The sequence below is a fragment of the Microbacterium lushaniae genome (assembly GCF_008727775.1).
GTDB lineage: Bacteria > Actinomycetota > Actinomycetes > Actinomycetales > Microbacteriaceae > Microbacterium > Microbacterium lushaniae.
In genome coordinates this window covers 392,852-449,774 of the sequence record NZ_CP044232.1, presented here as the reverse complement: position 1 = coordinate 449,774, position 56,923 = coordinate 392,852, and the positions used below count along the sequence as shown (strand labels likewise).

At 71.3% G+C, this 56,923-nt stretch carries 53 protein-coding genes (2 of these 53 cut by a window edge); 14 read left to right on the top strand and 39 right to left on the bottom strand.

Annotated features, from left to right (window positions below; translation table 11 throughout):
- The 9 genes from treZ to F6J85_RS02080 form a co-directional block, all read right to left on the bottom strand.
- Positions 1-1,022, bottom strand: the 5' portion of a protein-coding gene (gene treZ, locus F6J85_RS02120) for a malto-oligosyltrehalose trehalohydrolase (protein ID WP_150923650.1). It extends 757 nt beyond the left edge of the window; only the first 1,022 of its 1,779 coding nucleotides appear in the window; its start codon is at positions 1,020-1,022; the stop codon falls past the left edge of the window.
- A complete protein-coding gene (gene treY, locus F6J85_RS02115) occupies positions 1,019-3,499 on the bottom strand; it encodes a malto-oligosyltrehalose synthase (RefSeq protein WP_150923649.1) in 2,481 nt (826 codons plus the stop codon). The genes treZ and treY overlap by 4 nt, the downstream gene beginning before the upstream one ends.
- Positions 3,496-5,703, bottom strand: a complete 2,208-nt coding sequence (gene glgX / locus F6J85_RS02110; protein ID WP_150923648.1) for a glycogen debranching protein GlgX — start codon at positions 5,701-5,703, stop codon at positions 3,496-3,498. The genes treY and glgX overlap by 4 nt, the downstream gene beginning before the upstream one ends.
- Positions 5,704-5,765: 62 nt before the next feature.
- Complete coding sequence (locus tag F6J85_RS02105; RefSeq protein WP_150923647.1) at positions 5,766-6,269, bottom strand: glutaminase; 504 nt, start codon at positions 6,267-6,269, stop codon at positions 5,766-5,768.
- Positions 6,266-6,808, bottom strand: coding sequence for a hypothetical protein (locus tag F6J85_RS02100; RefSeq protein ID WP_150923646.1), 543 nt, complete (start codon positions 6,806-6,808; stop codon positions 6,266-6,268). Before F6J85_RS02100 ends, F6J85_RS02105 begins: the two co-directional genes overlap by 4 nt.
- Before the next feature lie 4 nt (positions 6,809-6,812).
- Entirely contained in the window at positions 6,813-7,697 is an 885-nt protein-coding gene (locus F6J85_RS02095; RefSeq protein WP_150923645.1) for a TerC family protein, read from the bottom strand.
- 160 nt (positions 7,698-7,857) lie between these two features.
- Positions 7,858-8,709 carry a transposase gene (locus tag F6J85_RS02090; RefSeq protein WP_150923644.1) on the bottom strand — a complete coding sequence of 284 codons (852 nt, stop codon included), beginning with the start codon at positions 8,707-8,709 and terminating at the stop codon, positions 7,858-7,860.
- Between the two features lie 306 nt (positions 8,710-9,015).
- A complete protein-coding gene (locus F6J85_RS02085; protein ID WP_150923643.1) occupies positions 9,016-9,687 on the bottom strand; it encodes a GTP pyrophosphokinase in 672 nt (223 codons plus the stop codon).
- 49 nt (positions 9,688-9,736) lie between these two features.
- The gene (locus F6J85_RS02080) at positions 9,737-12,298 is read right to left on the bottom strand and encodes an MMPL family transporter (protein ID WP_150923642.1); all 2,562 of its coding nucleotides are present in this window, start codon (positions 12,296-12,298) and stop codon (positions 9,737-9,739) included.
- Between the two features lie 106 nt (positions 12,299-12,404).
- Between F6J85_RS02080 and F6J85_RS02075 the strand changes: the two genes are divergently transcribed.
- Positions 12,405-12,977: a TetR/AcrR family transcriptional regulator gene (locus F6J85_RS02075; RefSeq protein ID WP_150923641.1), complete on the top strand. Its 573-nt coding sequence runs from the start codon at positions 12,405-12,407 to the stop codon at positions 12,975-12,977.
- A gap of 3 nt (positions 12,978-12,980) precedes the next feature.
- On the opposite strand, the gene F6J85_RS02070 is transcribed toward F6J85_RS02075, so the two are convergent.
- Entirely contained in the window at positions 12,981-13,979 is a 999-nt protein-coding gene (locus tag F6J85_RS02070; protein ID WP_150923640.1) for a LacI family DNA-binding transcriptional regulator, read from the bottom strand.
- 153 nt (positions 13,980-14,132) lie between these two features.
- Between F6J85_RS02070 and F6J85_RS02065 the strand changes: the two genes are divergently transcribed.
- From F6J85_RS02065 to F6J85_RS02050, 4 genes are read left to right on the top strand one after another with little or no spacing between them, the layout of a single operon-like run.
- Positions 14,133-15,428 carry an ABC transporter substrate-binding protein gene (locus tag F6J85_RS02065; RefSeq protein WP_150923639.1) on the top strand — a complete coding sequence of 432 codons (1,296 nt, stop codon included), beginning with the start codon at positions 14,133-14,135 and terminating at the stop codon, positions 15,426-15,428.
- Positions 15,429-15,430: 2 nt separating this feature from the next.
- Entirely contained in the window at positions 15,431-16,447 is a 1,017-nt protein-coding gene (locus tag F6J85_RS02060) for a carbohydrate ABC transporter permease (RefSeq protein ID WP_224793460.1), read from the top strand.
- The gene (locus F6J85_RS02055; protein ID WP_150919885.1) at positions 16,444-17,319 is read left to right on the top strand and encodes a carbohydrate ABC transporter permease; all 876 of its coding nucleotides are present in this window, start codon (positions 16,444-16,446) and stop codon (positions 17,317-17,319) included. Before F6J85_RS02060 ends, F6J85_RS02055 begins: the two co-directional genes overlap by 4 nt.
- Before the next feature lie 11 nt (positions 17,320-17,330).
- Complete coding sequence (locus F6J85_RS02050) at positions 17,331-19,658, top strand: beta-xylosidase/alpha-l-arabinosidase (RefSeq protein WP_420846119.1); 2,328 nt, start codon at positions 17,331-17,333, stop codon at positions 19,656-19,658.
- 58 nt (positions 19,659-19,716) lie between these two features.
- Here F6J85_RS02050 and F6J85_RS02045 read toward each other — a convergent pair whose 3' ends face one another.
- From F6J85_RS02045 to F6J85_RS02020, 6 genes are all read right to left on the bottom strand, one after another.
- Positions 19,717-22,473, bottom strand: coding sequence for an alpha/beta hydrolase-fold protein (locus F6J85_RS02045; RefSeq protein ID WP_150923637.1), 2,757 nt, complete (start codon positions 22,471-22,473; stop codon positions 19,717-19,719).
- Between the two features lie 167 nt (positions 22,474-22,640).
- Positions 22,641-25,019 (bottom strand): glycoside hydrolase family 3 N-terminal domain-containing protein, encoded by a 2,379-nt coding sequence (locus F6J85_RS02040; RefSeq protein ID WP_238707030.1) that lies wholly within the window; start codon positions 25,017-25,019, stop codon positions 22,641-22,643.
- A 9-nt stretch (positions 25,020-25,028) separates the two neighbouring features.
- Positions 25,029-26,540, bottom strand: a complete 1,512-nt coding sequence (gene arfA / locus F6J85_RS02035; protein ID WP_150923636.1) for an arabinosylfuranosidase ArfA — start codon at positions 26,538-26,540, stop codon at positions 25,029-25,031.
- A 43-nt stretch (positions 26,541-26,583) separates the two neighbouring features.
- Positions 26,584-27,468, bottom strand: a complete 885-nt coding sequence (locus F6J85_RS02030) for a carbohydrate ABC transporter permease (RefSeq protein ID WP_150923635.1) — start codon at positions 27,466-27,468, stop codon at positions 26,584-26,586.
- Positions 27,465-28,406 carry a carbohydrate ABC transporter permease gene (locus F6J85_RS02025; RefSeq protein ID WP_150923634.1) on the bottom strand — a complete coding sequence of 314 codons (942 nt, stop codon included), beginning with the start codon at positions 28,404-28,406 and terminating at the stop codon, positions 27,465-27,467. The genes F6J85_RS02030 and F6J85_RS02025 overlap by 4 nt, the downstream gene beginning before the upstream one ends.
- A gap of 71 nt (positions 28,407-28,477) precedes the next feature.
- Positions 28,478-29,827 carry an ABC transporter substrate-binding protein gene (locus tag F6J85_RS02020; protein WP_202980865.1) on the bottom strand — a complete coding sequence of 450 codons (1,350 nt, stop codon included), beginning with the start codon at positions 29,825-29,827 and terminating at the stop codon, positions 28,478-28,480.
- A 234-nt stretch (positions 29,828-30,061) separates the two neighbouring features.
- Here F6J85_RS02020 and F6J85_RS02015 point away from each other — a divergent pair, with 234 nt between their 5' ends.
- Positions 30,062-31,093: a LacI family DNA-binding transcriptional regulator gene (locus F6J85_RS02015; protein WP_150923632.1), complete on the top strand. Its 1,032-nt coding sequence runs from the start codon at positions 30,062-30,064 to the stop codon at positions 31,091-31,093.
- A gap of 18 nt (positions 31,094-31,111) precedes the next feature.
- On the opposite strand, the gene xylB is transcribed toward F6J85_RS02015, so the two are convergent.
- Both xylB and xylA read right to left on the bottom strand, forming a co-directional pair.
- On the bottom strand, positions 31,112-32,521 hold the full coding sequence (gene xylB, locus F6J85_RS02010) for a xylulokinase (protein WP_150923631.1): 1,410 nt from the start codon (positions 32,519-32,521) through the stop codon (positions 31,112-31,114).
- 99 nt (positions 32,522-32,620) lie between these two features.
- On the bottom strand, positions 32,621-33,811 hold the full coding sequence (gene xylA / locus F6J85_RS02005; RefSeq protein WP_150921423.1) for a xylose isomerase: 1,191 nt from the start codon (positions 33,809-33,811) through the stop codon (positions 32,621-32,623).
- Between the two features lie 163 nt (positions 33,812-33,974).
- Between xylA and F6J85_RS02000 the strand changes: the two genes are divergently transcribed.
- The 3 genes from F6J85_RS02000 (at position 33,975) to F6J85_RS01990 (ending at position 36,066) form a co-directional block, all read left to right on the top strand.
- Positions 33,975-35,171: an ROK family protein gene (locus F6J85_RS02000; RefSeq protein ID WP_150923630.1), complete on the top strand. Its 1,197-nt coding sequence runs from the start codon at positions 33,975-33,977 to the stop codon at positions 35,169-35,171.
- A gap of 48 nt (positions 35,172-35,219) precedes the next feature.
- A complete protein-coding gene (locus F6J85_RS01995; protein ID WP_150923629.1) occupies positions 35,220-35,408 on the top strand; it encodes a hypothetical protein in 189 nt (62 codons plus the stop codon).
- A gap of 328 nt (positions 35,409-35,736) precedes the next feature.
- A complete protein-coding gene (locus tag F6J85_RS01990; RefSeq protein ID WP_150923628.1) occupies positions 35,737-36,066 on the top strand; it encodes a DUF7882 family protein in 330 nt (109 codons plus the stop codon).
- A gap of 22 nt (positions 36,067-36,088) precedes the next feature.
- Here the strand turns inward: F6J85_RS01990 and F6J85_RS01985 are convergent, their stop codons facing one another.
- Complete coding sequence (locus tag F6J85_RS01985; protein ID WP_135063144.1) at positions 36,089-36,406, bottom strand: DUF7882 family protein; 318 nt, start codon at positions 36,404-36,406, stop codon at positions 36,089-36,091.
- 119 nt (positions 36,407-36,525) lie between these two features.
- Between F6J85_RS01985 and F6J85_RS01980 the strand changes: the two genes are divergently transcribed.
- A complete protein-coding gene (locus F6J85_RS01980; protein ID WP_150921428.1) occupies positions 36,526-36,840 on the top strand; it encodes a DUF7882 family protein in 315 nt (104 codons plus the stop codon).
- Between the two features lie 3 nt (positions 36,841-36,843).
- On the opposite strand, the gene F6J85_RS01975 is transcribed toward F6J85_RS01980, so the two are convergent.
- Together F6J85_RS01975 and F6J85_RS01970 are read right to left on the bottom strand one after the other, a co-directional pair.
- On the bottom strand, positions 36,844-37,095 hold the full coding sequence (locus F6J85_RS01975; protein WP_150921429.1) for a hypothetical protein: 252 nt from the start codon (positions 37,093-37,095) through the stop codon (positions 36,844-36,846).
- 84 nt (positions 37,096-37,179) lie between these two features.
- Complete coding sequence (locus tag F6J85_RS01970) at positions 37,180-37,728, bottom strand: MarR family winged helix-turn-helix transcriptional regulator (RefSeq protein ID WP_238707029.1); 549 nt, start codon at positions 37,726-37,728, stop codon at positions 37,180-37,182.
- Positions 37,729-37,895: 167 nt separating this feature from the next.
- Between F6J85_RS01970 and F6J85_RS01965 the strand changes: the two genes are divergently transcribed.
- Positions 37,896-38,396, top strand: coding sequence for a MarR family winged helix-turn-helix transcriptional regulator (locus F6J85_RS01965; protein WP_191906712.1), 501 nt, complete (start codon positions 37,896-37,898; stop codon positions 38,394-38,396).
- A gap of 75 nt (positions 38,397-38,471) precedes the next feature.
- A complete protein-coding gene (locus F6J85_RS01960; RefSeq protein WP_150923625.1) occupies positions 38,472-39,197 on the top strand; it encodes a DUF72 domain-containing protein in 726 nt (241 codons plus the stop codon).
- On the opposite strand, the gene F6J85_RS01955 is transcribed toward F6J85_RS01960, so the two are convergent.
- The 14 genes from F6J85_RS01955 to F6J85_RS01890 form a co-directional block, all read right to left on the bottom strand.
- Entirely contained in the window at positions 39,177-40,355 is a 1,179-nt protein-coding gene (locus F6J85_RS01955) for an aminotransferase class I/II-fold pyridoxal phosphate-dependent enzyme (RefSeq protein ID WP_150923624.1), read from the bottom strand. The two genes, F6J85_RS01960 and F6J85_RS01955, sit on opposite strands and share 21 nt — an antisense overlap.
- 2 nt (positions 40,356-40,357) lie before the next feature.
- Positions 40,358-41,026 (bottom strand): methionine ABC transporter permease, encoded by a 669-nt coding sequence (locus F6J85_RS01950; protein ID WP_224793347.1) that lies wholly within the window; start codon positions 41,024-41,026, stop codon positions 40,358-40,360.
- Complete coding sequence (locus F6J85_RS01945) at positions 41,023-42,054, bottom strand: methionine ABC transporter ATP-binding protein (protein ID WP_150923623.1); 1,032 nt, start codon at positions 42,052-42,054, stop codon at positions 41,023-41,025. The genes F6J85_RS01950 and F6J85_RS01945 overlap by 4 nt, the downstream gene beginning before the upstream one ends.
- Positions 42,051-42,893 (bottom strand): MetQ/NlpA family ABC transporter substrate-binding protein, encoded by an 843-nt coding sequence (locus F6J85_RS01940; RefSeq protein ID WP_150923622.1) that lies wholly within the window; start codon positions 42,891-42,893, stop codon positions 42,051-42,053. The genes F6J85_RS01945 and F6J85_RS01940 overlap by 4 nt, the downstream gene beginning before the upstream one ends.
- Before the next feature lie 260 nt (positions 42,894-43,153).
- Positions 43,154-44,041 (bottom strand): aminoglycoside phosphotransferase family protein, encoded by an 888-nt coding sequence (locus F6J85_RS01935; RefSeq protein ID WP_150923621.1) that lies wholly within the window; start codon positions 44,039-44,041, stop codon positions 43,154-43,156.
- Positions 44,038-44,292: a DUF3072 domain-containing protein gene (locus F6J85_RS01930; RefSeq protein WP_150923620.1), complete on the bottom strand. Its 255-nt coding sequence runs from the start codon at positions 44,290-44,292 to the stop codon at positions 44,038-44,040. The genes F6J85_RS01935 and F6J85_RS01930 overlap by 4 nt, the downstream gene beginning before the upstream one ends.
- Before the next feature lie 89 nt (positions 44,293-44,381).
- Positions 44,382-45,017, bottom strand: a complete 636-nt coding sequence (locus F6J85_RS01925; protein ID WP_150923619.1) for a signal peptidase I — start codon at positions 45,015-45,017, stop codon at positions 44,382-44,384.
- Entirely contained in the window at positions 45,014-45,943 is a 930-nt protein-coding gene (locus F6J85_RS01920) for a hypothetical protein (protein ID WP_150923618.1), read from the bottom strand. Before F6J85_RS01920 ends, F6J85_RS01925 begins: the two co-directional genes overlap by 4 nt.
- On the bottom strand, positions 45,940-46,524 hold the full coding sequence (locus F6J85_RS01915) for a hypothetical protein (RefSeq protein WP_150923617.1): 585 nt from the start codon (positions 46,522-46,524) through the stop codon (positions 45,940-45,942). Before F6J85_RS01915 ends, F6J85_RS01920 begins: the two co-directional genes overlap by 4 nt.
- A gap of 48 nt (positions 46,525-46,572) precedes the next feature.
- Positions 46,573-47,145 (bottom strand): alternate-type signal peptide domain-containing protein, encoded by a 573-nt coding sequence (locus F6J85_RS01910; RefSeq protein WP_191906711.1) that lies wholly within the window; start codon positions 47,143-47,145, stop codon positions 46,573-46,575.
- Between the two features lie 346 nt (positions 47,146-47,491).
- A complete protein-coding gene (locus F6J85_RS01905; RefSeq protein ID WP_150923615.1) occupies positions 47,492-48,751 on the bottom strand; it encodes a D-arabinono-1,4-lactone oxidase in 1,260 nt (419 codons plus the stop codon).
- Positions 48,748-50,034 carry an endo-1,4-beta-xylanase gene (locus F6J85_RS01900; protein WP_150923614.1) on the bottom strand — a complete coding sequence of 429 codons (1,287 nt, stop codon included), beginning with the start codon at positions 50,032-50,034 and terminating at the stop codon, positions 48,748-48,750. Before F6J85_RS01900 ends, F6J85_RS01905 begins: the two co-directional genes overlap by 4 nt.
- 212 nt (positions 50,035-50,246) lie before the next feature.
- Positions 50,247-51,257 carry a Gfo/Idh/MocA family protein gene (locus F6J85_RS01895; RefSeq protein ID WP_238707028.1) on the bottom strand — a complete coding sequence of 337 codons (1,011 nt, stop codon included), beginning with the start codon at positions 51,255-51,257 and terminating at the stop codon, positions 50,247-50,249.
- Positions 51,258-51,288: 31 nt separating this feature from the next.
- Positions 51,289-51,870, bottom strand: coding sequence for a flavin reductase family protein (locus F6J85_RS01890; protein ID WP_150923612.1), 582 nt, complete (start codon positions 51,868-51,870; stop codon positions 51,289-51,291).
- Between the two features lie 113 nt (positions 51,871-51,983).
- On the opposite strand from F6J85_RS01890, the gene F6J85_RS01885 reads away from it, so the two are divergent.
- Positions 51,984-52,787 (top strand): tyrosine-protein phosphatase, encoded by an 804-nt coding sequence (locus F6J85_RS01885; RefSeq protein ID WP_150923611.1) that lies wholly within the window; start codon positions 51,984-51,986, stop codon positions 52,785-52,787.
- Between the two features lie 31 nt (positions 52,788-52,818).
- Here F6J85_RS01885 and F6J85_RS01880 read toward each other — a convergent pair whose 3' ends face one another.
- The 3 genes from F6J85_RS01880 to F6J85_RS01870 all read right to left on the bottom strand — a co-directional run bounded on the left by F6J85_RS01880 (position 52,819) and on the right by F6J85_RS01870 (position 55,880).
- Positions 52,819-53,289, bottom strand: coding sequence for a hypothetical protein (locus tag F6J85_RS01880; RefSeq protein WP_150923610.1), 471 nt, complete (start codon positions 53,287-53,289; stop codon positions 52,819-52,821).
- An 81-nt stretch (positions 53,290-53,370) separates the two neighbouring features.
- Positions 53,371-53,826: a hypothetical protein gene (locus F6J85_RS01875; protein ID WP_150923609.1), complete on the bottom strand. Its 456-nt coding sequence runs from the start codon at positions 53,824-53,826 to the stop codon at positions 53,371-53,373.
- 89 nt (positions 53,827-53,915) lie between these two features.
- Entirely contained in the window at positions 53,916-55,880 is a 1,965-nt protein-coding gene (locus F6J85_RS01870; protein ID WP_150923608.1) for an ABC1 kinase family protein, read from the bottom strand.
- Between the two features lie 200 nt (positions 55,881-56,080).
- On the opposite strand from F6J85_RS01870, the gene F6J85_RS01865 reads away from it, so the two are divergent.
- Entirely contained in the window at positions 56,081-56,695 is a 615-nt protein-coding gene (locus F6J85_RS01865; protein ID WP_191906710.1) for a GNAT family N-acetyltransferase, read from the top strand.
- A 25-nt stretch (positions 56,696-56,720) separates the two neighbouring features.
- On the opposite strand, the gene F6J85_RS18200 is transcribed toward F6J85_RS01865, so the two are convergent.
- Positions 56,721-56,923, bottom strand: the end of a protein-coding gene (locus F6J85_RS18200; RefSeq protein WP_338037097.1) for a LuxR C-terminal-related transcriptional regulator. The gene runs 208 nt beyond the window's last position; only the last 203 of its 411 coding nucleotides appear in the window; the start codon falls outside the window, past its right edge — the gene reads right to left on this strand; it ends in the stop codon at positions 56,721-56,723.

The window sequence follows — 56,923 nt, the reverse complement described above, 5'->3', positions numbered from 1 at the left end:
GCCTGCGCGTCGGCGAAGTCGGCGTAGTAGCCGACGGTCTCCCCCGAGACGGCGACGTGCACGGCATGATGCCAGTCGTCGCTCCACTGCGCCGTGAGCCCGTATCCGCCCGCCTCGCGCGGCAGGATCAGCGTCGGGTCGTTCATGTCCGACTCGGCGATCGTCGTGAGCGGCCGACCGACATGCGCCGACAGCGCGTCGACGGCTTCGGCGAGCTCGCGCAGGATGTGGGTCGGACGCTCGTCGTGCAGGGCGTGCACGGCGTCCAGCCGCAGGCCGTCGACGTGGTAGTCGCGCAGCCACATGAGGGCGTTGTCGACGATGAAGGCGCGCACGGCCTCCTCGTCGAGGTTGACCGAGTCGCCCCACGTGTTGCGGCTGCCGGTGCGCAGGTACGGGCCGAATTCGGGCAGGTAGTTGCCGCTGGGACCGAGGTGGTTGTAGACGACGTCCTGGATGACCGCGAGCCCTGCCGCGTGCGCCGCGTCGACGAACCGCTGGTACCCCTCCGGCCCGCCGTAGGCCTCGTGCACGGTGTACCACAGCACACCGTCGTACCCCCAGTTCCACACCCCGTTGACGCCGTTGACCGGCAGCAGCTCGACGTGGGTGACGCCGAGCTCCACGAGATGGTCGAGGCGGCCGATCGCCGCATCCAGCGTGCCCTCGGGCGTGAACGTGCCGATGTGGAGCTCGTAGATGAGGCCGCCTGCCAGCTGGCGTCCCGTCCAGGATGCGTCGTTCCACGTGTACCGCGACGGGTCGAACCACGCCGATGCCGCGTGGACCCCGTCGGGCTGGCGGCGCGAGCGGGGGTCGGGGCGGAGGTCTCCGCTGTCGTCGAGGACGAAGCCGTAGCGCTCCCCGTCGGCGAGGTCGACGTCGGCGAACCACCAGCCCGGCCCGGGGAGCGGCCCGCTCGTGCCGCGTCGCAGCGGCACCTCCTCGACGACGCTCGTGCCGTCGTCGCCGAGGCGCCGCATCCGCACCCGTTCGGCGCGCGGCGCCCACACCTCGATCATCGCGTGTCTCCTTCTCGCGGGTCGTGCGCCGCGGCATCCGCGGGGACGAGCAGGGCCACCGGGTAGCTCGACAGCAGGTCGGCCAGCGGGATCACGCCGCCCTCGTACCGTCGCCCGGTGAGGACGTCGACGGCCGGTGTGTCGCGCCGCAGCAGCGCCGTGTCGCCCCATCCGCCCCGCCGCGCCAGACCCCGCGGCAGGCGGGTGGCCACGGCCTGCGCACCGCCGCGGTCGAAGGCGACGGCATGCGCGGATGCCTCGCCCACGACCGTCAGCGGCGTGTACTGCGTGAACAGCTCGGGCCGGTCGCGCCGCAGCCGCAGCGTGCGCGAGGTGAGGAGCAGCTTGGCGGCACCGGTGGCGTCGACGGCGGGCAGCTGCCCCCGCTCGAATCCGGCGTCCAGGTCGGCGAGCATCGCCGCGCGCGCGGCGAAGTCGACGGCCCGGCGGTTGTCGGGATCGACCAGCGAGAGCTCCCACAGCTCCGATCCCTGGTACACGTCGGGCACGCCTGGTCCGGCCAGTTGCAGGAGCTTCTGCGACAGGCCGTTCACCCACCCGGGCTCGACGATTTCGCTGACGAATCCGTCCACGAGCTCAGCCGCGTGCCCGGTGGCAGCATCCACGACGGCGTGCATGGCCGACTCGAACGACTCCACCGGATCCCACCATCCGGTGGCTTCGGCCGCCTCCCGTGCCGCCTTCTCGGCGTACGCGTGCAGGCGTCCGGCGAAATCCTCCGGCAGGGGGAGCCCCGGCCACGCACCGACGATCGCCTGCCACAGCAGCGTGTCGAACGGACCGTGGCCGGTGGTGGCGACCTGGCGGAACTCCTCCAGCACGCGCGACCAGCGCTCGGGCATCTCCGACAGCACCGTGAGCCGGGCGCGCACGTCTTCGCCCCGCTTGGTGTCGTGGGTGGACAGCGTGGTCATGGCGTGCGGCCACGACGACTGGCGCGCGGCCTGTGCGGCGTGGAACCCGGCCACCGGGAGGGAGAACTGCGACGGGTCGCCGCCGACCTCCGTGAGGGAGCCGAGCCGGTTGTACCGGTAGAAGGCGGTGTCTTCCACGCCCTTGGCCATGACCGGGCCGGTCGTCTGCTGGAAGCGGCGTGCGACCTCCAGCGACGGGTCGGCGAGCACGGGGAGGAGCCCGGCGATCTCGCCGGCGAGGTCGGGACGGCGACCGGAGGCCTCGGCCGCGGCGGCATCGAGGTGCTCGCGGCCGGCCGGCAGGTACGACCGGTACACCGGGAAGCAGGCCAGCAGCTCGGCGAGGGCGTCCTGCAGCCGCTGCGGGTCGCGCTCGGCCACCGGCGCGGGCAGCCCGCGGATGAGACGGCGGATCTCGGCGACCTGGATCGTGTCGGCGATCATGCGCTTGGTGTCGTGGATGAGGTCATGCCACGCGGATGCGGCGGGCAAGCCCGTCTGCGTCCGCAGTCGAGCATCGAGGGCGTCCAGACCCTGTTCGCCGACGGGGTCGGTGAGGACGCGGCCGTACTCGGCGAGCGCGTCGTATCCGGTCGTACCGGCCGTCGCCCACCACGCCGGCAGCGCTTCGCCGTGCTCGAGGATCTTCTCCACCAGCACGTACGCGTCGCCGGTGGCTCCGGCGAGCTGCTCGAGGTAGCCGCCCGGGTCGAGCAGCCCGTCGGGATGGTCGACACGCAGGCCGTCCGCCAGGCCCTCGCGCAGCCACCGCAGGATCTCGGCGTGGGTGGCCTCGAAGACCTCGGGGCGCTCGACGCGGACGCCGGCGAGGGTCGTGACGGCGAAGAACCGCCGGTAGTTCAGCTCCGCAGCCTCGTCACGCCAGAAGCGCAGCTCGTAGTGCTGCCGCTCGAGCACGGCGCGCACGACGCCGGGGTCGGCCCACGCCGTCGCGGACTCCGTCGAGGTGCCGTCCTCGGAGACGCCCACCGGGCCGGCGTCGTCGATCGAGCCGGGGGCGAGGGGGAAGACGTGGTCGAAGTAGCGCAGCACGCCGGAGGGCGCATCCGCCGCCGGCGTGGGGTCGACCACGAGGTCACCGGCGGCGAGCACCTCGTCGAGGGAGGCACCCAGCACCGGGACGCACACGCGTCCGCTTCCGTACTCCCAGTCGATGTCGAAGGCCTCCGCGTGGGCCGAGTCGCGCCCGAGGCGCAGGACGTCCCACCACCAGGGGTTCTCGCGAGGCGCGGAGATGCCCATGTGGTTGGGCACGATGTCGACGAGGATCCCCAGATCCGCCGCTCGTGCGGCGTCGGCGAAGCGCGCGAGACCGTCCGCTCCCCCGCGTTCGGGGTCGACGAGCGTGGGATCGACGACGTCGTATCCGTGGTCGGAGCCGGGCGTCGCGCGCAGCAGCGGCGACAGATACGCCCACGAGGCGCCCAGATCCCGCAGGTAACCGGTCACTGCGGCCGCCGCATCCAGGTCGAACGCGGCACGCACCTGCAGGCGGTACGTGGTCAGGGGCCGGGCGGTCATCCCACCTCCGGCTTGGGCGAGGGGGAGGGGACGATGTCAATCGCACTCGTGTGGAACGTCAGCGACGCAGCGACGGAGTGATCCACCTCCGGGTCGGGCAGGTCGTGCTCGCACAGTACGAGCAGCGACTTCGCCTCCAGCGGCACCACCGCACCCGGCTCGACAGGTGCCGTGTTGGCCTGCTCCCCCGCGGTGTCCACGAGCACGTCCCACTCCGGGCTGAACTTCACGTCGGGGATACGGAACTCCACGCGCTCGTCCCCGGCGTTGAAGAGCACGATGAAGTGGCGGTCGGAGATCTGCTCGCCGCGGCGGTCGCGCTCGCGGATGCCCTGACCGTTGAGGAAGATGCCGATCGCGCGCCCGAAGCCCGACTCCCAGTCTTCGGGCTGCATGACCGACCCGTCCGGCCGCAGCCACACGACGTCGGGCATCGGCGCGCCCTCCTCCATCTTGACGGGGCGGCCGTTGAAGAAGCGGCTGCGACGGAAGGTCGGGTGCTCCCTGCGCAGGCGCGACAGAGCAGCGGTGAACTCCACCAGGGGCTGGTCGGCGTTCGCCCAGTCCATCCACGTGATCTCGTTGTCCTGCGCGTATCCGTTGTTGTTGCCGCCCTGCGTCCGCCCCATCTCGTCGCCGTGCGAGAGCATCGGCACGCCCTGGCTGAGCAGGAGCGTCGCGATGAAGTTCCGCTGTTGGCGCGCGCGGGCGGCCAGGACCCCGGGGTCGTCGGTGGGGCCTTCCACGCCCATGTTGTCGGAGCGGTTGTGCGATTCGCCGTCGTTGTTGTCTTCGCCGTTGGCCGCGTTGTGCTTGTCGTTGAACGACACCAGGTCGCGCAGGGTGAAGCCGTCATGGGCGGTGACGAAGTTGATGGATGCCACGGGCCGGCGTCCGGAATGCTCGTACAGGTCGGCGGAGCCGGTCAGGCGCGAGGCGAACTCGCCGAGGGCCTGCGGCTCGCCGCGCCAGAAGTCGCGCACGGTGTCGCGGTATTTGCCGTTCCACTCCGTCCATTGCGGCGGGAAGTTGCCGACCTGGTAGCCCCCAGGCCCGACGTCCCACGGCTCGGCGATGAGCTTGACCTGCGAGACCACCGGGTCCTGCTGCACGAGCTCGAAGAAGGTCGCGAGGCGGTCGACGTCGTAGAACTCGCGGGCGAGGGTGGAGGCCAGGTCGAAGCGGAAGCCGTCGACGTGCATCTCCAGCACCCAGTACCGCAGGGAGTCCATGATCAGCTGCAGCGCGTGCGGGTTGCCGACGTTGAGGCTGTTGCCGGTGCCGGTGTAGTCGGTGTAGTACCGCTTGTCGTCCTGTTCGAGGCGGTAGTACGCCTCGTTGTCGATGCCGCGCATCGACAGGGTGGGCCCCATGTGGTTGCCCTCTGCGGTGTGGTTGTAGACCACGTCGAGGATGACCTCGATGCCCGCCGCGTGCAGCGCCTTGACCATCCCCTTGAACTCCTGCACCTGCTGGCCGTGCTCACCGGTGGAGGTGTAGGTGTTCTGTGGAGCGAAGAAGGCGATCGTGTTGTAGCCCCAGTAGTTCGACAGCCCCTTCTCCTGGAGGGTCGAGTCGTTCACGAACTGGTGCACCGGCATGAGCTCGATGGCGGTGACGCCGAGCTTCTGCAGGTGGTCGATGACGGCGGGATGGGCCACGCCGCTGTAGGTGCCGCGCATCTCCTCCGGCACGTTCGGGTTCAGCTGGGTGAGGCCCTTCACGTGGGCTTCGTAGATGAACGAATCCGCGTAGGGCGTCTTGGGCTGGCGGTCGCCGGTCCAGTCGAAGAAGGGGCTCACGACGACGCCCTTCATCATCGCCGCCGCGGAGTCCTCGTCGTTGCGGGAGCCGGGGTCGCCGAAGTTGTAGCCGAACACCGACTGCCCCCACTGCACCTGACCGTCCACGGCCTTGGCGTAGGGGTCCAGGAGCAGCTTGTTCGGGTTGAACCGCTGTCCGTTCGCCGGGTCGTACGGGCCGTGCACCCGGTAGCCGTACCGCTGGCCGGGCTGGACGCTGGGGAGATACGCGTGCCACACGTACGCGTCGACGTCGACGAGGTCGACGCGCGTCTCGGAGCCGTCCTCTCCGAAGAGGCAGAGCTCGACGCGTTCGGCCCCTTCACTGAAGAGCGCGAAGTTCGTTCCGTTGCCGTCGAACGTCGCACCGAGGGGATAACTGGATCCTGGCCATACCTGCACGGAGAAACCCTACGGGAGTGACGAATCCGCGCGTGGGAGTTGACCGGCGACCCCCCGCCCCACTATGCGCGCTCGGGCGGAGAGCGCAGGAGGTCGATCCGCTCGTCGAGGTAGCGCGAGAGCGGCAGGTAGCCTCCCGCTGCGCTCCAGCGCACGACGGGCAGCCCCTCCTGCACCGCCAGCGGGACGGTGTCCGCCCTCAGATCGCGGGGATCCAGCCGCACCCAGCCCACGTGCACCGTCTCACCGTCGGCGAATCCGCCGCGGCTGGCGGCGTGCGCGAGGCCGGCGCGGGCTCGCTGCGACTCGGCGGTGTAGCCGCGGACCGCTTCCGTGCGCGCCCGGACCACCTCGCCCGTGGCCAGCACCGCATCCTGCGTCAGCAGGAGCACCCCCAGGGGCCACGCCGACCCCGCGGGGACGATGCGCGGGGAACGCGCGATCCCCAGGATGCGGCGAGGCTGCCGCAGTTCGCCGAGGCGCTCCTGAGGCGCTTCATCGAGGCGGTCGCGCGCGCGGGCGAGCAGCTGTTCGATCGCGTCGACCGCACCGGTCTGCTCGCTCATGCCGCCGCGATGCCGCCCAGGAGGCACCACAGGCCGAGGATCACGAACACGGGAGCACCCAGGATGGCGCACCAGAAGCTCGGAGCCGCGCGGCGGCGCAGGAGGTAGGCCAGCACCGCCGCCACCACCAGCAGCACGGCGGCCAGGGCGAGGACCCCCTGTCCGAAGACGAGCGCGAGCGGGAAGAAGTGCACCCCGACGATGAGAAGGATGAGGGCGGGGAGGAGTTCGCTCTGCCGGCGTCGCCTGAGCACGAGCGCGCCGACCACGGCGATGACGACCTCGAGCCAGAAGGCGACGACGTAGCCGACGAAGGCCGGTGTCCCCGGCTCGATGGCAGTGCCGGTGTCCCACGTCCTGATCGCGGCGGGGATCCCGAAACCCACGAGCGCGAGACCCGCGACGCTCAAGACCCCCAGCGGGATCCGCCATCCCCGCGACGGCGGCCGCTCCTGTCCCCAGCCGGCCCACACGATCGCGGCCAGGCCGAACACGACGCCGATCGTGACGAGGTCGCGCGGGAACTCGGCCACCAGCATGGGGCTAACCTAGCCCCGCGCGCTCGTCGTGCGCACCGTCTCCCTCGATGGGGCCGCGGGAGAGTCCGACCGCACGGGCGCCGCGCGAGGTGGCGGCCGAGACGGCGACCGACTCGTCGATGTCGGGGTAGCGCGGCCGGAGCGTCACGGGGGCCCGCCGGCTCTCGGCGCGCTTGGCCCGACGCGCGGAGGCGACCAGGTTCAGCGCCTCCACGAAGATCGCGAACGCCATCGGGCCGTAGATGAGCGCCTTGTCGATGTGCAGCCCGAAGCCCTCGGCGATGAGGAAGACGCCGATGAGGAGCAGGAACGACAGGGCGAGCATCTTGACCGTGGGGTGGCGGTTGACGAACGTGAAGATGAACCGCGACGCGAACAGCATGATGCCGAACGAGACCACCACGGCGGTGATGATGACGATCATGTTGGTCGTCATGCCGACCGCCGTGATGACCGAGTCCAGGGAGAAGACGAGGTCGAGGGCGAGGATCTGCAGGAGCACCGCACCGAAGGTGGCTGTGCCGCCGCCGGACCCCGAGTGATCCTCCGCGCCCTCCAGCTTCTGGTGGATCTCGTGGACGGCCTTGTAGACCAGGAACAGCCCACCCAGGATCAGGATGAAGTCCTTGATCGAGAACCCCAGGTCGCCGATGCGCAGGATGTCGGCGGTCAACGTGATGATCCAGCCGGCGAGGAAGACCAGGCCCACGCGCAGCACCATGGCCAGGGTCAGGCCGAGGTTGCGGGCCCGCGCCTGCTGGGCGACGGGGAGCTTGGAGGCGAGGATCGAGATGAAGATCACGTTGTCGACGCCGAGCACGAGCTCCAGCACGAAAAGCGTGAGGAATACCGCGATCAGGTCGGGCGTGATGACGAGGGAGAAGTCCACGCTCCGATGCTAAGGGGCCCAGCCCGATGGCCCGGACACAGACTCCTTCCACCGCGGCGCGGGATGCCGCCCGCTGCGCGCCGCCGCCTGCCGACCGCATCGCGGCCAGGACGTGTGCCGCGGAGATCGATTCGTCAGGCCACCCGGTCCTGAGACGCGGTCACTCGGCCGGTTCGAGCGCACCGCGAGCGCGGTCGGCGGCACGTGCGGCGGCTTTCGCCCGGTCGCGGGCATCCGTGTGCTCGTCCTCCAGATTCGCGACCTTCTCGTCCGCCGCATCCGCGTCACGTTCGATGCGCGCGAGCTCTGCGCGCAGGTCGTCCACGCGCTCGTGCAGCAGATCGGCGCGCTCACGGGCCTTGGCGAGCTTCTCCTCGAGGCGCGCCGCGTTGCGGTCGGCTTCGGATGCGGCGCGGTCGGCGTCCCGCGCGGCTGCTTCGGCCGCCTTGCGCGCGCGCCGCGCGGCGAGGTCGTCGCGCGCGGGCGCGGGGCGGTCCGGCGCCCCGGGAACCGATCCCGCCACCGCGTCGGCGATCTCCGCCGGTTCCATGCCGTCGGCCTGCACCGTTCGGACGAGACGCCCGGTGAGGATCGCGGCCGCGGCCGCGGCGTCCACGATCGCGGCGTTGATGGTGACTTCGACCTCCTCGAGCACGGCACGGCTGAGGGGGGTGCCCGCCTCCTCGGCCAGGGCGGCGGCGCGCCGCGCGAGCCCCGCGACGAGGGCGCGACGCTGACGTCCGAGCTTCGCCAGCTCGGGAGCATCCAGGTCGTCCTGCGCCTCGTGCAGCGCCTGCGAGAGCTCGACCGCGTCCGTCAGCTGCCCGTCGCGGACGAGGAGGTTCACCGCCCAGGCAGCCACCGACGGCTTGCGCAGCGCCTTGATCTGCGTCGCCAGCGCGCCGGTCGCCGACGCCGCGCGGTCGTTCCGGGCGGCGGTGAATTCCGCCGGGGGCAGGCCGTACAGCGCGTCAGCCGCCGCGTCGAGGTCTTCGCCCGCCGCATCCGCCATGCGCCCATTCTCGCGCGCAGCGCCCGCACTTAGCGCCGATCCCCGCGTGCACAACGGCGGAGATCCTGGCCGACACGCCGGATGCGGGCTCTCGCCGCCGGCGTGTCGCGGCGCACACCCGCAGTTGTGCACGAGGCCGGCGGGACCAGGCAGCAGTGCGGGCGGGTGCGGCCTCCGCCGATCGCCGCGCACAACTGCGGAGATCCTGGCCGACACGCCGGATGCGGAGCCCCGCCGGGGGCGTGTCGCGGCGCACATCCGCAGTTGTGCACGAGGCGGGGCGAGGGCGGGCGGGAGGGAGGGGCGTCAGACGGCGGAGGGGGCAGCCCCGCGGATCTGGCGGTGCAGGCCCTCCATGCGGGTGTCGAGTTCCGCGGCGGTGTCGGCGGCCTCCTTGAGGTGCGCGAGCAGCTCGTCGGGCACCTGGCGGTCGTACTTGTAGTAGATCTTGTGCTCCAGGCTCGCCCAGAAGTCCATCGCGATGGTGCGGAACTGCACCTCCACCGGTACCGCGACGCGTCCGGTGGACAGGAACACCGGCACCTCCACGATCGCGTGCAGGCTCTTGTACCCGTTCGGCTTGGGCGAGGCGATGTAGTCCTTCACGCTCAGCACCGTGATGTCGTCCTGCTGGGTGAGCAGGTCGAACAGCCGGTAGGCGTCCCCGACGAAACTGCACGTGATGCGGATGCCGGCGATGTCGGTCACCGCCGCGCGCACCGAGGGGAAGTCGGGCTCGATGCCCTTGCGCTGCACCTTCTCGACGAGGCTGTCGGGCGATTTCACGCGGCTCGACACATGCTCGATGGGATTGTACGCGTGCATCTCCTGGAACTCCTCACGGAGGATCGAGATCTTCGTCTCCACCTCCGCCAGGCCGAAGCGATACTCCATGAGGAACCGCTGGAACTCGTCGCGCATCGCTCGAAGAGCGGTGCCGGACACGGTGATCTGCTGCTCGTCGAGCGATCCGGGCATGCCCGGCACGCTACGGCTGCCGGCTACGAGGGCGCTGTGAAGCGGCGCGTCAGACTGCGGCGTGCGGCGGGTGGCGCCGCTCGAGGGCCGCGCCTTCCACGTCGACGTTCGGGATGATGCGGTCCAGCCACCGCGGGAGCCACCACGCCGACCGGCCGAGGAGGTGCATGACGGCCGGCACCAGCAGCATCCGCACGACGATCGCGTCCAGGAGCACCCCGAGCGCCAGCCCGAAGCCCATCGACTTGATGATCACCGACTCACTCGTGACGAAGCCGCCGAAGACGGAGATCATGATGAGCGCCGCAGCGATGACGACGGTGCGGCCCGCGCGGAATCCCTGGGCGACCGCGAGGCGCGCCGAAGCGCCGTGCACGTAGGCCTCCCGCATCCCCGTCGCCAGGAACAGCTGGTAGTCCATCGCCAGGCCGAAGAGGATCCCCACGAGGATGACCGGGAGGAAGCTGAGGATCGGGCCCGGGTTGTGGATGCCGAACAGATCGCCGAGCCACCCCCACTGGAACACCGCGGTCACGGCGCCGAAGGTCGCGAACAGCGACAGCACGAAGCCTCCCGTCGCCAGCAGCGGCACGAGGATCGAGCGGAACACCATCACCATGATGAGGAACGACAGCCCCACGACCACGGCGAGGTACAGCGGCAGCACGTCGGCGAGGCCCTCGGAGATGTCGATGTTGATGGCGGCCTGCCCCGCCACGCCCAGGTCGATGTCTCCGTCGACGGGAGGGAGCGAGCGCAGATCGCGGACCAGGCGCTCGGTCGAGGCACTGTTGGGGCCCTCGGCGGGCACGACCTGGAACGCGGCGAGCGAGGAGTCCTCCGCGATTGCGACCGGCGCGACGGCCACGACGTCCTCCTGCGCGGCGAGTTCGCGTGCGACGGCGAGCTGCGCGTCCTGCACCGCGGGGTCGTCGAGGCCCTCGGGAAGGGATGCGGTCACCAGCAGCGGCCCGTTGAGGCCTTCGCCGAATGCCTCCTCGGTCGCCGTGTACGCCCGGTAGGCCGGGGAGTCCTCCGCCTCCGAACCGCCGTCGGGGAGCCCGAGGCGCATCGACATGGCCGGGATCGCGACGACGAGCAGGAGCACCACGGCCAGGAGTGTCGTGGTCACGGCGCGAACGGTCGACATCGGCTGCACGGCGCGCCCGCGCGGCCGCTGCCGGCTACTCCCGGCCTCCGCCGACGCCGCGCGGGCGAGCCGGGCGCGCGCCCGGCGCCCGAGCACCCGCCTGCCGGCGAGCCCGAGGAGCGCCGGAGTGAGCGTCACGGCGATGAGCACGGCGATGAGCACGCTGGCCGCCCCGGCCGTGCCCATGAGCCCGAGGAACGGGATGCCGGTGACGTTGAGGGCGAGGAGGGCGACGATCACCGTCGTGCCCGCGAAGACGACCGCGTTACCGGCGGTGCCGTTGGCCAGGCCGATGGACTCCACCACCTCGGCCCCCTGCAGGAGTTGCCGGCGGTGGCGGTACAGGATGAACAGCGAGTAGTCGATGCCGACGGCCAGGCCCAGCATGACGCCGAGGATGGGGGTCACCGACGCCATCTGCACGACGCCCGAGAACGACAGCGTCGCGAGTGCTCCGATCGCCACACCGGTCAGTGCGGTGACGATGGGGAACGCCGCCGCCAGGAGCGAGCCGAGCACGACGACCAGGACGATCCCGGCGATGGCGACGCCGACGGCCTCACCGACACCGAGGATCTGCGGGACGCCCTGGGAGATGTCGGTCGAGAACGACACCTCCACCCCGTCGATCGGCTCGGCCGTGAAGTGGTCCATGACGGCCTGCTTCGAGCTCTCCGGCAGCTCCAGGCGCGGCTCGGTGAAGGACACGCTGACCAGCGCGGTCGCGCCGTCCTCCGATACGACCCGGATGCCGTCGGCGTAGGACAGCAGCTCGGCGCCGCGTTCGAGCTGCGCCTCCTGCTCGGCGAGCGTCGCCTCGCCGTCTTCGAGCTGCGCCTGCTGGGCATCCAGCTCGGCGAGACCGGCATCCAGCTGCGCCTGCTGGGCGTCCAGCTGCGCGAGCTGGGCGTCCAGCTGTCCGGTCGGCAGGCCCTGCCCCTGCGCCTGGGCACGCCCGGCCTCCAGCTGAGCCCGTCCGGCGTCGAGCTGGGCCTGAGCGTCCTCGAGCTGCGCCCGCCCGGCCTCCAGCTGCGCCCGGCCGGCGTCGGTCTGCGCACGGGCATCGTCCAGCTGCGCCCGCCCGGACTCCACCTCGGCGCGCTGGTCGGCGAGCTCCTGCTCCGCGTCGAACGGATCGATCACGTCCGAGACGTCGGGCAGATCGCCCGCCGTCGCCACGAGCGCTGAGATCTCCTCGCGCTGGGCATCGGTGAGGGCGGCGCCGTCGTCGGTGGTGAACACGACCGTGCCGGAGGCGCCGCTGAAGTCGGGGAGGGTGTCCTCCAGCTCGGCGATCACCTCGCCGGAGGCTGTGCCGGGGATGTCGAAGCTCGAGCTGAGCCCCTTGAAACCCAGCGCGAAGCCGCCGCCGGCCAGGGCGAGCAGCGCGATCCAGGCGATCACGACCGCCCACGCGCGACGCGCGGCGAAGGTCCCGAGACGGTGGAGAAGTTCGGCCATGCGGATCCCCTGAGTTCGTGAGGGCAGGCCCGTCGAGGGCACCCTCGACGCCGACGTGCAGAAGCTAAGATAACACGGACCGTCTCGTCTTCTGATCGGAGTGCCCATGCCCCTGCCTCGGAGCGGACCGGTTAGGAGCGAGGCCGCACGGCAGGCCATCCTGCAGGCCACCGCCGACCTCCTCGCCGAGCGCGGGTACGACGCGCTCACGATCGAGGGCATCGCTGCACGGGCGCAGGTGGGCAAGCAGACGATCTACCGCTGGTGGCCCTCGAAGGGGGCCGTGATCGCGGAGTGCCTGCTGGAGGGCAAGATCCTGCCAGGGCGCCTCCTCGTTCCCGACACCGGCGACATCCGCCACGACCTCTCGCAATGGCTCACGACGGTGTTCGCGCTGCTGGGCGAAGACCAGGGCGAGACCCTCCTGCGCTCCCTCGTGGCCGCCGCCGCCGAGAACGCCGACACGGGGCGGCGACTGCGCGACAGTCTCACCGGGTCGGGATCGGTCGCGGGGCGCCTGCGTTCGGCGATCGGCACGGCCCCCAATCTCACGACCGACACGCCGGTGGACGAACTGGCCGAAGCCCTGTCCGGCGCGGTCATCCTGCGCGCCCTCAGCCGGGAACCGCTGCGAGAGCCGGACCTGGTGCGACTTCTGGACGCCGTGCTGGGACGGTGACGGTCAGGCCGGAGGGGCGGTGGTCGAGCGGACGACGAGGCGGGTCGCCAAGCCCACCTGCGTCGCATCCGGCACCTCTCCGCGCATGAGGGTCACCAGGAGCGTGGCCGCCGTCGCGCCCAGCAGCTGCATCGGCTGATGCACGGTCGTCAGGGGCAGTGCCGCCTGCGAGGACTCGGGGATGTCGTCGAAACCGACGACCGACAGGTCGCCGGGGATGCTCAGACCCAGCCGCGTGGCGACTTCGATCACGCCGAGGGCCGACAGGTCGTTGGCGGCGAACACGGCGGTGGGCCTGCTCGGCGAATCCAGCAGGAGCCGGGCCTGCTCGCGGACGGTCTCGGGGTGGTACATACCCACCCGCACGAGCGCCGGGTCGTACGCGATGCCCGCCTCGGAGAGGGCGCGACGGTAGCCTGCGTCCCGCGCGATCGAGGAGCGCAGATCGGGCCGCCCGGCGATGAACCCGATGCGGCGGTGCCCCAGCTCGACGAGGTAGCGGGTCGCCTCCCACGCGCCGGTGAAGCTGTCGGATTCGACGGTGGGCACGTCGGCGCGCCCCGTGTGCGGATCCACCGCGACGATCGGCACGTCGACGGAGACACCCAGGATCGTGGGGGTGACCATGATGGCGCCGTCGATCAGGGTGCCGCTGAGCCGGCTGAGTGAACGCCGCTCCCATCCCTCGCCGTTCTGCTGGCGGGAGCCGCTGTAGGCGAGCAGGTCGTAGTGGGTGTCGCGCAGGGCGCGGCCGACACCCTTGAGGATCTCGGCACTGAACGGCTCGAAATCGGCCACGAGCACGCCGATGACACCGGTGCTGCGGGCCCGCATGCTGCTGGCCACGAGGCTCGAGGCGTACCCCAGCTCGGCCACCGCCGCCAGCACGCGCTCGACCGTTTCGGGCGAGACCCCGTACCGGCCGTTGACGGCTTTGGACACGGTGGCGACCGAGACACCCGCCGCGCGCGCGACGTCGTTGATGGTGGGACGCCGCGACATGGCGCTGATCCTAGCGGCATGGAAAATGTTTTCGAAAACGTTTGACGACATGCCGCGCCCTGCGCACACTGGCTGAGCACCCGGCGACGCACACGCACGGGATGCGGCACCTCGATGGGCGAGAGTGCACTCAATGAAGAGACAGGTGATCACATGAGAACCAAGCGATTCACAGCGGGGGCGGTGGCGCTCGCGGCAGGTGCGCTCGTCCTGAGCGCGTGTTCGGGTGGAGGCGGAGGCGGCTCCGACTCGGGCGACGGCGCGGTCGAGATGACGCTGTGGCAGAACTCCACGACCGGCCCCGGCCAGCAGTTCTGGAAAGACGCCATCGCGGCGTTCGAGGACGAGAACCCGAACGTCACGATCAAGATGCAGTCCGTCCAGAACGAGGACATGGACGGCAAGCTGCAGACCGCGCTGAACGCCGGCGACCCGCCCGACATCTTCCTCCAGCGCGGCGGCGGCAAGATGGCGGCGATGGTCGACGCGGGCCAGCTGATGGACCTGACCGACGTGATCGACGACAACCTCAAGGAGGAGATCTCCCAGGTGGCGTTCGACGCCGAGACGTACGAGGACAAGATCTGGGCCATGCCCCTCTCGGTGCTGCCCGGCGGGTTCTTCTACAGCCAGGACGCGTTCGACGCCGCCGGCATCACGGAGAACCCCACCACGGTCGACGAGCTGAAGGCCGCGGCGGAGGAGCTGAAGACCACCGGCATCGCCCCCGTCGCACTGGGCGCCAAGGCGGCATGGCCGGCCGCGCACTGGTACTACTTCTTCGCGCTGCGCGAGTGCAGCTCCGAGGTCATCGAGGAGACCAGCGAGACCAAGGACTTCAGCGACGAGTGCTGGATGAAGGCCGCCGAAGACCTCGAGGACTTCGCATCCATCGACCCGTTCAACGAGGGATTCCTCACCACGGAGCCGCAGCAGGGCGCCAACAGCTCGGCCGGGCTCATCGCCAACCGTCAGGCCGCGATGGAGCTCATGGGCGCCTGGAACCCCGGCGTGATCGCGTCCCTGACCCCCGACGAGAAGCCGCTGCCCGACCTGGCGTGGTTCCCGTTCCCCGAGGTCGAGGGCGGCGAGGGCGAGCCCGGTTCGCTCATGGGCGGCCTCGACGGCTACTCGTGCGCCGCACAGGCTCCTGAGGAGTGCGCCGACTTCCTCAACTTCGTCGCCAGCGCCGAGCAGCAGACGAAGTACTACGAGGCATTCCAGTCGCCGCCGGTGAACTCCGTCGCGCAGGAGGCGGTCACCGAGCCGTACCTGATCGGGATCCTCGAGGCCTACAACGAGGCGCCGTTCGTGTCCCAGTGGCTCGACACGGTGCTCGGCCAGAACGTCGGCAACGCGCTGAACGTGGCCGTCGTGGACATGCTGGCGGGCAACAGCTCGCCCGAGCAGTTCATCCAGACCGTCAACACGGCGGGTGCGCAGGGCTGAGTATGTCCATCCGCGAGATGTCCTCCACGGGCGATTCCGATCTCGCGCAGCACGACGGGGGCGGCGTCACGCCGCCCCCGTCCGTGCCGCGGGATCCCCGCCGCCCCCGCGGCCTCGGCTGGGCCGGGCGCCTCGAGGTGCTGATCATGGTCGGGCCCGCCGTCCTCTTCTTCGTCGGCTTCGTGATCCTGCCCGTGATCATGGCCGCGTACTACGGGTTCTTCCGCTGGTCCGGGTTCGGCCCGGCGACCGACTTCGTCGGCCTGCAGAACTACATCGTCATCTTCACCGACCCCAACTTCCAGGCAGCGCTGCTGCACAACGGCTTCATCGTCGTGATGTCACTCGTGCTGCAGGGCCCGCTCGCGATCCTGCTCGCACTCCTGCTGAACCGACGGATGCGGGGGCAGTCCGTCATCCGCGTGCTGATCTTCGTCCCCTACGTCATCGCCGAGGTCGTCGTGGGAACCGGCTTCAGCCTGCTGCTGGCCACCAACGGCGCCGCCAACGGCGCGCTGGAGAACCTGGGCCTCGGATTCCTCCGCGCCGACTGGCTCTCCGATCCCTCGATCGCGATCTGGACGCTCATGGCGATCCTGACGTGGAAGTACATCGGCTTCGCCGTCATCCTGTTCCTCGCGGGGCTCCAGGGGATCCCCGAAGAGCTGTACGAGGCCGCCGCCATCGACGGCGCGTCGTACTGGCAGATCCAGCGGCGCATCACGCTGCCGCTGCTGGCGCCGACCCTGCGCATCTGGGCGTTCCTGTCCATCATCGGGGCGCTGCAGCTGTTCGACCTCGTCTACATCATCTGGGGGCAGTACGTCTCCTCCGTCGCGGGCACGAACACGATGGCCATCTACATGGTGGCCACGGGCCGCAACTCCGGGAACTTCGGGTACGGCAACGCCGTGGCCGTCGTGATCTTCGTCATCTCGATGATCGTCGCGCTCATCTACCAGCGCTCCATCCTGCGCCGCGACACCGCCGGCGCGATCACAGAGAGGGGTGCGGGATGAGCACCATGGCCATCACCACCCGGCGCGCGAAACCCCTCTCGCGCACGCGCCAGCGCCTCCCGTGGGGACCGCCGGCGGTCTACTTCGTCGCGCTCGCGATCATCGCGCTGATGCTCGGACCCGTCATCTACATCATCATCGGCGGGTTCCGCACGAACTCGCAGATCACCCTCGAGCCGGCGGGCTTCCCCGCGCCGTGGAATTTCGAGAACTACCTCGGCGTCATCACGAGCGGGCAGTTCTGGACACAGGTGGGCAACTCCACGATCGTGGCCCTCGCCACCACGATCGGCGCTGTCGCCCTGGGTCTCATGGCCAGCTACGTGATCGCGCGCTACAGCTTCCGGGGCCGTGGCGCCCTGTACGCCCTGTTCGCCTCGGGGCTGATGTTCCCCATCACCGTGGCGATCACGCCGCTGTACATCGTGGTGCGCAGCCTCGGCCTGATGAACACGCTGCCGGGCATCATCCTGCCCCAGATCGCGTTCGCGCTGCCGACGACGGTGATCATCCTGGTGCCCTTCCTGCGGGCGATCCCCGATGAGATCCAGGAGGCCGCCTACATCGACGGATGCGGCCGCCTGGCCTTCTTCTGGCGTATGGTCCTGCCGCTCGCGGTGCCGGGCGTCATCACGGTGGGCATCCTCGCCTTCATCGGGAGCTGGAACGCCTACCTGCTGCCGCTGTTCATCCTCAACAACGAAGAAGCCTTCACCCTGCCGCTGGGCGTGCAGGCGTTCTCGTCGCAGTACTCCGTGGACACCGCACGCGTGCTCGCGTTCACGTCGCTGTCCATGCTCCCCGCGCTGGTGTTCTTCAGCCTGTTCGAGCGTCGGATCGTCGGCGGTCTCACCGGCGCGGTGAAGGGCTGACCATGGAATCGATGACATCGGGGCCTTCGGCGCGCGTGCGCGCGCTGCTGGCCGACATGACCCTCGAGGAGAAGTCGGCGCAGCTGGTCGGCTACTGGGTCGATCAGGGCGGAGAGGTCGTCGCCCCGCTCGCGGACGAGATGGTCACCTCGACCAAGTACGCCGACGCCACCGTGCACGGCCTCGGGCATCTCACCCGCGTGTACGGCACGCGGCCGGTCGAGCCGGTCGAGCGCGCGCGCTGGCTGTGGGAGGAGCAGCGCCGGCTGCGGACGCAGACGCGCCTGGGCATCCCTGCCATCGTCCATGAGGAGTGCCTCACCGGCCTCGCCGCATGGAAGGCGGCGACCTTCCCCACCCCGCTCGCGTGGGGCGCCGCCTTCGACCCCGACCTCGTGCAGGAGATGGCGGAGAGCATCGGCGACTCCATGCGAGAGCTCGGCATCCACCAGGGCCTCGCCCCGGTGCTCGATGTCATCCGCGACCCGCGATGGGGCCGCGTGGACGAATGCATCGCGGAGGATCCGTACGTGGTCGGCACGATCGGCACCGCGTACGTGCGCGGGCTCCAGAACGCCGGCATCCACGCCACCCTCAAGCACTTCGTCGGGTACTCCGCCTCGCAGGCCGCGCGCAACCACGCCCCCGTCCACGCCGGGCCGAGGGAGATCGCCGACGTGCTCGTGCCCCCCTTCGAGATGGCGCTGCGCGACGGCGGGGCGCGGTCGGTGATGAACTCGTATGCCGAGATCGACGGCGACCCGGTCGCGGCCAGCCCCGCGTACCTGGACGACCTGCTCCGTGACGAGCTCGGATTCGACGGGGTGGTCGTCTCGGACTACTTCTCCGTCGCGTTCCTGCACTCCACGCACGCGGTCGCCGCCGACCTGGGCGAGGCCGCCGAGCTCGCCCTGCGCGCGGGCATCGACGTCGAGCTGCCCACCGGCGACGCGTACGCCCAGCCGCTGCTCGCGCGCGTGCGGGAGGGCGTCGCCGACGAGGCGCTGCTGGACGCCGCGGTCCTGCGCGTGCTGACGCAGAAGGAGGAGCTCGGCCTGCTCGACGAGTCGTTCACCGAACCTCCGTCGTCGGTCGACCTCGACTCGCCGCGGCACCGCGACATCGCGCGGCGCCTGGCGGGCGAATCGGTGATCCTGCTGGCCAACGACGCCACCCTGCCGCTGCCGCGCGCGACCGTGCGGCGCGTCGCGGTGATCGGCCCCAACGCCGACTCTTCCGAGGCGCTCATGGGCTGCTACTCGTTCGCGAACCACGTGCTCGCGCACCATCCCGACGTCGAACTCGGCATCGCCATCCCCACGGTGCTGGACGCCCTCCGCGGCGAATTCCCCGACGCGGCGGTGGACGCCGTCCGCGGGTGCGACGTCGAGGGCGACGACGGGGCGGGCATCCCCGCCGCAGTGGCCGCCGCGGCGGAGGCGGAGGTGGCGATCGTCGTCGTCGGCGATCGCGCGGGCCTGTTCGGTCGCGGCACGGTCGGCGAGGGCAACGACGTCGAGGACCTCGAGCTGCCCGGCCGGCAGCGCGAACTCGTCGAGGCGGTCGCCGCGACGGGCACGCCCGTCGTGCTCGTGGTCGTCTCCGGACGCCCGTACGCGCTGGAGTGGGCCCTGACCGGCCCGCACCCGGTGGGCGCCCTGGTGCAGACCTTCTTCCCCGGCGAGGAGGGGGCGGATGCGGTGGCCGCGGTGCTCTCCGGCCGCGTGAACCCGTCCGGCCGGCTCCCCGTGTCGCTGCCCCGCTCCGCAGGCGCCCAGCCCTACACGTATCTGCACCCTCCGCTGGGCGGACCCAGCGGCATCACGAGCGCCGACCCCACGCCGGCGCTGCCGTTCGGGCATGGGCTCAGCTACACCACTTTCGAACACGTCGGACTGGAGGTGACGCCCACGGCGGACGCAGGCGAGGTCTTCACCGCCGCCGTGACCGTGCGCAACACCGGCGCGGTCGCCGGGGCGGATGTCGTGCAGCTGTACGGCCACGACGTGTACGGCAGCATCACGCGGCCCGTCGCCCAGCTGCTGGCGTACCAGCGCGTGTGGCTGGAGCCGGGAGAGGCCAGGGAGGTCACCTTCACGGTGCCCAGCGCCCGACTGGCGTTCACCGACCGCTCCGGGCGCCGCATCGTCGAGCCCGGCCGCGTCGATGTGTGGGTCGGGCCGTCGTGCGCGAATCGCGAGGTCGAGTCCGCCGTGCAGATCACCGGCGAGGTCCACCGCGTCTCCCGGGCGGATGCCCGGATGGCGACGTCGGTCGTGGGGCCGGCTCTGCAGGCTGTGGCGGCGGACGGCGCCGCGCTGGCCCCCTCCCGCGGCTGAGGCGGAACGCCGGTGCCCTCCCCCGCCGGTGTGGCGGAGGAGGGCACCGGGGCGTCGCTCAGTTCAGGACGAACGAGAACGTCGCGGTGTTTCCCACCGCGTCGTGCACGATCATCGTGTTCTCCCCCGGCACGGCCCCGAAGGTACCGGGACGGAGGAAGTTGACATCGGACCACGGGTTGTTCGTGAGGTCCTTCTCGACCCCGTTGATCACCACCTTGTCGATGCCGCCGGCGTCGTACAGCTTGTAGCTGACGACGTCGTACCCGGCCGGGGTGCCGACGGTGAAGTCCGCCCCGTCCTTCACCGTCGCCGTCGGCGCGTCCGCGTCGACGGTGAACGCGAAGGTGCCCGTGCGCGAGACGTTGCCCGCACGGTCGTGCGCGTTGTACTTCACCGAGTACTGGCCCGAGGGCAGCGCGACCGTCGCGGCGTGGGTGCCGCGCTCGGCGCCGTTCATCGCGGTCTGCGTGCTCTTGACCAGCGTGCCACCCTGATACACGTTCGCGACGATGCGCTCGAGCCCGCCCAGATCGGATGCGTCGACCTGGACCTGCAGCGCTCCGAAAGGTCCCGCGGTCGCCGGTGACACCAGAGCCACCTCGGGGCGGACCGTGTCGGCCGGGGCGCTCTGGAACAGCCGCGGGGCGAAATCGATCAGGTTCTTCTGCCAGACGTCCCACCCGTGCGGTCCGGGCGTCACACCGTTGAACTCGTACTCGATCCCGAGCTCGTCGAGCACGGGGAGCGAACCCATCACCGAACCGTACGTGAAGTCGGTGATGTCGCCGGTGTACAGGCGGAACAACTCGGTGCCGGCGTTGATGGCCGCCACGTCCACGCCCGCGGTGCCGCCGAACCCGGCCGCGAATGTGCCGATGTAGGCGAACTCGCCCGGGTGCGCCTTGAGCACCGACACCGTGCGCGCTCCCCCGGCCGAGAGCCCCGCGAGGGCGCGCTTGGCCAGATTGCCGCTGACGTTGTAGCGCTCTTCGGTGACGGGCACGACGTTCTCCAGGAGCTCCCTCGGGTAGTCGCTGACGTTGCCGTTGGGCATGACCACGACCATCGGCTCGATCGCGCCGTCGAGGGAGAGGTTGTCGAGGATCTGACGCGCGCGCCCCACCTCGACCCAGTCCGTCCAGCTCTGTCCGCCGCCGTGGTTCAGCACGAACAGCGGGTACGGCTCCGGACGCTCGGCGTCGTATCCGGGTGGCGTCCACACGTACGCGCTGCGCTCCTGACCGGCCACCGAGCTCTGGTACGACATCACGGCGAGGTCGCCGCCGGAGCCGGCCGGCACGTCGGTGAGGAGGCGTGCCCCTTCACCGGGGACGAGGAACGTGCTCCACGCCGGCTCGCTCGTGACGAAGGTCGGGTTGGACGCGTCCTTCACCGGCTGCCGATCGACGATGAAGCGGTAATGGTAGAACTTCGACTCCAGCGGCCCCACGGTGGCACGCCACCGGTCGCCGACCTTGTTCATCTCCACGCGCAGCCAGCTGCCGCCGGGGGCCCAGTTCGCCCAGACCGAGACGTACTCGGCGTCGGCGAACTCGGTCGTCGTCTCGAAGGTGACGAAGCCGTCCTCGGAGATCCACGGGGTGGGTGTGGTGCCGGGAGCGGGCGGCTCGAACCGCTCGGTGAGGGCGGTGTGGCCCTCGCTCATCGCCGGGTCGCTCGCCTGGCCGGTGAACAGCCGCGGCGCGAAGTCGATGAGGTTCTCCTGCCACGCGTTCCAGTTGTGGCCGGCGTCGGGGTTGACGCCGTCGAACTGGTACTCCAGGCCGAGCTCGTCGAACTTCTGGAACGAGTCGTAGACGTCGTTGTGGGCCACGTCGGTGGGGTTGCCGACGTACACGCGGAACAGGTCGGTGCGGTTGTTCATCTTCCGCACCGGGATGTCGTCGAGGTCGCCGAACCGGCCGGCGCCGAAGGTTCCGATCTGGGAGAACTCGCCGGGGTGCTCGCGGAAGACCTCGAAGGTCTGACCGCCGCCCATCGACAGGCCGGCGAGGGCTCGCTTCTTCTTGGACGGTGAGACGTGGTAGGCGTCTTCCACGGCCGGGACGATGTTGTCCATGAGCTCCGCCGGGAAATCGGGCACGTTGCCGTTGCCCATCACCACGAGCATGTCCTCGAGGCGGCCCGACAGCCACAGGTTGTCCAGGATCTGCTCGGCGCGACCGACTTCGACCCAGTCGCGGTAGCTCTGACCGCCACCGTGCTGGAGGTACAGCACCGGCAGCTTCTTGCCCTTCGGCTGGTAGGTGGGAGGCACCCACACGAGCGCCTCGCGCTCCTCGTCCGCCACCGAGCTGTCGTATGTCAGCGTCTCGATCGTGCCGGCCTCCTCGGGCGCGTCGGCGAGGAGAGCCGCGGACTCGCCCGGGATGAAGAACGTGCTCCACTCCGGCTCGGATGCCACGGTCGTGGGGTTGCTCGCATCCTTGAGCACCTTGCTGTCGTCACCGGTGATCTGGTAGTAGTACAGCCCCGGCGTGAACGGCCCGTACGTCGCCGTCCAGTTGGCGCCGCTGCGCTGCAGGCCGATCTGCGCCCAGTTCGCGGAGGGACCGAAGTTGCCCTCCACGACCACCTGCGACACCGGCCCGACCGCCTCCTCGACCGCGGCGTTGGGCACCGCGATCCGCAGGTACCCGTCGTCCTGCACGGTGATCCACGGCTCGGCCGCCGTGGCCGGCACCGCGCCGGCGAGGGCGGTGAGGGCGACGATCGCCGCCGTGAGCACCGCGACCGCGCGTCTGGCGCGCGGGAACCGGCTCGGCGGCCGGCTCTCGGATGTGATCTCCATCGATTCCTCATCTCGTGTGACGTGTCCGACCGTGCGCAGGCGCGACGAAGGAGGCCCGCACGGGCCGGCTGGGGGCAACGGGATCGACGACGTCGACTCATCCGAGGGCGGATTTACAACGTCGTAAGTGCCGTACGCCGACACTCTCGCAGGGCGTCACGCGCCGGTCAAGAGGCGTTTCCAACGTTGTGAATCGCAGCCGTTGGGAGCGGCACGATGTGCACGGGCGTGTCCAGGACGGGCGCCGGCACCTCCCGCGTGCACCCGGTCACCGTGACGGCGACCGGCGCGGTCGTCGCCGCCAGCGACAGTCCGGCGGCGAGTCGGATCACGCCGGGCTCGACGATGCGGCGACGGTCGCGGCCGGTGAAGGAGAAGCGGTCTGCCGCCAGGGTGAAGGTCACCTCGGCCGCGGCGCCGGCGGACAGCTCGACGCGGGCGTAGCCCACCAGCTGCGCGACGGGGCGGGTGACCTGGGCGACCGGGTCGGATGCGTACAGCTGCACGACGACCGATCCGTCACGCGCGCCGACGTTGCGGACCTCGGTGCACGCGCGCACCGATCCGGCGACGTCGATCTGCTCGGCGTCGAGGGCGAGGGCCCCCAGCTCGAACTCCGTGTAGGACAGACCGTGCCCGAAGGAGAACGCCGGGGCGATCGACAGGTTGCTGATGCGATCGCCGTCCTGCCCGAGCGGCGGGGCGAGGTAGGTGTGCGGGATCGCTCCACCGGTGCGAGGGATCTGCACGGGGAGGTGACCGGACGGATTCACCGCGCCGGTGAGCACGCGTGCGAGCGCGCCGCCTCCCTCCACGCCGGGGAGGAAGGCCTGCACGATCGCGGCGGCACGCCCGACGTAGCGGCCCAGCGCATACGGCCGTCCCGACACCACCACGAGCACGACCGGCGTACCGGTGTCCAGCACGGCATCCACGAGCCGCCCCTGGTGACCGGGCAGCTCGAGATCCGGCGCATCCGATCCCTCGCCCGACGTTCCCTTGCCGAACATGCCGGCCCGGTCGCCGACGACGACCACCGCGACGTCGCTGTCGCGCGCCGCCGCGACCGCGCGTTCGAGGACGCCGGGGGCAGGCGGGTCCACGAGCGGGACGCCCTCCTCGACGATGACGTCCGTGCCCGCGAGCGCGTCGGCGAGCGCCGCGGCCACCGGCGCGGCGTCGATGCCGAGGCCCAGGTCCGGATGGCGCGGGAGCACGTGGATCGGGTAGGAGTACGCGCCCATCAGCACGCGGGGATCGCTCGCGCCGGGGCCGACCACCGCGACGCGGCCGAGGCCGTCGGGCAGGGGCAGCGCGCCGGCGGAGTTGTCCAGGAGGATGATCGACTCCTCCGCCAGCCGGCGCGCGAGCTCGCGGTTGCGCGGGCTGTCCAGGTCGTGATCGGCCGGGTCCGGCGGCATCCACCCCTCGTCGAGGAGGCCGAGTTCGAGCTTCTGGCGGAGCACGCGCCGCACGGCCGTGTCGATCTCGGCGCGCGTGCGCTCGGGATCGGGATCGTCCTCGGCGAGGAGACGGAACGCGGACGTGTCGGGCAGTTCGACGTCCATGCCCGCGTGCAGCGCCTGCCGGCCCGCATCCGCCATCGTCTCGGCGACGCCGTGCTTGGACTTCAGGAACGCGATCGCCCAGTAGTCCGACACGACGGTCCCCTCGAACCCCCATTCGCCGCGCAGCACGTCGGTGAGCAGCCAGCGGTCGGCCGCGGCCGGCACGCGATCGGTCTCGGTGTAGGAGTTCATGACGCTTCCGGCCCCGCCCGCGCGCACCGCCATCTCGAACGGCGGCAGCACGAGGTCGCGGAGCTCCCGCTCCCCCATCGAGACGGGCGCATGGTTGCGGCCGCCGCGGGATGACGCGTGCCCGGCGAAGTGCTTGAGCGTCGCGATGACACCGGCCTCCTGCATCCCGCTGACATATTCGGTCGCGAGCGTGGCGACCACGTACGGGTCCTCGCCGAGGGTCTCCTCCACGCGCCCCCACCGGTAGTCGGTGACCACATCGAGCACGGGCGACAGACCCTGCTGCACACCGACCGTTGCCATGTCCTCGCCGATCGCACGCGCCATGCCCCGCACGAGGCCCCGGTCGAACGTCGCCGCCCACGCCATCGGAATCGGGTACACCGTCGCCCCGAGCGTCGTGAAGCCCGTCAGGCACTCCTCGTGGACGATCGCGGGGATGCCCAGGCGCGTCTGCTCCCGGAGGAAGGTCTGCGCCGCCCGCACCTTCTGCATGCCGGCGCGGGCGGCGACCGGCGTCGTGCCGAACACGCGCGTGAGGTGCCCGATGCCGGCGGCTGCCGCCGTCTCGAACGGCAGCCGGCCGCGGCCGAGCACGTCCTGCATCGGCGCGATGATCTCGGAGGCGTCGCGGGTGTCCTCCCAGTGGCTGCCGAGCTGTGCCAGCTTCTCCGCCGGCGTCATGGACGCCAGCAGGTCCTCGACCCGCTGCGCGGGATCGGCGGATGCATCCCGCCACGACTGCGCGTGCGGGGTGCGACGGGCTTCGGGTGCGGCGCTGGTCACGGGCGCCGCTCAGCCGAGGGTCACCGCGGTCCACGACACCGCGGGGAGGGTCAGCGAGACGGTGTGCTCGTCGCCGCGGGCGGCGGCGGCCTCACGCAGGCCCACGCGCTCGGGGTCGGCGAGCGTGTTGGCGGCGTGCATGTCGTCGTCGTGCAGGCTCACCGCCGAGCGCACCTGCACCGCCCCGAGCATCGTGACGTCGATGTCGAGGGTGACCTCCTCGGTCAGACTGCGGTTGACCACGAACAGCGTCGTCTCCCCCGTCCCGGGATCGTGCGTCGCGACGGCGTCGATCATCGGCACGGTCCCGTACAGCTCGGTGTCGTACTCGGGGGACTCCAGGCGCACCTCGAGGGCGTTGCCCCGCGCCAGGCGCGACGTGACGGCGAAGGGGAAGAACGTCGTCTGGCGCCACGCAGGGCCGCCGGGCTCCGTCATGATCGGCGCGATGACGTTGACCAGCTGGGCGAGGCTCGCCGACTTCACGCGGTCGGCGTGACGCAGCAACGAGATGAGCAGGTTGCCCACCACGACGGCGTCGGCGACGGAGTACGTGTCCTCCAGCAGGCGCGGGGCGACGGGCCACTGCTCGACGTCGGTGATCTTGTCGACGTCGTTGTAGCGGGACTGGTACCACACGTTCCACTCGTCGAAGGAGATGTCGATCGTCTTGTCGCTGCGGCGGATCGCCTTGACGTGGTCGGCCGTGGCCACGACGGTGTCGATGAAGCGGTCCATGTCGGTGGCCGAGGCGAGGAAGCTGGCGTAGTCGCCGCCCTTGGGCTCGTAGTAGGCGTGGCACGAGATGAAGTCGACGTCGTCGTACGTGCGCTCCAGCACGACCCGCTCCCACTCGCCGAAGGTGGGCATCTGCGCTCCCGAGCTCCCGCACACCACCAGCTGGAGGTCGGGGTCGACCTGCCGCATGGCGCTGGCGGTCTTGGCGGCGAGGCTCGCGTACTCCTCCGCCGTGCTGTGACCGAGCTGCCACGGGCCGTCCATCTCGTTGCCCAGGCACCACATGCGGATGTCGTGGGGCTCGGGGTGGCCGTTGGCGACACGGCGATCCGACCAGAAGGTGCCCGAACGCAGGTTGGCGTACTCGAGCACGTCGAGCGCCTCCAGCACCCCGCGTGTGCCCAGGTTCACGGCGTACATCACCTCGCTGCCGGCCTTCGCCGACCACGTCGCGAACTCGTCGAGGCCGATCTCGTTGGTCTCGGTGGAGTGCCACGCGAGATCGAGCCGCCGCGGCCGGTCGGCACGCGGCCCGACGCCGTCCTCCCAGCGGTACCCCGACACGAAGTTCCCACCCGGATACCGCACCGTGGAGACGCCGAGCTCGCGCACGAGATCGATCACGTCCTGGCGGAAGCCGTCCGCATCCGCCGACGGGTGCGACGGCTCGTAGATCCCGTCGTAGACGCAGCGACCGAGATGCTCGACGAACGAGCCGAACAGGCGGCGATCGACGGCTCCGACCACGAAGTGCGGGTCGATGGTGACACGTGCAGAAGTCATGCTCCTCTTTCCGGATGGTGCGGGACGGCCGTGCTCGGCCACGTCATTTCAAGCTGCCGATCGACAATCCGCCCTGCCAGTACCGCTGGAGGGTGAGGAATGCGATCACGAGGGGGATCACCGAGACGAGCGAACCCAGGATGATGATGCTCCACAGCGACGTGCCCCCGGAGTTGTTGGCCGAGGCGATTCCCTGCCACAGGCCGATCCCCACGGTGACGGGGAACAGGCGGTTGTCCGACAGCATCGCCAGGGGCAGGAAGTAGTTGTTCCAGGACGCCACGATCGACAGCAGCAGCACGGTGACGATGGCCGGGCGCAGCATCGGCAGGGCGACCTGCACGAAGATGCGGAACTCCCGCGCCCCATCCACGCGGGCGGCGTCCAGCAGCTCGTCGGGGACGGCGTCGCGCGCGTACACGTGCATGAGGTACACCCCGAACGGGTTGAGCAGCGTCGGCAGGATGACGGCCCAGATGGTGTTGGTGATCCCCAGCTCGGCGAACATGATGAACGTCGGGATCACCAGGGCGGTGGTGGGCACCATGACCGAGCCGAGCAGGATGGCGAAGCCGAGCTGGCGTCCCGCGAACCGGTACTTGGCGAAACCGTAGCCTGCCGCCACCGCCAGGATGGTGGCGCCGAGGCCGCCGGCGAAGGCGTACAGGGCCGAGTTGCCCAGCCACCGCAGATAGATGCCGTCCTGGAAGGTGAACAGCTGTGCGAAGTTGCCGGCGTAGTCCACGACGTCGGCGAACCACAGGGAACTGCCGCCGCCGAACAGGCCGGCCGCCGTCTTGGAGCTGTTGACGATGACCCACCAGAACGGGATGAGGAAGTACACCACGAGGAACCCCAGCAGGATCTGCATGGGCAGGTGGCGGCGGCGCGCAGCAGCACGGCGTGAGCGATCGAGGGCGGTGGTCATGACAGGAAGCTCCCCCGCTTGCGCGTGATGAACATGAAGATGTACACGCACACGAACACCACCGCGCCCAGGGCGAAGGAGATCGCGCTGCCGTAGTTGTAATTCGCGAGGGCGAAGGCCTGCTGATACGCGTACATGTTCGGGGTGAAGTCGGCGGGGATCGCGCCCGCGGCCAGGTAGCGCAGGATCTGCGGTTCGTTGAAGAACTGCAGCGTGCCGATGAGGGCGAACACGAGGATGAGCACGAGCGCCGGCGCGATGAGCGGGATCTTGATGCGCAGCACGATCTGCCACTGACTGGCCCCGTCGATGCGCGCCGCCTCGTACAGGGTCGGATCGATCCCCTGCAGCGCCGCGTACAGGATGATCATGTAGTAGCCGGCCCACTGCCACGTGACGATGTTGAGCAGCCCGAAGAAGATGAGCTCCCGGCTGAGGAAATCCGGGCCCGCCTGCCCGAACATGCCGAACAGCTCAGCCAGCGGCCCGAAGCTCTTGCTGTAGAGGAAGCCCCACATGAGCGCGCCGATGACGGCGGGGATCGCGTAGGGCAGGAAGATCATCAGGCGCGAGAACCGGGCGAACGAGCCCGTGACGACATCGAGGATGAGCGCCACGGCGAGGGAGACCGCCATCTGCAGCGGGATGAGCACGATCGAGAAGCGGATGACGAACCAGATGCCGTCGAGGAAATTGGGATCGGTGAACGCCTTGACGTAGTTGCCGAACCCGACGAATCGCGTGCCGCCGATGAGCTGGTTCTGGAACAGACTCAGGTACAGCGCGAACAGCAGGGGTGCGACGAGGAAAGCCAGGAACACGACGGCGAAGGGGCCGACGAAGCCCCATCCGACGACGCTCTGCCGCATCCGGCGTCGCGGCCGGCGCCGGGGCGCCGCGGCGACGGTGGTGGCGCTGGGCGCCAGATCAACGGTCATGGAAACCTCCGGTGAGAAGGGATGCACCGCGCACGCGGGCCGGCCCGGCGGCCGACCCGCGTGCGGCGGCATCACTCGACGGTGAAGCCCTGCTCCTCGGCGTAGCCGACGACATCGTCCTGCAGCCGGTCGGCGGCTTCCGAACCCGTGATCGAGCCCTCGTTGATGGAGGCGAGCTGCTCGGTGAAGGCGTCGAAGTAGTACTGGCCGAACGGCGTGTAGGTCATGCCGGCGTAGTCGTTGGCCGCCGGCACGTACACCTCCTTGTTCGCCTGCTGCCCGCCGAAGAACGGCACCTCGTAGTCGACGAACTCCTGCGAGTTCAGCGCCGTGAGGTTCAGCGGGAAGATCACCTGGTTCTGCCAGCCGTCCAGCAGCGAGGCGTCGTCGGCGTACACGCCGAAGGCGACCTTGGCCGCCAGCTCCGGGTCGGCCGCCTGGCTCGTCACCGAGAAGGCGGAGCCGCCCCAGTTCACCGACACCGGATCCGCGCCCTCCCACTGCGGCAGCGGCGCGACCTTCCATACGCCCGCGTCGTCGCCCTCCCCGACGCCGGCGCCGGTGAGGTACCCCGGGGCCCAGGCCGCCGAGATGTACGTGGCGTAGTCGCCGCCGATCACGCCCGAGATGTACTCCGGCGTGAACTGATCCTGCGTGCCGACGAGTCCCTTCTCGACCAGGCCGGCCCAGTAGTCGAGCACCTTCTTCGACGCGTCGTCGTTCAGGTCGATGCCGATCGTCTCCGGCGACGCCGAGTCGTAGGTGAAGGGCTGGGCGCCCGCCTGATACTGCAGCGCCATGAACACCGCGGGGACGTTGGCTCCCAGATCGCCGAACAGCGGACCGCCGGCGTCCTTCACCGTCTGCGCGGCCGCCTCGTACTCCTCCCACGTCGTGGGCGGCGTGATGCCGTACTGCTCGAAGATGTCGGCGCGGTAGATCATGCCCATCGGGCCGCCGTCCACCGGTGCGCCGTACACGCCGTCGCCGACGGAGACGTCCTTCCACGCGCCTTCGCTGTAGTCGTCCTTGACGTCTTCGTAGCCGTAGTCGCTGATGTCCACGATCGCTTCCTGGATCTGGAAGGTCGGGATGCGATCGGCCTCGATCATGATGACGTCGGGGGCGCCGGTGCCCGCCGTGATGGCCGTCTGGAACTTGTCGTACTCGTCGCCGCCCTGACCGACGTTCGTCCAGCACACCTGGACCTCGTCGTTCTGGTCGTTGAAGTTGTCGACGACGAGTTCCATGTTGGGGTACCACGCCCACATCGTGACGACGGGCAGGTCTTCCTTGGGGATCGTGTTGGTGCAGTTGGTGGCGTCGTTCCCACCGGTACTGGCGCCTCCGCCGGAGCAGGAGACGAGAGCGGCGGCGAGCGTGATCGTCGCCGCGGCAGCGAATGCGGGCTTTGTCTTCACCGGGTGTCCTTTCGGATGCTGAGACCTCGTTGTCATGCAGGACCACGCTCGGGAGCGGGGGGGCGGGCGAGCGCTTATACAACGTTGTAGAGCAACGTTGTAGAAAAGATAGGGGTCGCCCCGCGCGAGTGTCAAGGAATCCACGGCGCGACCGGACGGGCGCGCTCCCCTGGCAGGATTCAGGCGAGGCATCGAGCCCTAGAGTGGGTTCACGTGCCACCGGAAGGGGGATCCATGGGGCCGACGATGCATGACGTCGCGCGCGTGGCGGGCGTGTCCATCAAGACGGTGTCCAACGTCATCAACGACTACCCCCACGTCCGTCCGGGCACCCGCAGTCGCGTGGAGGCGGCGATCGCCGAACTCGCGTACCGCCCCAACGCATCCGCGCGCGGCCTTCGCTCGGGACGCACCGGCATCATCGGCCTGGCCGTGCCGGCGCTGCGCGAGAACTACTTCGCCGAGTTGGCCGACTTCATCATCCGCGCGGCCGAAGCGCGAGGGGTGGGCGTCGTGGTCGAGCAGACCAACGGCGACCGCGAAGCCGAGCTGCTGGCCGTCTCCGGCGGTCGCCGGCGCTTCACCGACGGCCTGCTGCTCAGCCCCGTGCAGCTCGGCCAGGCCGACGCCGCACTCCTGGACGTGCAGTACCCGCTCGTCCTCCTCGGCGACCGCATCTTCGGCGGGCCCACCGATCACGTCGCGATCCACAACACCTCCGCCGCCCGGGCCGGCGTCGAGCATCTCATCGCCATCGGGCGCCGTCGCATCGCGGTGCTGGGCGGCACCGACGGCGACCCGGCCGAGCCGAGCTCGGCGAGCCTGCGTCTGCGCGGGTATCAGGAGGCGCTGTCGGCGGCGGGCCTGGCCGCCGACCCCGCCCTGGTGCGCCCCTGCGCGCACTGGTCGCGCGCGGCGGGCGCCGCGGCGGTGCACGCGATGATCGCCGAGGGCGTGGCCTTCGACGCCGTCTTCGCCCTCAACGACACGCTCGGGCTCGGCGCCCTGCGCGCGCTCGCGGGCGAAGGCCTCTCGGTGCCCGGCGACGTCGCCGTCCTGGGGTTCGACAACATCGACGAGGCCCGATTCTCGGTGCCCTCGCTCTCGAGCGTGGACGCGGGGAAGGAGCGCATCGCCGAGGTCGCCGTCGACCTGCTCCTCGAGCGCATCGCCGAGAAGGGTCCGCGCCAGCCCCCGCGCACGATCCAGCCCGCCTTCACGGTCGTGGCGCGCGAGTCGACGGGTTTCCCCATCGCCGAGGTGTGACCTTACCGCCGTCGGGCGTCAGCGCCAGGGCGATGCGGCTTCTTCGGCCCGCCGCGCGGCGACGGCGTCGTACGCGGCGCGCACGTCCGGACGCGGGTCGGATGCCGCGGCCCGCTCGAGCGCGAGGGGCCAGGAGGGCCGCGTGCCGGTGAGGCTCCAGGCCGCCTGGCGGGCGGCGCCGAGGGCGACGTACTCCCCGGGCGCGGGAACGGCCACGGGCACATCGAACACCTGCGCCGCGATCGCGGCCACCGCGGGGCTGCGCGCGGCGCCGCCGACCAGCAGCACGCGCTCGGCCGTCACACCGAGCGAGCGGATGGCGTCCAGGCCAGTGGCAAGGCCGGCGAGCATGCCCTCGATGGCGGCTCGCGCGAGGTTCTCCCGCGTGGTGTTGCCCAGCGACAGCCCCGACAGCGACGCGCGCGCGTGCGGCAGGTTCGGGGTGCGCTCACCTTCGAACCACGGCACGAGCACCGCACCGCCGGCGCCGGGCTCGGCAGCCAGCGCGAGGGCGGCCAGCTCGTCGTGGGAGACGGCCAGCAGCCGGGCCGTCGCGTCCAGCACGCGCGCGGCGTTGAGCGTCGCCACCAGCGGCAGATATCCGCCGGCGGCGTCGGCGAAGCCGGCGACCGTGCCGGTGGGGTCGGCGACGGGGTGGTCGGTGACGGCGAAGACCGTGCCGGAGGTGCCGATGGAGACCCCGACGTCGCCGGGCGCGGCATCCATCCCCAGCGCAGCACCGGCGTTGTCGCCGGCGCCGGGGCCCACGAGCACCCCGCCGGGGGTCGTACCGGCGTTCTCCCCCGCCGCGAGCACGACCGGGAGGACGGCGTCATGGCCGAGCGCGGTGGTCAGCAGGTCGCGGTCGTACCCCTCCGCCCCCCAGTACGCCGTTCCCGACGCATCCGAACGGTCGGTCGTCAGCGCGTCGAGCTGCGGGTTCTCGGGGCCGTAGCCGCGCAGGCGCCACGTCAGCCAGTCGTGCGGCAGCGCCACCGCCGCCACCCGCGCGGCGTTGTCGGGCTCGGCATCCCGCAGCCACCGCAGCTTGCTCGCGGTGAAGGAGGCGACCGGCACGACGCCCGTGCGTGCGGCGTAGGCCTCCGCGCCCACCTCGGCCACCAGGTCGGCGGCAGCCTGCGCCGAACGCGTGTCGTTCCACAGCAGCGCCGGGCGGATGACCCGCCCGCCCTCGTCCAGGGCCACCATGCCGTGCTGCTGCCCGGCGATCGAGACGGCCGCGACGTCGTCGAAGCCCCCCGCCTCCGCGATCGCGGTCTGGAGGGCCTGCCACCAGTACTCGGGGTCGACCTCGGTGCCCTCCGGATGCGTCGCGCGGCCTTCCCGCACGATGAGACCGGAGTCGGCGTCGAGGATGACGACCTTGCAGGACTGCGTCGACGAATCGACCCCGGCTACCAGCGCCATCGGATGCTCGCTCTCTCTCCAACGTTCAGTGCCCGAGACACCTGGACGCGCGCGCGCCCGATAACGGTGTCTCGGACACTCAACGTATCCGGTATCGCGTCAGCCGCGAGCACCCATGAGGTGCTCGGTGGCCAGCTGCTGCAGCCGCACGAAGCCGAAGCCCTTGCCGCCGAAGTACACCGACGGGTCGAAGTCCTCGTACGCGGAGCGGTCGGCGAGGAAGTCGTCGTAAGACTCGCCCTCGTTCAGCGTCGGCACCGACAGCTCGTCCACGCGCGCGGCGGCCAGCGCCTCCTGCACCTCGGGATCGGCGCGGAAGGCCGCGGCGCGCTCCTTCAGCAGCAGGTACGTGCGCATGTTGGCCGCGGCCGACTCCCACACGCCCGTCTCATCCTCGGTGCGGGAGGGCTTGTAGTCGAAGTGGCGGGGACCGTCGTAGGCCGGGACGCCGCCGGGGCCGCCGTTTTCGAGCAGGTCCACCAGCGCGAAGGCGTTGTGCAGGTCGCCGTGGCCGAAGACGAGATCCTGGTCGTACTTGATGCCGCGCTGGCCGTTGAGGTCGATGTGGAACAGCTTGCCGTGGTACAGCGCCTGGGCGATGCCGGCGGCGAAGTTCAGACCCGCCATCTGCTCGTGCCCCACCTCGGGGTTCAGGCCCACCAGCTCGGGGCGCTCGAGGGAATCGATGAACGCGATGGCGTGACCGAGCGTGGGCAGCAGGATGTCGCCGCGGGGCTCGTTGGGCTTGGGTTCGATGGCGAAACGGATGTCGTAGCCCTTGTCGGTGACGTAGTCGCCGAGCAGGTTCACGGCCTCGCGGTAGCGCTCCAGGGCTGCCCGCACGTCCTTGGCGGAGTCGTACTCGGCGCCTTCGCGCCCGCCCCACATGACGAAGGTCTGCGCGCCGAGCTCGGCGCCCAGGTCGAGCTGGCGGAACACCTTGCGCAGGGCGTAGCGGCGGACCGCGCGGTCGTTCGAGGTGAACCCGCCGTCCTTGAACACGGGGGCGCTGAACAGGTTGGTCGTCACCATGGGCACGACGATGCCGGTGTCGGCCATCGCACCCTTCAGGCGGTCGATCTGCGTCTGACGCTCGGCGTCCGTGGACCCGAAGGCGAAGAGGTCGTCGTCGTGGAACGTGAGCCCGTAGGCGCCCAGCTCGGCGAGCTTCTCCACCGCGTGGACCACGTCCAGTGCAGGGCGGGTGGGACCGCCGAAGGGGTCGTTGCCGTTGTAGCCGATGGTCCAGAGGCCGAAGGAGAACTTGTCCGCAGGAGTGGGGGTAGGCATGAGTGCCACGCTTTCGTCGTCGAAAAATGTTGCCACACACAACCTATCGACCCGGCGGACGCGGGTCAACCGTCCCCGCTCTCCGATGGGCAGAGGTCGGCGGGTTCGTCCGCGGCGGCAACAAATGTCGGGGGTGAAGCCGTCGGCTCGATAGCCTGGGGCGATGACCACGCCGCGGACCGGGATCGAGGGGGTGCGCGCCGGAAACCTCGGACGCATCCTGCGGCGCGTGCACGTCGCCGGCGCGGCATCCCGTGCGACCCTCACCGCCGAGCTGGGGCTCAACCGGTCCACGATCGCCGACCTCGTCGGCGAACTCGTGGATCTGGGGTTCGTGCACGAGAGCGCGCCCGGCCCCGAGCGACGCGTCGGGCGCCCCTCCCCCGTGGTGACGACCTCTCCCGGGGTGGTCGCGATCGCCGTGAACCCCGAGGTCGACGCCCTCGAGATCGCCGTGGTGCGACTGGACCGCGGCATCCCGCACCGCGTGCGCCTGGAGATGGATCACCTGCTCGATCCGCACGAGACCGCACGCCTCGTACGCGAGCACGTCGACCGGTGGCGGGCGGCGGAGCTGGCCGATGCGACCGTGGCCGGGATCGGCGTGGCCGTGCCCGGTCTCGTCCGTGGCGCCGACGGCGTCGTGCGCACGGCGCCGCACCTGGGCTGGACCGACGTCCCGCTGTGCACCCTCATGGCCGAGGCCACCGGTCTGCCGGTCGTGGTCGCCAACGACGCGAGCCTGGGCATCCTCGCCGAGCACCGTTTCGGGGCCGCGCGGGGCATCGACGACGTCGTCTACCTCAACGGCGGTGCGAGCGGGATCGGCGGCGGCGTCATCGTGCAGGGGATGACCGTCGGCGGTGCCGGCGGCTACGCCGGCGAATTCGGGCAGAACCGCCCCGGGATCGTCTCCGACAGCGACCGGCGGGCACCGGGCGGGGTGCTCGAGGACGAAGTCAGCCGCGCACGCCTCCTGGAGGTGCTCGGGATGACCGCCGCCGACGAGCCCGCGCTCGCGGCCGCGCTGGCGGATTCGGGCTCCGCTGCGGTGACGGCCGAGACCGCACGTCAGCGCCGCATCCTGGCAACAGCCCTCGCCAACGCCGTCAACGTGCTCAACCCGTCCGTCATCGTCCTCGGCGGGTTCCTCGCCACGCTCGCGGAACTCGATCTGCCCGCCTTCACCGGCGCCGTCGCCGCCCAGGCCATGCCCGCCAGCGCGGAGGGACTTGACGTGCGGGTGGCCTCCCTGGCCGCCGAACGCCTCCTCATCGGCGCCGCCGAGGCCGTGTTCGAGCCGCTGCTGGAAGATCCGGCGGCCGGTGCGCGGGCATCGGCGGCTACACCCGCCGGCTGAACCGGGCAACCCGTCGCGTCGCCGGCGCGCGTCCAGGAGAGTGACGGGATGAGCGATCCGACCCTGCCTCCCGACGCCCCCGTCTCCCCCGGTCTCCCCGGCCCCCCGCCGGGCGCACCTCCGGCCGAACCTCTCGCCCCGCACCCCGACGAGCCGCTCGCGCCCTATCCCGACGAGCCGCTCGCGCCGTCGCCGTCGGAGCCGACCCCTCTGCCCGACGGACCGAACCACTTCTGAGCACACACGCCCGCGCCGCCTCGATCCATGACCGGGGCGGCGCGGTTCCGACTTCTGGGAGGGATGACAGCTACCGGCGCCGTGCGCGCGGCACCAACTCGCCTTCCACCACGTCGATGGGTGTCAAACCCGCGAACGCGTCATCGACGCGTGGAGTCCCCTGCGTGGCATCCTCATCGTCCGGCTTGGCCGGTTCCCGACGTGGGGTCACGGTGATCTCCTTCCGACGCCTCCAGCCTCGCAACCGCACGCCGCTCGCGCATCCCCTTGACAGCCTCCCCCGTCGGGCGTATCCCGCGCGCCATGGCGGACGGCTAGGGTGGTCGGCATGGGCACGATCTACTACGGCGGCTCCGGCGCTCCGGTCCACATCGAGGACCGTGCACTCGCGCACCTGAAGGTGGTGATCGCGACGAAGCTGCGACGCGGCGAGAGCTTCACGGTGTCATGGCGCCACCCCGACGACCAGCCGCGCGGGCGCAGCACCCTGTGGCTGCATCCCTCGATTCCGCTGCGCTTCGTCTTCGACGACCCGGAACCGGCGACACTGAGCCGGCAGTGGGTGGAAGAACTGGCGAACTCGGCCAACTCCTCCGGAGGCATCATGCTCGTCGCCGAGCACTTCGAAGTGCGGGCCGAGCGCACCGAGACGTCCTGACGCCCCGGCCGCTGCCAGGCGGTCAGCCCTCTTCGACGAAGGAGTCCTCGGCCGGCTCGGGAACGATCGAGAGACCGTTCGGGCCGCTCGCGACCAGCATGAGCTCCTCGACCCACGCGCGGTTGATGCGGGGGCTCCGGCTGCCGAAGAAGTGGAACTGGATCGGAACGGCGGGGTGCATCCAGAAGCTCCGCCGACCGCTGCCGTCGCCGACCTCGACGTCGAACATGAACGACTCAGAGCGGCGCAGTTTGTTCATCACGACGATGCGGAGGTGTGCGAGGGTGCGATCGTCGATGTCGACGGAGTTCGGCATCGTGTCGTAGATGAATCTGCCCATGCGCTGAGCCTAGCCGCCCGCGAGGAGCGGGACGTACGCACCCCCTCACCCTCGCTATGCGCGGCGAGGGCGGAATGCAAGCCCGCCTTCGCGGGTGCGCCGAGTCGTATCGTGGTGGGGTGGGAACGATCTTCTACGGCGACTCCGCCACCCCGATCGAGATCGAGGATCGCGCACTGGCTCACCTGAAGGTGGTCATCGCGACGAAGCTGCGACGCGGGGAGAGCTTCACGCTGTCCTGGACGCACGGCGACGGTCAGGAACCGGGGCGGAGCACCGTGTGGTTGCATCCGTCCATCCCGTTGCGCTTCGTCTTCGACGACCCGGAGCCGGCGATGCTCAGTCGCACGTGGATGGAGGAATTGGCCAACTCCGCCAATTCGTCGGGCGGCCTCATGCTCGTGGCAGAGCCCCCCGAGTCCCCCTCGGCGTAGACGTCAGAGCTGGTCGAGGATCTCCCGGACCCCCGCCTCCACGGCGGTGGGGACGACGAGAGGGCGACCGGCGGTGAACGCGTCCCACTCGCGCAGCAGGATCGTCTCGATGCGCGTGGCGGTGACGGCGGGGTAGTCGGTGCGCAGGCGCTGCACGACCGCGGTGAAGGAGGTCACGGCCACGCCTTCGATCTCCAGCACGGCCCCCTCGGGCGGGATCGCCGACTGACCAGCATCCACCGCCTTGTCGTCCATGCGCTCATCGTCGCACGCCGATTCGGCAAACGCGAATGCTCTGCGAACTGGTATCCAACCTGCCTAGCGATCGTTCCGCGCAGGTCAGATCGCCGTCGACACCGGCCGGGGCGGTTCCTCGTCCGCAGGGTGCGGATCGACCTGATCGACGGCATCCTGGAGCCGCGAGAGGCACGCCACGACGACCGCGCTCTCCTCGGGGGTCATGTCGATCACAGCCGACATCATGCGCTCGTGCATCTTGCCGAGCGTGGCCCGCACCTCGGCGTCGGATTCGGCCGTGGCCACCACGAGGATGCTGCGCCGATCGGAGGGGTGCGGCACCCGCGTGACGTGACCGGACTTCTCCAGACGGTCGATGATCGCGGTGGTGGACGCCGTGGACACCCCGAGATAGCGGGTCAGCTCGCTCGGGGAGACCGATCGACCCTCGCCGGAGGCCTTGAGGAGGTAGCGCAGGACGAGCAGCTCGTTCTCACCCATCGACATCGACTCGCGCGTGCGCCGACGCATCGCGATCTCCGCCGCGCGGTAGACGCGGAACGCCTGCAGCACCTCGATCGCCCGCGAACGGCGCTCCTCCTCGGACGCGCCGTACCAATAGCGCGACGACTCGGCCCGCGATTCACCCACGTCCGGCATCCTATGCCAGCACCTGTGCGTGGCGTCCACCCCTCGCGGGGAGTTCACGGACAGCCGCCGCCGGGGACGGGACAGCGGGTAACATGGAAAGGTTGTCAGGCTACTTGCTATGATCTGGAGTATCTCGCTTTTCGAGTCGAATCGCGGGGAAGGATGATGTGAGGCACACCGCGTCGGCGGAGAACGTCGTCAGGGCGCTGGACGATCTCGTGAGCGTTGAGAAGTCGGTCGATCGCGCGGTGCTCCACGCCCTCGGCATCGGCCCCAACGACGCCGCGGTGCTGCGGCACCTGCTCGACCTGGAATCCAGGGGAACCACCACCACGACGCCGAGCAGCCTGTCCGATCTGCTGGGGATCTCCTCGGCGGCGACGACGGCCCTCATCGATCGCCTCGCCGGTGCCGGGTGGGTGGAGCGTCAGCCGCATCCGCAGGACCGGCGCAGCGTCCTGATCCGCGCGACGGTGCCCCCGGGGTCGCCGGCGCGCCGCCTGCTGGCGGTACGGCGGGTGGCCATCTCGTCCGCAGCTGCGGGGCTGGGCGCTCAGGAGCGGCGGACCGTGGTCGAATTCCTCGACGAGCTGCATCGCGCCGAGCAGCACCACCTCGCGGAGGCCACCGCCGTCACCGGCCCCGCGGAGTCGCTCCCGCCCCGATAGCGCCGCCCCGCCGCCGGGTCAACCCGCTGCGACCTGCCGACGCGATCGGCGAGGGTCGATGCGGGAAGGACCGGCATGAGCGCACCGCGGGCACGGATCGGCACGTCCGGGTGGAGCTATCCGCACTGGCGGGGCGTGCTGTACGAGCGCGGCACGCGCGATCAGCTCGCCCGGTACGTACAGGAGTTCGACACCGTCGAACTGAACACCAGCTTCTACCGGTGGCCGCGGGCGGAGCGGTTCGCGGCGTGGCGCGATCGGCTGCCGCCCGGATTCGAGCTTGCCATCAAGGCGCCGCGCGGGGTCACTCACGCCCGCAGCCTCCAGCTCACTCCCGAGTGGCAGGAGCGGATCGCGACCGGCCTGGCGGCCGTGGGCAGCAAGCGCGGGCCGTTCCTCGCGCAGCTGCCGCCCGGCGCCGAACGCGACGACGCCCGTCTCACCGCCTTCCTGGAGGGCCTCCCGCCCGACTCGCGCCCCGTCATGGAACTGCGGCATCCGTCATGGGTGGATGAGGCGGTCTTCCAGATCCTGGAGCGCCACGGGGCGGCCTACTGCGTGATGAGCGGCGCGGGACTGCCGTGCGTGCTGCGCGCCACCGCATCCTTCGTGTACGTGCGCCTGCACGGGCCGGACGACACCCTGTACAACGGCTCGTACAGCCCCGACGCGATCGCGTGGTGGGCCGACCGCATCCGCGAGTGGCTCGCGCAGGGCCGCGACGTGTACGCCTACTTCAACAACGACCTCGGGGGCAACGCCGTCCGCGATGCGTGGGCGCTACGGGATGCGCTGGCCTGACGCGAACGCGTCCAGCCGCTCCACGAGCTCGCCCAGGGTCACCTCGTCGCGGACCAGACCCAGCCGGATGAATCCCCGCCCCCGCTCGCCGAAGCCGTCACCGGGGGCCACGGCCACGCGCTGCTCCTCCCTCAGGCGACGGGCGAACTCGACGGCATCGCCGCCGCCGGGGACGCGCACCCACACGAAGAAGGAGCCCTCGGGTGTCGCCACGTCCCACCCGATGCGCCGCAGCCCCGCCACGACGACGTCGCGCCGGCGCTGATACATCGACACGAGCTCGGCCGCGGCGGACTGGTCGCCCGACAGCGCCGCGGCGGCGGCCTCCTGAGCCGCGCCGAACAGCGTGCTGAACGCGTGCGCCTGGTACCGGGCGATGGCGGCGATGATCGAGGCGTTGCCTGCCGCGAATCCCACCCGCCAGCCGGCCATGCTGTACGTCTTGGACAGTGTCTGCACCTCCACCGTGACGTCGTGACCGCGATCGACGGCGAGCGCCGACAGCGGGCGCCGGCCGTCGAAACCCAGGGCGGAGTATGCGAAGTCGTGGATGAACGCGGCGCCGGTGCGCCGGGCGAACGCCGCCGCCGCCTCGAAGGTCTCGGGCGTCGCGAGGGCGCCGGTGGGGTTGTTCGGATAGTTCAGCAGCAGCACCGAGGCGGACGGGACATCCGCGAGCGCGTCGAAGTGGGGCTGGTGGTGCGCCCCCGGGAGCGGCAGCGGCACCACGCGCGCGCCGGCAAGGCCCGTCGCCGAGGTGTAGAGCGGGTACCCGGGGTCGGGCAGGACGACGTTCGTGCCGGGATCGGCGAGGGCCATGACGGCGGCCAGGAGCGCCCCGTGCGAGCCGTGCGACACCGCGACCTCGGCATCCGGATCGATCTGCACGCCATGGTCCTCCCGGTACCGCAGGGCGATCGCGCGGCGCAGCGCCGGCCGGCCCGCGTACGCGGGGTACCGGTGGTTCACGGGGTCGGCGACCGCGCGCTGCATCGCCGCGACGATGTGCTCCGGGGTGGGGACATCCGGATTGCCCTTGGAGACATCGATCATCGGGGGGCCCGGGAGCGCGCTCAGCCGCGCGATCTCCCGGTCCATCGCGCCCCAGAAGTTCGGCGGCAGGGCCTCGACGCGGGCGGCGGGCCGGAAGGCGGCCATCGTCAGCGCCGCCGGAATCGCCGGGCGATCGAGGACCCGACCATCTGGATGCCCTGCACCAGCACGATGAGGGTGATCACCGTGACGACCATAGCGAACCCGTCGTAGCGCTGGTACCCGTACGACAGCGCGAGGTCGCCGATGCCGCCGGCGCCCACCGTGCCGGCCATCGCGGTGGCGTCGATGAGCCCCACCGTCGCGATCGTGACGGCGAGGATGAGCGAGCCGCGGGCCTCGGGCAGCAGGAAGCGCCAGAAGATCTGGAACGGCGAGGCGCCCATCGCACGAGCGGCCTCGATGACCCCGCGCGGCACCTCCAGCAGCGAGTTCTCCACCAGCCGCCCGATGTAGGGGGCGATCATGACCGTCAGCGGCACGATCGCCGCCCACACCCCGATGCTCGTGCCCACGAGGAACCGCGTGAACGGGAGGATCGCGACGAGCAGGATGATGAACGGCAGCGAGCGGACGATGTTCACCACGATGCCCAGCACGAGGTTCACGGCCCGGTTGGGCAGCACTCCCCCGGGGCGGGTGAGGGCGAGCGCCGTGCCGATGGCGATGCCGAGGATCGAACCGAGCACGAGCGCGACGCCGAGCATCTGCAGCGTCTCACCGAGCGCGGTGAGGTAGATGTCGGGTGTGATGAGGGTCCAGCGGTCGCCGTTCACGCGATCACGTCCTTGAGGTCGACGACGCGCGCGGACAGGTAGGCGCGCGCCGCGGCGACGCGCGCAGGGTCGCCGGTGACCTTGAGGATCATCTGCCCGACGGTGTGCTCCTGGATCTCGGTCATGTCGGCGTGGAGCATGTTGACCGACACGTCCAGGTCGCGGATGAGGTCGGACACGAGCGGCTGCGTCACCTCCTCATCCAGCAGCAGCAGGCGCCACAGCCCCTCGCTGCCGAGGTGGTCGACGACGCGGCGCGGGAGCCCCTGCGGGACCACGGTGGAGACGAAGTCGCGCGTGATGCCGGCACGCGGATGCAGGAACGTGTCCAGAACGCTCCCGCGTTCGACCACGCGGCCCTCGGCCATCACCGCGACTTCATGCGCAAGGTCTTTGATGACGTCCATCTCGTGCGTCACGACGAGGATCGTGGTGCCGTATTCGCGGTTGATGTCGCGCAGCAGATCGATGATCTGCACCGTCGTGGTGGGATCCAGCGCGCTGGTGGCCTCATCCGAGAGCAGGATGCGGGGGTTCCGCACGAGTGCGCGGGCGATGCCGACGCGCTGCTTCTGCCCGCCGGAGAGCTCACCGGCGAAGCTGTCGGCCTTGTCGCCGAGCCCCACGAAATCGAGCACCTCCTCGGCGCGGGCGCGCGCGGCGGATTTCGCCACGCCGTCCAGTCGCAGCGGCAGCGCGACGTTCTCGCGCACCCGGACGGTTTCGAGGAGGTTGAACTGCTGGAAGATCATCCCGGTGTGCTTCTGCGCCTCGCGCAGTCCCCGCCCCCGGAGCGCCCCGATGTCGACGCCGTCCACGACCACGCGCCCGGTGGTGGGCTGCTCGAGGCCGTTGACCATCCGGATGAGGGTGGATTTGCCGGCCCCGCTGTAGCCGATGACCCCGAACACCGTTCCCTCGGCCACCTCGAGGGAGACGCCGCGAAGGGCCGCCGTGTCGGCGGCCCTTCCGGGGAAGGTCTTGGAGACGTCGTCGAAGACGATCGTCCCCGATCGGCTGCTGCTCATTCGAACCAGGCGGGCAGGTTGAACCCGGCGTACTGCGGCGAGGAGGTGATGTACTCGATGAACTCGGGCGACTCGTACGCGGCCTTGATCGCCTCGGCCCAGGGCGCGTCCACATCGGCGCCGCGCACGGTCACGACGTTGGAGAACTCCACCGGCTGGTCTTCCACGGCCAGGGCGTCGTCGTAGTCGAGGCCACCGGAGATGATGAAGTTGCCCTGGATGGCGGCGTAGTCCACGTCCTGCAGCGCCGGAACCTGCTGGGCGTTCTCGATGGCGGTGATGTCCAGGTCGTGCGGGTTGTCGGTGATGATCGACAGGTCGGCGGTGTTCGGGTCGTCCACGTCGTCGAAGTCGATCCACCCCGCCTCGCGCAGGATCAGCAGGCCGCGGTAGAGGTTCGACGGCGAGTTGGGCACCGTCACGCTCGAGCCGTCCGCGACGTCGTCGAGGGAGTCCTTCTTGCCGCCGAACAGGCCCATGCGAGGGGTGGGGATCTGCACGAGAGCGGCGTTGTCCAGGCCCTCCTGGGCGTTGACGAACTCCAGGTAGACGGGGTGCTGCATGATGTTGGCGTCGATCTCGCCGGAGTCGACGGCGACGTTGGTGACGATGCCGTCGGTGAACTCCACCGTCTCGACGGTGTAGCCCTCCTCCTCGAGGATCGGCACGATGCCGTCCTGGAACATCTCCAGGTAGGGGCCGGGGTTGAAGCCGACGGTGATCGTGGTCTTCTCGGCGGTCTCGCCGCCGTCGGCGGACGGCGTGTATGCTCCGGCGCATCCGGTCAGCAGCAGCGCGAGTGCCGCGGTTCCGGCGAGCAGGGTGCGGGAGTTGCGCATGGACGTCCTCTTTCGCTGAGCCAGGGGCGGCGTGACCCGGGTGCGTCACCGCCGCCCCGCCACGCTAGGGCGCCGACCGCCCCACCCCCGATTCCGCCCGTCACACACGGCAACATTCCCGCCCGCCGCGCCCGTCCCGCCCGCCGTGCCCGTCCCGCCCGCCGCGCCGCGCCGCGAAAGTGCATCGAGTCGGCGAAAGTGCACCGGATGTGGTGCACACTCGCCGAGGTGATGCACTCTCGGGGACGAGGGCGCGCCGGTCAGGCCTCGGCGAACAGGTTCGACAGGACGCGGCGCGCGAAGTCCGATTGGCCGGGCGCGGTGTTGGTGAGCATGATGAGCCCCTTCCACAGGGCCCAGCCGCGTCCGCGGGCCCACGTCGCATCGTCCAGAGCCAGGTCGCGGCGGAACACCGACCCTGCCGGGCCGGGCAGGAAGGTCCACACCGGCACGGTGTCGCACGCGGGATCGCCCACGGCCGCACATCCGAAGTCGACCACGGCGGCCAGCCGCCCGTCGCGCACGAGCAGGTTCGCGGCGGCCACGTCGCCGTGCAGCCATCGCGCCGGCCCGGTCTCGGCATCCGCCGCCACGGCATCGCGCCAGATCCCTTCCGCCAGCACCCGTTCGCGACCCGACACGCGGTCGAGCAGGTCGCGCACCTCCCGGTCCCAGTGCCCGACCGGCCCGCCGCGGTGGGCGCTGTGCGTGCCCGGCTCCGGACCGTCGGCGGCCTCGGCCGCGCGCAGGGCAACGAGGAAGGCGGCGAGGTCGGCGGCGAACCGTTCGAGGTCGCCGATCGGCGTGTGGGCGGCGGGGGCCCCCGGAATCCACCCGTACACCGACCAGGGCGCGGCAAAGCGAGGGCTGGGGCGACCACGGCCGTGCACACGCGGGATCGGCAGGGGCACGGCGGCGGCCAGGTGCGGCAGCCAGGTCTGCTCCTTCTCCACCTGCGCCACGTAGCCGGGGGCGCTGGGAAGCCGCACGCTCAAGTCGTCGCCGAGGCGGAACATGCGGTGGTCGTTGCCTCCCGCGGCCACCGCGCGCACCGGCAGACCCGCCCAGTGCGGGAACTGCTCGGCCAGCAGCTCCCGCACCAGGCCGGCGTCGATCCGCTCGGCATCGACCGAGGCGGCTGCGCTCACTCCGTGCCGCGACCGGTCTTGTTCTGCAGACGATCGATCTGCTCGGAGGCCTCGGCCTTCGTGATGTCGGCGGGGATCTCCTCGCCCGCCTCCCGCGCGAGGGTGTCGAGGTAGCTGCGCTGAGGTGCGGTCATGGGTTCGTCGCCCGTGACCCAGGTCGACGGGTCCTTCTCGGCGGAGTTGTCGGGATTTCCCGTCGCCCCCAGCATCTCGCGGTCATCGTTCGTTGCGGAGTCGTTCGATTCGGACATGCGTTCGATGCTAGGCCGAGGCCCCGAAGGCGTCACGGGGGCTTGACGGATGCGGCGCGGCCGGTCTCACGCGCCATCCGCTGCCCGGGTCAGCTCGTCGTCGCCGCGTCTTCTTCTGCGGGCTCCGCGCCGGCCCGGCGCCGCCGCCCGCGCGCGCAGGAGAAGAACACACCGGCGGCGTAGAGGAACAGTCCGCCCGCGACGACGGCGAGGACGATCACGCGATTGGGGCCGTTGAGGACGCTGTTGACCCAGCCGAGCAGTGGCAGGCTGTACCAGAGCGTCCCGCGGATCTGCACGGCCTGCACCGGCTCGGGATCGTTGTCGGGGTTGTTGTCACCCTTCGTGATGAAGGTCAGCTCGCCGTTCTCATACGTCTTGGACACCACTCGGTGGCTGACGACGGCGGCCTCACCCGAGCGGATCTGGTACGTGATGACGTCGCCGACTCTGATCTCGTCCGGGTCGGTGGGCCGGATGACCACGAGTGTGCCCGGGGGGAGCCGCGGCTCCATCGACTGCGTGAGCACGGTCATCGCGCTGCCGCCGGCGAGTGCCGGCAGGCCGATGACGGCCGCGGCCACGGCGAGCATCAGCGCGAGGATGGCGGCGCTGATCGACACGGCGAGGTAGTGCAGCAGGCTGTGCCTGCGCGCCTCCTCACGTGCGGCCGCGCGCTGCGAGCGCCGGGTGGGGCGGAGGTCGGAATCGGCGGTGTGTGTCATGAGCAGCGCAGGGAGGGGAAGAGGATGCCGAGGTTCCACGGCGTCGTGCGGATCACAGAGACGGGGGCGGACGCCGTGGCGGTGGTTCCCGACGTGGCATCCCGCGCCTCGACGGCGAGGGCGAACGTGCCGTTGCGGGGGAGGTCGTACCCGCCGAGCGTGACGGATGCGGTGGCCGCGTCGGCGGTCACGGTGTCGAGCGTGTCCCCGGAGGCGGTGTCGAAGATGCGGTAGGTCACGGGGGACCCTGCGACCCGGTTCGCGGGGGCGGTCCAGTTGAGGGTGACCTCGCCCCAGCGCGCCGCAGTGCAGGCGACGGCGCCCGCGGGGTCGATGCGGTAGGCCGTCTGGGTGAAGGGTGCGGCCTCGGCGGTGGCGGTCCAGTCCGACCCGACGGCGCCCGTCACACGGAAGACGGCGGTCACGCTCTGCCCCTGCAGGGCGGCGTTGGCGGCCGAGGCATCCGTTCCGGAGATGCGCGTGGCCAGGCACACCGTGACGGTGGCGCCCGGGGCGATCGTACGCGCCGCGCTCGGGAGCGGCGGGGCGGGGTCGGCGAGGGTCGTCGTGATGACGCCCGTGCTCGGCGGAGTCGGGCCGCACGTTCCCGTCCACAGCTGCAGCGTGGTCTTCTGGGCGAGAGCCGTGCTGCCGGTGAGCTGGTTGGCCAGCGTGTAGGTCAGCGGCGCGCGGCCGGTGTTGGCGATCGCCAGCGTTCCGCGGGCGGTCGGGGAGGTCGTGCCCGCATACCGGTACGTGGTGGTGAGGCTGCCGGCCTGCGTGAGGGTCGTGGCGACCGTGGCGGAGGAGGCGTTCGCCGTCACGCTCGCACTTGCCAGCCAGGCGGCCGCCGCCGCTCCGCCGCTGGCGAGCGCGACGAACGTCGCGATCGCGACGATCGGGACGAGAAGCCGACGGCGGGTCATCGGGACACCTGGGATCCGGAGACGGTGATGGACAGGGCGCCGGCAGCGGCGCCGGCCGCCGCGGCGGGTGCGCCGACGGGCAGGCCCACCCCGATGCACAGGGTCGCCGTGGTACCCGGCGCCAGGGTCTGGGCGAGGGTGGCAGGGGCTCCGAGGGGGGTGGTCACCGTGGGCGCCACTCTACCGGCCGTGCAGTTGGCCGCCGTGCCGCTGCCGGCTGACACCACGAGCGCCGAGGTGAAGGGCGTCGCCGCGGCCGAGGAGGCCTGCACCGCGAGGGCGAGAGGCGTCGTGCCGGCGTTGCGGACGGTGGTGGCGGCGTACACCGTCTTACCGGGGTAGAGGTCGGTGGCCGTGAGGGAGAGGGGGGTGAGCGAAAGGGCCGCGGACCCGGCGGTCACCGTGACGGCTCCGGCCGCGGGTGCACTGCTGGCCCACGCGGCGAACGTTCCGCTGCCGGCGACGATCCCCAGGATGATCGCCCCCGCCGTGCCGAGCGCGGCGAGCAGCATGCGCACCGGCGCCGAAGCGCGGCGGTGCTGCTGTGCGCGGGGCGCGGGGCGGAGGCGGGGGCGAAGCATCCTGGTCCTCATCTGTGTCGTGGGCTCGTGCCCAGCGGGAGCGGCGGGTCAGTTGGTGTTCTGGGTCAGCGTGACGGTGAGGTCGCTGAGGTTCACCGCGCCACCCATGGCGTCGTTGTTGCCGCCCACGGTGTCGCCGGCGGGGAAGGCGATCGTGACCGTGACGGTGACGTCCTCGTCCACGACGCCGCTGCCGGGAGCGACGGAGAAGGTGGGGCCGGTGCCGCTGATGCCCTCGCCTGCGGCGGTGAGCGTGGCGCCTGCCTGCAGGTATCCGGCGAGCGCCTGGTCGGACGCGTCGGTGGGGTCGGCCGCGGCGATCGAGCCGCCGGTGAGACCGAGCGTGGCCTGGATGCTGTCACCCTCGGCGCTGACCGACATGGTCTTGGTGTAGGTGAGGGTGTCGCCCGGCGCGATCGAGTAGCCGGCGAGCGAGATGGCCGCGCCGTTGGCGGTCCAGGAGCCGGCGTCGCCGGAGTCTTCGACGACCATGTTGCCCGACGCGATGGTCGCACCCGCGGTGGTGGCCGAGGCGTTCCAGCTGGCGAAGGTGCCGGCGCCGCCGAGGAGGAGGGTGACGCCTGCAGCGGTGGCGATCGAGGCCTTGACGAACTTCTTCATGGGATGTCCTTTGCTTCGCGGCGGTGGGCCGCAGATGAGGGGAGGGGATGTCGCCGGCCTGGTGCCCGTTCCGATCCGGAGCGGCTGCCCTTGCGACATCTACAGTCTTGGGCCCGCGCCGCAACGTTCGGGCGGGGTAATGGCCAGCCTCGTCGCAGCGTTGCCGCAGGGTCTCGGACACCCTCGACGTCGCTCGTGCACGCGAACCACAAGACGACCTGAGGAAACCCGCACGTTGGCCACAGCATCCCCGCCGTCCTGCCCGAAAGTGCATCAGGGCGGCGAAAGTGCACCGGATGTGGTGCGGTTTCGCCGAGTCGATGCACTTTCGCCGTGCGGCGGGCGCCTACGCCCCGAGGCGGTCGAGGAAGGCGTTGCGGAAGACGCCGCGGGGGTCGAGGGTGCGGCGCAGGGAGCGGAAGTCGTCCCAGTGCGGATAGAGCTCCGGCAGGCGGAGAGCGACCGCATCCGCGTCGAACACCTTGCCCCAGTGCGGCCGCGCGGCGAAGGGCTCGAGGGCGCGTGCGATGTCGGGGAGGAGCGCCTCGACCTCGACCTGGCGGGGCTGCCACGTGAAGTGGATGCCGACGACGGCTCCGCCCTGCGCCGGCGAGAGCCACAGGTCGTCACCGGCCATCGAACGCACTTCGCACACCAGTAGAAGCGGTGCGATCTCACCGGCGAGCGCCGCCACGGCGCGGATCGCCTCGCCCGCGTGCCGCCGCGGGACGAGGTATTCGGTCTGCAGCTCATCGCCGTTGGAGGGTGTGAACTCGAGCTTGAAGTGCGGAAGGCGCGCGAGCCAGGCGCCTGGGACGCCGAGCTGGTCGGTGCAGTGCTGCGGGTCGACGCCGGGCAGCGGATGCCGCTTGACCGCGGCGCGGCGAGCGCCCAGGAGGGTGTCGGGGGCGGGCCCGGCCTCGGCGCGGCGCTTCACCCACACCTGCTCGACGACGTCGGGATCGCGCCAGGTCGTGAACAGCGAAACGCTGTATCCCGCGGCGGTGATCGCGCCGTACTGGGTGAGCGCGGCATCCAGCGGCAGATCCTCGTACACCGTCTGCGCGATGTCGAAGCGCGGCACGATGTCGAGCTCGACCGTCGTGACGACCCCGAGCGCACCGAGGGAGACCACGACGCCGGGGAAGTCGGGATCGCCCCGCCGAAACGTGCGGAGGGCGCCGTCGGCGGTGACGAGCTCGACCGCCCCGACGGCGGAGGCGAGCGAGCCCGCGGTGTCGCCCGAGCCGTGGGTCCCGGTCGCCACCGCCCCGGCGAGGGAGATGTGCGGGAGGGAGGCGAGGTTGGACAGGGCCCACCCCTCGCGGTCGAGCCGAGCGGCCAGGTCGCCGTACCGCAGGCCCGCCGCGGCCCGCACGACGCGGCGTCCGGGATCGATCGACACCTCCGGGGGGAGCCCGGCGACCGAGACGGCGACGCCCTCGGTGTCGGCGACGGTGTTGAAGCTGTGGCGCGTGCCGAAGGGCTTGATGCGGTCGGCGCCGCGCACCACGCCGGACAGTTCGTCCACCGATGCCGGCGATACCACCTCCGCCGCGGAGTAGACGAGGTTGCCCGCCCAGTTCGTCCGCCGGCCCGCGGTCATCTCTCCCCCGCCAGCACCACATCGACCGCGAACGGGCCGGCCGGCAGCTCGACGTCGGCTTCGGCAGCATCCGTCCTCACCCGGTAGGTGCCGGCGAACCCCCGCACCGCCACGACCGCGTCGGCGTCGGCCGCGGCGGATGCCGGCGGAGTCCACCACTGGCGGCGGATGAGGTCGCGCAGCGCGTCGAACGCCGGTTTGCCAGACCCATCCACGCGCAGGAGGCCGGCCGGGGCGCCCAGCCACGCTCCGGCATCCGTCAGCCCCCAGTAGGTGACCGACTCGACGGCGGGATGGGCGAAGGCCGTGCGGTAGTGACGGACGATCTCGTCGGCCTGGCGTTCCTCGCCCTCCGGGGTGGACGGCCACTCCTGGACGACGTGGTCGTTGAGGTCGACGATGTGCGGCGGCATGAGATCCCCCGACACGAGGGTCGTCTCGGTCAGTTGCAGCGGCAGGCCGAACCGGGCGAACCGGTCGAGCACCTCGCCGATCTCGTCCTCGCCGCGGAATCCCTGATGCATGTGGGTCTGCAGCCCGATGGCATCGATGGGCACGCCGGCGTCCAGGCTCTCGTCGATGATCCGCTCGTACGCCGGCGACAGGTCGAAGTCGTTGAGGACGAGGCGCGCGTCGGGTCCGGCCGCCCGCGCCTCCTCGAAGGCCATCCGCACCATCCCCAGCCGCCCGTGTCGCTGCGCGAGGCGCGTGAGGGCGTTGTCCTCGGCCGTGAACGCGGGCAGGATGACGGCTTCGTTGATGGCGTCCCACAGGTCCACGGTGCCGGCGAACCCGGCGACGACGGTGCGGATGCGCTCGCGCACGGCGTCTTCCACCGCGCGGTCGTCGAGGTCGAGCAGCCACGTCGGGGCGAGCGTGTGCCACACGAGGGGGTGTCCCTTCACCGTCACGCCGCGATCGCGGAACCACCGGGCGGTGCGCCGGAGCCGCTCGGCGTCGGTGACGCCACGGACCGGCTCGAACAGACGCCAGTAGAACGGCAGGGTCACGGCGTTGAACAGCGAGAGGTAGGCCTCGGCGAGCACGTCCAGTTCGGCGGGGGCGGCAGGGTCCTCCGGCTCGGCGTCGCCACGGTCGGTGGCTTCGGCGATCTCGTGGGGCGGGGGGCCGGCGACCGGGTCGATGAAGTCGAAGCCGATGTTGCCGAATCCGAACGCGTGCCGGGTCTGGGCGACCGTCACGGTGGCACCGGCGAGGGGGGTGCCGTCCCGGTCGACCAGGCGAAGCCGTGCATCCGTCCGTCGGTGAGCGAACTCGGGCACGCGCGGCCTCCTCCCCCGCGGCGGGGGTCCCCATCGGGCGTCGAGGTCCCAGCGTAACGGCGCACCCGACAGCCCGGCCCGTCAGAACTCAGGAGATCCGGGCGCGCGTCCGCCCAGCCACGCGTCCCACGTCCGCGCCATTTTGGTGCATCCGCGCCGCTTTGAAGTGTGGCGGATGCACCGAACAGGCGCGAACGTGGTGGGGCAGGCGATCAGGGTGCGGAGGGGACGATGCGCGAGCGCCAGGCCGTGAGCGCCGCGGCGACGGCGCGGGTGTGCGCCCACGGCATCTCCGGCGCCTCGCGGCGGCCCTCCGCGAGGGCGCGGCTGAGGGCATCGGCCTCGGCGGCCATCGGCTGCACGGCCCTGACCGACACGACGGTGGGCTCACCCTCGGCGGGGCGCACGACGATCGTCGTCGGGCTCTCCGCCCGGCCGCCCCACGCGTCGGGAAGCTCGATGGCGCCCCCGGTGCAGTGGATGACGGCGGAGGAGGGAAGATCGCGCACGATCGACGTGGCGAGCGCCCCCTCGACGGCGCCGAAGCGGATGAGCGCGCGGGACTCGCCGTCCACGCCACCCACGAGCTCACCGGCGGCGTCGGCCACCACGACGGCGTCGGGGGCGACGGCGCGGGAGGCGGACGCCGCCTCGACCGCGAGCGACACCGGGTAGCAGCCCACGTCGAGGATCGCGCCGCCGGCCAGCGCCGGATCGAACAGCCGCCCGCTGCGGGTGCCGGCGTCGAATCCGAAGGCCGCCTCGACCCGCACCGGGCGACCGACCGCGCCGTCGGCGAGCACCTGGCGGAGCGCGTCGGCCCACGGTCCGAACCGGTTCTTGTACGCCTCCACGAACGGCCGGTCGGCCGCCTCCGCGGCGGCGAGGATGCGGTCGACCTCGGCGGCGGTGGGACTTGCCGGCTTCTCGCACAGCACGGCCTTGCCGGCCTCCAGCGCGCGGATGGCGAGGTCGGCGTGGGTCGTGTGCACCGTGCCGACGTACACGGCGTCGATGTCGGGCCGCGCGAGCACCTCGTCGTACGACCCGGAGAACGGCGCGCCGGCGTCGGCGGCGAAGCGCTCGGCGCGGCCGGGGTCTGTGCTGCCCACCGCCGCGAGCATCCCGGAGCGGGAGGCGTGCAGGCCCGCCAGGAAGTCGCGGCTGATGGCTCCGGGCCCGAGGATGGCCCACCGGGTGCGCTGTGCTGTCGTGCTGGTCACGGTGCCGATGGTAGCCGGGACGCCGGCCCCGTCAGATCGCCGACCAGGGGCCCAGGCGGTGCCACGTGCGGTCGTGGTAGACGAGCGGATGCGGGTCGCCCGCGTGCGCGGCATCCCCCGGCACGCTCGCCTCCAGGGCGTGGACGACGTAGAGGATGGAGTTGCCCGCCTCGAGCCGGTGCGCCACGCGTCCCCGGATCCACGCGAAGGCTGACGGGAACAGGGGCTCCCCGGTGGGCAGGCGCTGCCACGCGGATGCGTCGGCGAAGCGGTCGGCGCCCTTGTCGGCGCCCAGCTTGGCCAGCCACAGCTGCTCGTCGGTGAGGAAGTGGACGACGACCGTCTCGGCGTCCTCGAGCACGGGCGTGCTGGAGGAGAGCACGGAGGCGGAGAAGACCAGCAGGGGCGGCTCGGTGCTCACCGACGCCAGCGAGCTGACGGTCATCGCGACGGGGTGTTCACCGGGATCCGCTGTCACGACGGCCACGCCGGCGGGATGTTCGCGGAAGGCCGCTTTGAACGTGTCGGCGGCGAGCGAGGGCTCGGTCCCTTCGGGGACGAGGTTCAGGGAGTGGCGCGCGAGAGGGGGCTGCGAGACGCCGGCCTGGGGCATGGAAGATCTCCTCGACGGGCGACCGCCCATCGGTCGCCCCCCACCATTGTCGCCGCCGTTTGCTGAACCCCTCCCGACAGGGGCCGCACAGACGCGATGGTTAGGCTGACGCGGTGACCAGTGAGCTTGCGGGAACCTTCAACTTCCGGGACACCGGCGGGATGGCGCTGGCCGGCGGCGGCGCGACGCCCTTCGGCGTGCTCTACCGCTCCGACGCGCTGAGCGGCCTCACCCCGGAGGCTCTGGACGTGCTGGCGGCCACCGACATCGGGGTCGTCGTCGACCTGCGCACGCCGCTCGAACGGGAGCTCGCCCCCGATCGGCTCCCCTCCTCGCGCCCCTTCCGCGTCGTGGAGCTGCCGGTCACCGAGGGCGCGCTGGTCGGACTGGCCCAGCAGGGCGCCGAGGCCGTGGCGGCAGGGACCGACCCCGCGGTGCTGGCGGCGACCGCCGAGGCCGCGCTCGCACTCATCCCCCCGCTCGGAGACGTGTACGTCGAGATGCTCGAGCACGCGGCCGCGACGTTCGCCGAGCTCGCACGCCTGGTGAGTGCGGCCACGGCCGACCCGCCCACGGCGGTGCTCGTGCACTGCACCGCCGGCAAAGACCGCACCGGCGTCGGCACGGCGCTGATCCTGGACGCCGTGGGCGTCGAGCGCGCGGCCGTCGTCGCCGACTACCACGCGTCGCAGGAGCACCTGAACGGCCCGTGGGCGCAGCGGATGTTCGCGATGGTCCAGGCGCTCGGCGTCACCGTGACCGACCAGATCCGCGAACTCGTCGCCGGCACGCCGGCCGAGGCGATCGAGAAGGCGCTGGCCTGGGTGGATGCGCGCGGCGGATCCGCCGCGTATCTGCAGCAGGGCGGGCTCACCGACGCCGAGCTGGCGGCCCTGCGCGCCCGGCTCAGCGGCTGACGGGGGGAGCGGCAGCCGCTGAGCCGAGCTGTCAGGAGCGGCTGCGGCTGCCTCCCCGGCTGCGGGTGAGGGCACTGAGGCCCCACGCGATGAGCCCGGTGATCGCGCCCACGACGGCGCCGGTGATCAGGCCGCTGGGCACGGCCGCCACGCGCGCGACGACGGTAGCGGCCGGCCCGCCGATGCTGGGCACATCCCCCGCGTACGCGTTCACCCAGAGGAGCTGGTGGATGATCACCGAGAGCGCGCCGTAGATCGCCCCCACCAGGAGGAGCGTCAGGAACGGGTTGGGCACGCGTCGGACGACGGCGACGACGATCCAGACGATCATCGGCCCGATGGCGAGGATCCACGTGAGCACGCCGCCCGGGTCGATGAGGCGGAGGTCGTGGAGGATCACGCGGGGCAGGGCGAGGGCGGCGAGGCCGAACAGCGCGAGCACCGGCATCCCGAAGGGACTGCGGCGCGCGATCGAGGGCGAGGTCTGCGGGTTCTGGGTCATGGCGTCACGGTAGGAGGAGCGGATGCTGCGTCTCGCCCTGCCCGGGGCGACAACCGTGATCGCATTCGGACGACAGCGCCGTCATCGCCGTGTCGGCTTGGCCGTCGGGTGCGCCCCACCACGCCGGCGGGCCCGCTGGATGCCGGCGGCAGCGAGTCCCGCGAGCGCGCCGAGCCCTCCCCACAGGCCTGCTTCGACGAGCACGCCGAAGACGAACGGCGCGACACCGGCTCCGCGCCACAGGCCGAGCAGGAGCGAGGTGAGCAGGAGCAGCACGGCGAACACGATGCCGGAGAGGGCGAGGGTCGCCACCGGACGGGGGACGTCGCCGAAGCCGGCGCCCAGGATCCACGCCGCCAGGACGATCGCGGCGGTGAGGATGCCGGCGACCGGGTCGCCCAGCGCGGACTCCAGGCCGAGGATCCGCAGCAGCGGCCAGAGGAGGGCGAGCGCGCCGAATCCGATCACGGCGAGCCAGCTGATGGGGCGATGTGCACGGCGCGGCGGTTGAGCACCGGTGTGGGATGAATCGAGCATGGCGCCACGCTAGGAGGCCGGGTCGGCCCGGTCACCAGCCCACAGGCGCGATCCGAAGTCGCTTTCGCTCGACATCCCGCCCGCGATGGTCAGGCCGGTTCGGCGCCGAGGTTGCGCACCGCCAGCGAGGTGCGCAACCCGACCACGAGGGCGATCGGGCACAGTGCCGCACCGATCAACGGCAGCAGCGGCACTCCGGGCGGAAGCACGGGCCCGCCGCCGGAGAGCAGCAGCAGGAGCGCCGCGAGCGCCACACCGCCGGTCAACGCCGCTCCCCCGATCGCGGCGCCGGCACGCGCCAGCCACGACCGACGGAGGGCGGCCTCCCGCCGCCCTCCGTCGGTTGCTCCCCTGACACGGGCGTCGAGGAGGAGGTCGAGTCGGTCGGGCGCGCGGCGCAGCATCTGCATCATCGCCAGGCCGCGCGAGGCAGCCTCCAGCCGGAGCCGTTCGGCTGAGCGCTGCGCGGTCGTGAGCACGTGCGCCCGCTCCAGGAACAGCGACGCGAAATCCGACGTCGGATCGAGCACCTCGACCGCGTCCTGGAGCGTCGCGAGCGACCGCATCGCGGCAGCCAGATTCCCCGGCAGCGCGACCCCGTGCCGGCGCAGGATGCGAAGCAGCCCGTCGATCAGCACGTGCGTGTCGGTGCTCACGGCGCCGATCGTGAACAGCCGGCCGATGTCTCGCCGCAGCTCCCAGTCCGCCGCCCGGTCCGCGGCGGGCGAGAGGTGGCGGACGATCGCCACGGCGGATGCGGCGTCCTCTGCACGGAAGGCGGCGAACAGCGCCGTCAGCAGGTCGCGCTGTTCGCGATCGAGCACGACCACCGACCCGAAGTCGATCAGCCCCACCGTGCCGTCGTCGCGGAGCATGATGTTGCCGGCATGCAGATCGGCATGCAGGATGCCGCGCACCAGCAGCTGGGTCACCACGCCGTCGACGATTCCGACCGCCGCGCGCCGCCGCGCCTCCGGTGCGAGTGCCGCCAGGGCCGGCGGCCGGGCCGCCAGCGGTGCTCCGCTGAGCCTTTCCACCGTCAGGACGCGTCGGCCGCTCGCCTGGGGATACAGCCGCGGCAGGACCGGCGCCGTCGCAGCATCCTCGCCGGCGGCCGTGAGCAGCTGCAGGTTCGCCGCCTCGACGGTGAAGTCGAGCTCCTGGCGGAGGAGAGCGGTGAGGTCCTGCGCGATCCGGAGCAGCCCCGCCTGCCGGGCCAGACCCGACCGACGCTCGATGCGGGCGCACAGGCGCAGCGCGATGTCGACGTCGATGTCGACCTGCCGCGCGGTGTCCGGGCGCTGGATCTTCACCACCACGTGCTCCCCGGTGACGAGGGTGGCGGCGTGCACTTGACCGACGGATGCCGCGGCCACCGGCACCGGCTCGACGTGTGCGAACACGTCGGGGATCGGGCGGCGCAGTTCGTCGGCGAGCGTCCGCTCCATCACGGGCCAGGGCTCGGGGAGGACCTGGGCCTGCAGCGAGGTCAGGCCATCGGCCAGCGACGCCGGAACCAGGTCGCGGCGGGCGGCCAGGGCCTGCCCGAACTTCACGAACACGACACCGGCCTCGGTGAGGGCGGCCACCAGCGCCGGCGCCAGCTCGCCCGCACCCGCCGGCCTGCCCTGCAGCAGCGGACCGAGCCCGTGCCGCAGCGCGATGCGTGTCACCTCCACGTATCGCGCGGCACGGCGAGCGCGATCGCGAGCGCTGCGCGCCACGGCGATCAGACCCGGCGTGGACGCCGAGGGCCGCAACAGCTCCGCCGACACCAGGAGGGCCGCCGACAGGCACAGCACCCACACCAGTGCGAGCAGCACGGTCGCCGTCTCGCCGATGGCGAGGTCCCCGTCGGCCAGCGCCGGCAGATCCACCCCTCCGACCGCGCCGACGGTCACGAACACGAGCGGGAGCACGACGAAGGACGCGGCGATGCCGGCCCCGACACTGCGGAGGAACCTCACCGGGACGCCCAGGATCCAGCGCACGAGCAGGGACAGCCCCACGATGAACGCACACGTCAGCAGGGCCGCCAGCAACCAGGTGGCCATGGGGAGTTCCCTCTCGTTCGATGCGAGCGGCCATCGTGCGCACCCCTCCGCCGGGCGCGGTAGCCGCCGGGCGCGACAGCGGTCGTCGCCGCCGGACGACTCCGCTCTCGCTCCGTGTCGTCGCATCCGTCGCCGGGAGCAGGCCGTGCTCGGGCGCGCGGGATGTCCACAATCGGAGCCCAGGAACCCCGGAGGTGGGAATGACCGCGCTGCACCGATATCTCGTGGTCCGCGAACTCGTCGAACGAGACGCGGATCACGCCGCCGAGCTGCTCGGTGTCGGCATGTCCGACAACCCGATCCACCGCGCCGTCTACGGCGAGGGCCGGCGCACGCGCGAGCGCCGTCACACGGCGATCATGCGGACGATGCTCTCGCGCCGCCACGGCCTCCGGATGGAAGGCGCCTTCAGCGGCGACGATCTGGTCGCCGTGGCCGGATGGACCCCGCCCGGGCGGTGCCGCCCGACGGCCGGCGAGCGCGCGTGGCTGGCCCTGACCGCGCTGCGGATGGGGCCCCGGGTCCTCTCCCGCCTGGTGGCCTGGCAGTCGGGGTGGGCCGCCCATGACCCGGACGAGGCGCACGTCCATCTCGGGCCCGTCGCGGTGGACGCCGGCATGCGCCGGCAGGGCCTCGGGACCCTCCTGCTGCTGAGGCACACCGCCGCCCTCGACGCCGTGGGCGCGGTGGGCTACCTCGAGACCGATCGCCCCGAAGCGGTGCCCTTCTACAACGGATTCGGGTATGTGGTGGTGGCGGAGGAGAAGGTCCTCGGCGTTCCCTGCTGGTTCCTGCGCCGGCCGGCGTCGCACTAGCCTGCTCGCGCCGGCCTGTCGGGCTTCAGTCCAGGACGAGTCCCGACCGATGGGCGATCACGACGAGCTCCGGCCGGTCGCGCGCGCCCATCTTGGCGAGGATGCGGCTGACGTAGGTGCGTGCGGTGGACGGGCTCAGGTGCAGCACTGCGGCGATCTCCTCGTTCGTGTCGCCGTGGCCGATCCGCGTGAGCACGTCGATCTCGCGGGCGCTCAGGAACGCCAGGC

Coding starts and splice junctions, on each gene's coding strand:
- F6J85_RS02000 (WP_150923630.1), top strand. CDS start 33,975: ATGACCACGCCGCGGACCGGGATCGAGGGGGTGCGCGCCGGAAACCTC.
- F6J85_RS01920 (WP_150923618.1), bottom strand. CDS start 45,943: ATGACCCGCCGTCGGCTTCTCGTCCCGATCGTCGCGATCGCGACGTTC.
- treY (WP_150923649.1), bottom strand. CDS start 3,499: ATGACCGCCCGGCCCCTGACCACGTACCGCCTGCAGGTGCGTGCCGCG.
- F6J85_RS02065 (WP_150923639.1), top strand. CDS start 14,133: ATGAGAACCAAGCGATTCACAGCGGGGGCGGTGGCGCTCGCGGCAGGT.
- F6J85_RS02085 (WP_150923643.1), bottom strand. CDS start 9,687: ATGCCCGGATCGCTCGACGAGCAGCAGATCACCGTGTCCGGCACCGCT.
- F6J85_RS01955 (WP_150923624.1), bottom strand. CDS start 40,355: ATGGCCGCCTTCCGGCCCGCCGCCCGCGTCGAGGCCCTGCCGCCGAAC.
- F6J85_RS02090 (WP_150923644.1), bottom strand. CDS start 8,709: ATGGCGGATGCGGCGGGCGAAGACCTCGACGCGGCGGCTGACGCGCTG.
- F6J85_RS01945 (WP_150923623.1), bottom strand. CDS start 42,054: ATGAGCAGCAGCCGATCGGGGACGATCGTCTTCGACGACGTCTCCAAG.
- F6J85_RS01905 (WP_150923615.1), bottom strand. CDS start 48,751: ATGACCGCGGGCCGGCGGACGAACTGGGCGGGCAACCTCGTCTACTCC.
- F6J85_RS01870 (WP_150923608.1), bottom strand. CDS start 55,880: ATGGCCACCTGGTTGCTGGCGGCCCTGCTGACGTGTGCGTTCATCGTG.
- F6J85_RS02055 (WP_150919885.1), top strand. CDS start 16,444: ATGAGCACCATGGCCATCACCACCCGGCGCGCGAAACCCCTCTCGCGC.
- F6J85_RS01915 (WP_150923617.1), bottom strand. CDS start 46,524: ATGCTTCGCCCCCGCCTCCGCCCCGCGCCCCGCGCACAGCAGCACCGC.
- F6J85_RS01995 (WP_150923629.1), top strand. CDS start 35,220: ATGAGCGATCCGACCCTGCCTCCCGACGCCCCCGTCTCCCCCGGTCTC.
- xylA (WP_150921423.1), bottom strand. CDS start 33,811: ATGCCTACCCCCACTCCTGCGGACAAGTTCTCCTTCGGCCTCTGGACC.
- F6J85_RS02025 (WP_150923634.1), bottom strand. CDS start 28,406: ATGACCGTTGATCTGGCGCCCAGCGCCACCACCGTCGCCGCGGCGCCC.
- F6J85_RS01985 (WP_135063144.1), bottom strand. CDS start 36,406: ATGGGCAGATTCATCTACGACACGATGCCGAACTCCGTCGACATCGAC.
- F6J85_RS02015 (WP_150923632.1), top strand. CDS start 30,062: ATGGGGCCGACGATGCATGACGTCGCGCGCGTGGCGGGCGTGTCCATC.
- F6J85_RS01975 (WP_150921429.1), bottom strand. CDS start 37,095: ATGGACGACAAGGCGGTGGATGCTGGTCAGTCGGCGATCCCGCCCGAG.
- F6J85_RS01875 (WP_150923609.1), bottom strand. CDS start 53,826: ATGCTCGATTCATCCCACACCGGTGCTCAACCGCCGCGCCGTGCACAT.
- F6J85_RS02075 (WP_150923641.1), top strand. CDS start 12,405: ATGCCCCTGCCTCGGAGCGGACCGGTTAGGAGCGAGGCCGCACGGCAG.
- F6J85_RS01990 (WP_150923628.1), top strand. CDS start 35,737: ATGGGCACGATCTACTACGGCGGCTCCGGCGCTCCGGTCCACATCGAG.
- F6J85_RS01865 (WP_191906710.1), top strand. CDS start 56,081: ATGACCGCGCTGCACCGATATCTCGTGGTCCGCGAACTCGTCGAACGA.
- F6J85_RS02080 (WP_150923642.1), bottom strand. CDS start 12,298: ATGGCCGAACTTCTCCACCGTCTCGGGACCTTCGCCGCGCGTCGCGCG.
- F6J85_RS01960 (WP_150923625.1), top strand. CDS start 38,472: ATGAGCGCACCGCGGGCACGGATCGGCACGTCCGGGTGGAGCTATCCG.
- F6J85_RS02070 (WP_150923640.1), bottom strand. CDS start 13,979: ATGTCGCGGCGTCCCACCATCAACGACGTCGCGCGCGCGGCGGGTGTC.
- F6J85_RS02060 (WP_224793460.1), top strand. CDS start 15,431: ATGTCCATCCGCGAGATGTCCTCCACGGGCGATTCCGATCTCGCGCAG.
- F6J85_RS01890 (WP_150923612.1), bottom strand. CDS start 51,870: ATGCCCCAGGCCGGCGTCTCGCAGCCCCCTCTCGCGCGCCACTCCCTG.
- F6J85_RS01880 (WP_150923610.1), bottom strand. CDS start 53,289: ATGACCCAGAACCCGCAGACCTCGCCCTCGATCGCGCGCCGCAGTCCC.
- F6J85_RS01910 (WP_191906711.1), bottom strand. CDS start 47,145: ATGAAGAAGTTCGTCAAGGCCTCGATCGCCACCGCTGCAGGCGTCACC.
- F6J85_RS02050 (WP_420846119.1), top strand. CDS start 17,331: ATGACATCGGGGCCTTCGGCGCGCGTGCGCGCGCTGCTGGCCGACATG.
- F6J85_RS02100 (WP_150923646.1), bottom strand. CDS start 6,808: ATGCTGGTGGCCGAGTTCCCGCGCGACCTCGTCACGATCGGCGTCGTG.
- F6J85_RS02105 (WP_150923647.1), bottom strand. CDS start 6,269: ATGAGCGAGCAGACCGGTGCGGTCGACGCGATCGAACAGCTGCTCGCC.
- F6J85_RS01930 (WP_150923620.1), bottom strand. CDS start 44,292: ATGTCCGAATCGAACGACTCCGCAACGAACGATGACCGCGAGATGCTG.
- F6J85_RS01925 (WP_150923619.1), bottom strand. CDS start 45,017: ATGACACACACCGCCGATTCCGACCTCCGCCCCACCCGGCGCTCGCAG.
- F6J85_RS02030 (WP_150923635.1), bottom strand. CDS start 27,468: ATGACCACCGCCCTCGATCGCTCACGCCGTGCTGCTGCGCGCCGCCGC.
- F6J85_RS02045 (WP_150923637.1), bottom strand. CDS start 22,473: ATGGAGATCACATCCGAGAGCCGGCCGCCGAGCCGGTTCCCGCGCGCC.
- arfA (WP_150923636.1), bottom strand. CDS start 26,540: ATGACTTCTGCACGTGTCACCATCGACCCGCACTTCGTGGTCGGAGCC.
- F6J85_RS01940 (WP_150923622.1), bottom strand. CDS start 42,893: ATGCGCAACTCCCGCACCCTGCTCGCCGGAACCGCGGCACTCGCGCTG.
- xylB (WP_150923631.1), bottom strand. CDS start 32,521: ATGGCGCTGGTAGCCGGGGTCGATTCGTCGACGCAGTCCTGCAAGGTC.